Raw genomic sequence first — 53,443 nt, 5'->3', positions numbered from 1 at the left:
TCGTCGACATGATCAAGTGTTAACACGCCCTAGATCGGCGCGAAGCTTGGGCACCGGTTGATTGTTCTGTCCCCTCATATACTTTCTGCACCGCAGCATTGCAAGATTATTTTCGCTGCGGCGCAGAAAATTCCTCAGGCCCGCTCGTGGACATAGATGCCGGGCGCCGGGCCGAAGCCTTCGCCGGGCTCGCGCGCCTCGACCATGCGGCCGGCGTGCTGGGCCAGCCATTCGCCCCAGCGTCCCCACCAGCTGCCCTCGTGATACTGGGCCTTGTCGCGCCAGTCCTGCTCGCCGCCCTCGAAGCCGGCGTCCGAGGTGTAATGGCCGTATTTCTTCTTGCTGGGCGGGTTGATGATGCCGGCGATATGGCCCGATTCCGACAGAATGAAGCGCTTGTCCCTGGACCCCATCTGCGCGATGCCGCGCCAGCTGTCGCGCCAGGGGGCGATATGGTCGGTCTCGCAGGCGATGGCGCAGAGCGGCACCTCGACCTGGCTGATGTGCAGCTTGTGGCCCATCAGCTCGAACCCCTCGCCGACGAAACGGTTCTGCTGGCACAGGCCGCGCAGGTATTCCACCGCCATGCGGCCCGGCAGGTTGGTGCCGTCGCCGTTCCAGAACAGCAGGTCGAAGGCCGGCGGCGTCTCGCCCAGCATGTAGCTGCGGATCGCCGGTCCCCAGACCAGGTCGTTGGCGCGCAGGAAGCTGAAGGTGCGCGTCATCAGCTGCGCGCTGAGCACGCCGGTCCGCCCGGCCTCTTCCTCGATGCCGGTGACGAAATCGTCCTGCAGATAGGCGGTGAATTCGCCCTGTTCGGCGAAATCGGTCAGTGTGGTGAAGAAGGTGGCCGAGTTCACCCGGCTGTCGCCGCGCTGCTTCAGCAGCGACAGCGTTAGCGCCAGGGTGGTGCCAGCGATGCAATAGCCGACCACGTTCAGCTTTTTCTGGTCGGTCAGGTCCAGCACCCGGTCCATGATTTCCAGATAGGACGAGACATAATCGTCCATCCCGGTGTCGCCATAGCTGGGATCGGGGTTCTTCCAGGCCACCACGAACAGCGTATAGCCCTGATCGACAATCCATTTGATCAGGCTGTTCTGCGGCTTCAGGTCCATGATGTAGAACTTGTTGATCCAGGGCGGAAAAATCACCAGCGGGATCTCGTGCACGCTTTCGGTGGTCGGCTTGTACTGGATCAGTTCATAGAGCTTGGTGCGCGCGACCACGGTGCCGGCAGAGGTGCCGATGTTCTCGCCCACCCGGAAGGCGTCGCGGTCGGCCAGTGAGACGATCAGCTCGCCGCTGTGGTTCTCGACGTCGCGCACCAGGTTCTCGAGCCCGCGCACCAGGCTTTCGCCCTCGGTCGCCACGGCCTTTTCCAGTGCGTCGGGGTTGGTCGCCAGGAAATTCGTCGGCGCCATCATGTCGATCATCTGGCGGGTGAACCATTCGACCCGGCGGCGGTCGGTCATCTGTGGCAGGTCGAGCGCGCTTGCCGCCTCGGTCAGGGCCTGGGCATTGATCTGGTACTGGCGCTTGATGAAGTTGAAAAAGGGATGCGCCTCCCACAGCGGATTGGCAAAGCGGCGGTCGCGCGGCCCTTCGTCGGTCGGCGGCACCAGCGTGCCGCGGGCCAGCGCGGCCTGGGCCTCGGCGAAATGGCGCAGAGTCTCGCCCCAATAGCTGACCTGCTGGCCCATCACCCGCTCGGGCTGTTCGGCCAGCAGCTTCATCCAGGCCGAGGTGGCGGTCGCGAACAGGTCGGGGCCGGGCATCTCGACGCCGGGGCTATGCGCCTTGCGCTGCGACAGGGCGCCGATCAGGCGCTGGGTCAGCGATTCGATACGCTCGATATTGGCGGTCAGTTGCCCCGGCAGCCGGCTGGCGCTGCCGAAGGCGGCCTCGGCAAAGGCCACGGTGGCGGGATTGCCCGGGCGGGCGGCGGCGGAGTCCGAGGCGCCGGCGGCGGGCCGGACAGCGGCCCCGGCGGCCGGCGCCCGGGCGGGGGTCGCCTCGGCGGCCGGGGCCGGGCCGGTCGCGCCGAGCGGCCGCAGCGCCTCGTCGGCGGCGCTCAGTGTCGCGGCATCGGCCTTGGCGACCTTGGCGGTGGGCTTGCGGCGGGTTCCGGTGCGGGTGTCGCTGCGCACGGCGGCACGGGCACGGGCGGCGGCGTTGCGCGGGGTGGACTTCGCGGCCGCAGCCTTGGCCGCGGCCGGTTTCACGGTCGGCTTGCCGGCGGGCGCGGCGGCGGCTTCGGTCTTGGCGGCTTCGGTTTTCGCGGGTGTCTTGGCCGCCCCGCTGCGCGCCGGCTTCGGCTTGGCGGGGGCCGAATCGCCCGGGACCGGGGCGGCTTCCGTGGCCGGGCTTACCGTCTTGGTCGGTGCGCGGGTCTTCGCGGCGCCGGAACGGGGTTTTCCCTCGGCCCCGGCAGCCTTGGCATCCGTGCCCGCGTCCGGTTTTTCGTCCTTGCCCGCCATAATTGACAATCCTCCCCTAAACGTAAAAGCATTATGCCTAGCACATACCGCAGGTAAAGCCGTGACCTTTCCCGGCCAGGCCGAATCCGGCGCATTCAACGGAGAACTGGTAGCGATGGCGACTTACAAGGGACTGAGGGGCATCATCTCCTATGACGCGATGGAGACGATCCGCAACACCAATGAATGGATGGGGGCCAGCGCGCGGGCGCTGTCGTCCTATCCGGCCTTCGCGATGATCCCGAACCCGATGTTCAAGCTGATGTCCGCCTGGGGCCGGGTCGCGGAGCGCAGCTTCGCCCGCATGGTCATCAAGCCGGACTGGGAAATCCCGCCCATCGTCTCCGAGGACGGCCAGGACCACGTCGTCTATGTCGAGCCGGTGGTCGAGCGGCCTTTCGGCGACCTGGTGCATTTCCGCGTCGCCCGGCGCGAGCCGATGGCCCGCAAGGTCCTGCTGGTCGCTCCAATGTCCGGGCACTACGCCACCCTCCTTCGCACCACCGTCACATCACTGCTTCCGGACTGCGAAGTCTATGTGACGGATTGGCACAATGCCCGTGACATTCCGGTCAGCTGCGGCAAGTTCGACATCGAGGATTACACCCAGTATCTGGTCGACTTCATCCGCCACCTCGGGCCGGACGTGAACGTGATCGCGGTCTGCCAGCCGGCGCCGCTGGCCCTGGCCGCGACCGCGCTGCTGGCGGAGCAGGAGCCCAAGGCCCAGCCGCGCTCGCTGATCCTGATCGGCGGCCCCATCGACCCCGACGCCGCCGCGACCGAGGTCACCGACTTCGGCAACCGCATGACCATGGGCGAGCTCGACTACCTGATGATCCAGCAGGTCGGCTTCAAGTATCGCGGCGCCGGGCGCATGGTCTATCCGGGCCTGGCGCAGCTCAGCTCCTTCATCGCGATGAACGCCGAAACCCATGCCAAGGCCTTCATCGACAAGATCTTCGCCGAGGCGCGCGGCGAGGGCTCCGAGGGTGACAAGCACTACAAGTTCTACGACGAATACCTGGCCGTGATGGACATGACGGCGGAGTTCTACCTCTCGACCGTCGAGCGCATCTTCAAGGGGCTGGAAATCGCGCAGAACCGCTTTACCGTGAACGGCCAGCCGGTCGACCTGTCCCGGATCACCGATGTCGCGGTCATGACCATCGAGGGCGCCAATGACGACATCTCGGCCCCCGGCCAATGCGTCGCGGCGCTGGCGCTGTGCTCGGGCGTGCCGGACGCGAAGAAGCAGCAGCATCTGGAACCCGGCGCCGGCCATTACGGCATCTTCGCCGGCAAGAGCTGGCGGCTGAACATCCGCCCGCTGGTGCTGGACTTCATCGACGAACAGCTCAGCGCCCCGGCCACCCCGATCCGTCGCCGCCGCAGCACGGCGCCGATCGACTGCGGCCTGACCTCGGGCAACGACCTCGACGGCAAGCTGGCGGTCTGATCCGCCGGCCCCTTGGCGAAAGGCGCGACCCCGGCCGCGCCCTTCTCACGCCCGCTCCAGCACCTCCTGAAGCGCCGCGCCGATCAGCGCCAGGCAGTCCGGCGTCGAAAAGCGGTGATCGGCGGCCTTGACCAGCACCAGCCGCATGTCGGGGCCCTCGGCATGGCCCAGCAGGTCCAGCGCCCAGGACACCGGCACATCCGCATCCGCCGTTCCCTGCAGGAAGCGCACCGGAAACGGCAGTTCCAGCGGCCGGTCTAGCACCAGATGCCGCCGCCCGTCCTCGATCAGCCGGCGGGTGATGACATAGGGCGCGTCGTAATCGCTGGGCCGCAGCACCCGGCCCTCGCGCAGCAGCGCCGCGCGCTGCCCCGGGTCCATGCCCGCCCAGAAACCGCGTTCGGTGAAATCCGGCGCCGCCGCGACGGTGACCAGTCCCGCCAGCCGCTCGGGCATGGCCCGCGCCAGCAGCAGGCTGATCCAGCCGCCCATGCTCGACCCGACCAGCACCAGCGGCCCCTCGACCCGGTCCAGCACCGCCTGCGCATCGGCCAGCCAGTCGCCGATGCAGCCGTCCTCGAAGGCGCCCGAGGATTCGCCATGGCCGGAATAATCCAGCCTCAGGAACGCGTGCCCGCGCGCCCGCGCCCAATCCTCCAGCCAGACCGCCTTGGTGCCCTGCATGTCCGAGCGGAACCCGCCCAGGAACACCACGCAGGGCCCCTGCCCCTCCAGCCGGTTGCAAGCGATCCGCCGCCCCTGCGGCCCGTCCAGAAATTCCGTCATTCTTTCTTGTCCAAATATCCTGCGGGGGAGTCGCGGCACGCGACGGGGGCGCAAAGCCCCCGGCGAACCTAGCCGCATTGACAAGCCGCGACAATCGCGCGACACCCGCGCGACATAACCCGCAATCGGGCGTTCCGTGGGCGCCAAACCGACGAGGAGGACATGATGTCCCAGATCTCCCTCACTTTCCCCGATGGCAATGCGCGCGACTATCCCGCCGGCACGACCGCGGCCGAGGTCGCGGCCTCCATCGCCCCCAGCCTGGCAAAGAACGCCATCTCGGCCAGCCTGGACGGCAGCCATATCGACCTGGCCTGGCCGATCGAGAAATCCGGCAAGATCGCCATCAATACGATGAAGGACAGCGAGCCGGCGCTGGAGCTGATCCGCCACGACCTCGCCCATATCATGGCGCGCGCCGTGCAGGAGCTCTGGCCCGACGTCAAGGTCACCATCGGCCCGGTCCGCGACCAGGGCTGGTTCTACGACTTCGACCGCGCCGAGCCCTTCACGCCCGAGGACCTCGGCGCCATCGAGGCGCGGATGAAGCAGATCATCGCCGCCCGCGACCCGGTCCGCACCGAAGTCTGGGACCGCGCCCGCGCCCGCGCCTATTACGAAGAGCGGGGCGAGCCGTTCAAGGTGGAACTCCTCGACCGCATCCCGGGCGACGAGCCGATCCGGATGTATTGGCACGGCGACTGGCAGGACCTGTGCCGCGGCCCGCACCTGCAATCGACCGGCCAGGTGCCGGCCGATGCCTTCAAGCTGACCCATGTCGCCGGCGCCTATTGGCTGGGCGATGCCTCGCGCCCGATGCTGCAGCGCATCTATGGCGTGGCCTTCAGGAACCGCGACGACCTCAAGGCCCACCTGACGATGCTGGAAGAGGCCGCCAAGCGCGACCACCGCAAGCTCGGCAAGGAAATGGAGCTCTTCCACTTCCAGGAGGAAGCCCCCGGCATGGTGTTCTGGCACCCGAACGGCTGGACGATCTACCGCGAGTTGGAGGCCTATATGCGCCGCCGCCTGATCCGCGCCGGCTACAAGGAAATCAAGACGCCCCAGGTCGTCGACCGCATCCTGTGGGAGAAGTCGGGTCACTGGGAAGCCTATCGCGAGAACATGTTCATCGTCGAGGTGGACGAGGAAGGCGCCAAGGAAAAGCGCATCAACGCGCTGAAGCCGATGAACTGCCCCTGCCACGTCCAGGTCTACAACCAGGGCCTGAAATCCTATCGCGACCTGCCGCTGCGGCTGGCGGAGTTCGGCTCCTGCCACCGCTACGAATCCTCGGGCTCGATGCACGGGCTGATGCGGGTGCGCGGCTTCGTCCAGGACGACGCACATATCTTCTGCACCGAGGACCAGATCGAGGACGAATGCGCCGGCTTCATCGCGCTCCTGTCCTCGGTCTACAAGGACCTCGGCTTCGACGGCTTCGACATCAAGCTCTCGACCCGGCCCGAGGTGCGGATCGGCACCGACGCGCAATGGGACAAGGTCGAGGGTGCGCTGAAAGGCGCCATCGAAAAGCTGGGCCTGCCCTATGAGATCAACCCCGGCGACGGCGCCTTCTACGGGCCCAAGCTGGACTTCAAGCTGACCGACGCCATCGGCCGCGAATGGCAATGCGGCACCTTCCAGGTCGATCCCAACCTGCCCGAGCGGCTCAGCGCGGAATATGTCGGCGAGGACGGCGCCAAGCACCGGCCCTATATGCTGCACCGCGCCGTGCTGGGCAGTTTCGAGCGCTTCATCGGCATCCTGATCGAGAACTACTCGGGCAAGCTGCCGCTGTGGCTGGCGCCGCGCCAGGTCGTGGTCGCCTCGATCGTCTCGGGTGCCGACGATTATGTGCATGAAGTCGTGGCCGCGCTGCGCCAGGCCGGCATCCGCGCCGAAGCCGACACCCGCAACGAAAAGATCAATTACAAGGTCCGCGAGCATTCGGTCGGCAAGGTCCCGGTCATCATGGCCATCGGCATGAAGGAGGTCGAGGACCGCAGCGTCTCGATCCGCCGTCTTGACAAGCAGGGCAGCGAGGTGCTGGATCTTGACCAGGCGGTCAAAACGCTTCGCGACGAAGCGGCCCCGCCCGACCTGCGCTGAATGATTCGACCGAAAGACCAGCGACAATTCGCCCAGAACGCCGCACGAACCCCAGCGATCCCGGGGGGTGCGGCGCTTTCCTGCTTGCGTTTTTTAAGGAATCGTTCATCCTCGCGTCCGCGTGAGCACGACTTTCTACCGCCTCCCTTCACGGGGCAGCCGGACTTGACGGGAAAGGGCTGCACGGCCCGGGCGCAATCTCGCCCCGGGAGGACTTGAAGGAGAGACGGTATAATGGCTACCGGCACCGTGAAATGGTTCAACGCCACCAAAGGCTATGGCTTCATCGCGCCCGATGACGGCGGCAAGGACGTGTTCGTCCACATTTCCGCCGTTGAGCGTGCTGGCCTGACCGGCCTGAACGACAACCAGAAGATCGCCTACGAACTGCAAGCCGGCCGCGACGGCCGCAGCTCGGCCAGCGACCTCAAGCTGCTCTGATCCGCCAGAGCCCGGAATTCCCGAAACGGCCCGCCCCGTCGCGGGCCGTTTTCCTTTGCGCCGGCCGGCTTCTTTCTTGGCGAAATATCCCGGGGGAACGCGGGAGCGCCCCCATCGAGGGAGCACGCCCGCGTGGGGGCAGAGCCCCCTTTCCCGCCGCGCGCCAAGCGCCTATCTGGACGGGCGGAAACAAGCGAGAGACTGCGGGATGAACCTGGCCGAACATGTGCTGCGCGCGGGACTTGCCCATCCGGACCGGCTGGCCATGTCGGTCCTGGGCCTCGGCCGCGCCGACCGCTGGTCGCATGCCCGGCTGCGCCGGGCGGTGCTGGGCACGGCGACCGGCCTGTTGCAGCAGGGCCTTGCCCCGGGCGACCGGCTGCTGATGCGGCTGGGCAATACGCCGGCCTTCCCGATCACCTATCTTGGCGCCATCGCGGCAGGCATCGTGCCGGTCCCGACCTCGGCCATGCTGACGGCGCCCGAGATCACCCGCCTCGCCGTCGCCCTGCAGCCGAAGGCGATCGTCGCGGATGCGGGCATCGCCCTGCCCGACCACCCGGCCCCGATGCTGCCCGCCGCCCGGCTGGCCGAATTCGAATCGCTGCCCGCTGCGGGTTTCGCCATGGGCGAGCCGGACCGGCTGGCCTATATCGTCTTCACCTCGGGCAGTTCGGGCCAGCCGCGCGCGGTCTGCCATGCGCATCGGGCGATCCTTGCCCGGCAGATGATGTTCGACGGCTGGTATGGGCTCACGCCGCAGGACCGGCTGCTGCATGCCGGCGCCTTCAACTGGACCTTCACGCTGGGCACCGGGCTGATGGACCCATGGACCCTGGGCGCGACGGCGCTGATCCCGGCCGAGGGCATCACCCCCGAACAGATCCCGCTGTTGGCCAGCCGCCACGGCGCCACGCTGGTCGCCGCCGCGCCGGGCGTGTTCCGGCGCATGCTGCGCGCCGACTGGCAGCCCTGGCCGGGGCTGCGCCACGGGCTGACGGCGGGCGAGCGGCTGGACCCCGGCCTGCGCCGCGCCTGGCAGGCCCGCACCGGCACCGACCTGCATGAGGCCATGGGCATGTCGGAATGCTCGACCTTCCTGTCCGGCAGCCCGGCGCGGCCGGCGCCCGAGGGCACGGCGGGCTTTGCGCAGCCCGGCCGCCGCCTTGCCATCCTCGACGAAGCGGGGGCTGAAACCGCCGGCGCCGGCACCCTGGCCGTGCATCGCAGCGACCCCGGCCTGTTCCTGGGCTATCTCGACCAACCCGAGGAAACGGGGGGGAAATTCCTCGGCGACTGGTTCCTGACCGGCGACCTGGCCGAGACCACGCCCGAGGGCGCGATCCGCACCCTGGGCCGCGCCGACGACATGATGAACGCCGGCGGCTTCCGCGTCGCGCCGGGCGAGGTCGAGGATGCGCTGGCCGCCCATCCCGAGGCCGGCGAGGTGGCGGCAACCGACCTGCCGGTCGGCCCTGGCAGCAGCGTCATCGCCGCCTTCTGGACCGGCCCGGCCCCGGCCGACACCCTGCGCGAGCATGCCGAGGCCCGGCTGGCGCGCTACAAGCAACCCCGCGAATATATTCATCTTTCCGCCCTGCCCCGCACGCCGACCGGCAAGGTCAACCGCCGCGCCCTGCGCGAGCACTACCGCAAGGACCAGCCATGACCGAGCCCCTCCCCGGCCAGATCCGCCTCGACATCTTTGCCGACCCGGTCTGCCCCTGGTGCCTGATCGGCAAGGCCGAGCTGGACCGGGCGCTGGAAAGCCGGCCCGACCATCCCTTCGCCATCACCTGGCAGCCGTTCCAGCTGGACCCGCAGATGCCGCAGGCCGGCATGGATTACGTCGCCTATATGAAGATGAAATTCGGCGACGAAAAGGGCATCCTGGCCGCGATGAAGCCGGTGATGGAGGCCAGCGAGCGCCTGGGCCTGTGGATCAACCCCAGCCTGATCGAGCGGGTGCCGAACACGCTGAATGCCCATCGTTTGCTGCATTGGGCGGGGCTGGAAGGGGTGCAGACCCCGGTCATGTCCGGGCTGATGCGGGCGCATTGGCGCGAGGGCCAGAACATCGGCAACCCCGACGTGCTGGCCCGGATCGGCGAACAGGCCGGCATGAGCGGCACGGTGATCCGCCGGCTGCTCGCCACCGCCGAGGACCGCGACGAGATCGCCGCGCGCGAGATCCACGCCCGCCAGCGCGGCATCGGCTCGGTCCCGACCTTCATCGTTGCCGAAAGCCATGTCGTCACCGGCGCCCAGCCGGCGAGCCTGTGGCAGGACGTCATCGACGAGCTGACCGGGCGCGCCTGACGCCCTGACGCAACGGCAGCGCGCGTTGCATCGGCATCACCGCGCGTCCGAATTCGCGAAACCCCAGCAAGCGCTAGGCCGGGGCCTGCGCAGCCCGTGCAGCGGGCGTACACCGCGCGTACACAGCCCGTGCACCGCCCCGGGGACTTTCACGCCCCGGATCCGTGCTTATCTGTTATCCTGAAGCCTCGGCCCGCGTCTTGGGCCGCGCGAGAGGATGCCGATGACCCGCTTTGCCGCCCCCATCGCCGAACAGATCTGGGACATGAAATACCGCCTGAAACAGGCCGACGGCACGCCGATCGACCTGTCGGTCGAGGACAGCTGGCGCCGCGTCGCCCGCGACCTCGCAAGCGTCGAGGCCGATCCCGCGCTGTGGGAGGACCGCTTCTTTGCCGCGCTTCAGGATTTCCGCTTCCTGCCCGCCGGCCGCATCCTGGCCGGCGCCGGCACCGGGCGCGAGGTGACGCTGTTCAACTGCTTCGTCATGGGCACCATCCCCGACAGCATGGAGGGCATCTTCCAAGCCCTGAAGGAGGCCGCGCTGACCATGCAGCAGGGCGGCGGCATCGGCTATGACTTCAGCACCATCCGGCCCAGGGGCGCGGCGGTGCATGGCGTCGCCGCCGACGCCTCGGGGCCGCTCTCGTTCATGGACGTCTGGGACGCGATGTGCCGCACCATCATGTCGGCGGGCTCGCGCCGCGGCGCGATGATGGCGACCATGCGCTGCGACCATCCCGACATCGAGGGTTTCATCGAGGCCAAGCAGGACAGCGCCCGGCTGCGCATGTTCAACCTGTCGGTGCTGGTGACGGACGCCTTCATGCAGGCGGTCAACGAGGACGCGCCCTGGGACCTGCAATTCGACGGCAAGGTCTATCACACCATCGCGGCCCGCGACCTGTGGAACCGGATCATGCGCGCGACATATGATTATGCCGAGCCGGGGGTGATCTTCATCGACCGCATCAACCAGCTGAACAACCTCGGCTATGCCGAGACCATCGCCGCCACCAACCCCTGCGGCGAACAGCCGCTGCCGCCCTATGGCGCCTGCCTGCTGGGCAGTATCAACCTGGCCCGGCTGGTCGAGGCGCCCTTCACGGATGCGGCGCGGCTGGACATGGCGGCCCTGGACGAGCTGACCCGCGCGGCGGTCAGGATGATGGACAATGTCGTCGACGCGAGCCGCTTTCCCCTGCCGCAGCAGGCGGCCGAGGCGCAGGCCAAGCGCCGCATCGGGTTGGGCGTCACCGGGCTTGCCGATGCGCTGGTCATGCTGGGGCTGCGCTATGGCGCGCCGGGGGCGGTGGCGCAGACCCGGGAATGGATGCATGCCATCGCCCGGGCGGCCTATCTCGCCTCGGCCGATCTCGCGCGCGAAAAGGGGCCGTTCCCGCTGTTCCAGGCCGAGCCCTTCCTGGCCTCGGGCTTCATGGCACAGATGGACGAGGACGTGCGCGACGCCATCGCCGCCCATGGCATCCGCAACGCGCTGCTGACCAGCATCGCGCCGACCGGGACGATCAGCCTTTACGCCGGCAATGTCAGCTCGGGCATCGAGCCGGTCTTTGCCCATGCCTATACCCGCAAGGTGCTGCAAAAGGACGGCTCGCGCACCGAAGAGGAGGTGGTGGACTATGCCGTCGCGCTGTGGCGCGAGGCGCATGGCGACGGCCTGCCCCCGGCTTTCGTCGATGCGCAGGGGCTGGCGCCGATGGACCATGTCGCCATGCAGGCGGCGGCGCAGGAATGGGTGGACAGCTCGATCTCCAAGACCATCAACTGCCCCGCGGACATCGGTTTCGAGGCCTTCAAGGACGTCTATCTGGCCGCCTGGGAGCTGGGCTGCAAGGGCTGCACCACCTATCGCCCGAACGACGTGACCGGCAGCGTGCTGGCGGTCAGCGAGGGCTCCGAGGCCGCGCCGCAGCCCGACCGCGGCGCCGAAGTGGTCTATCTGACCGAGCCGCTGGACCGGCCGGCGGCGCTGGAGGGCGCCACCTACAAGCTGAAGTTCCCCGGCAGCGAGCACGCGATCTACATCACCATCAACGACATCGTGCAGGCCGGCCACCGCCGCCCGTTCGAGGTCTTCATCAACTCGAAGAACATGGAGCATTTCGCCTGGACCGTGGCGCTGACCCGGATGATCTCGGCGGTGTTCCGGCGCGGCGGCGACGTCAGCTTCGTGGTCGAGGAGCTGAAGGCGGTCTTCGACCCGCGCGGCGGCGCCTGGATGGAGGGGCGCTACGTGCCCTCGATCCTGGCCGCGATCGGCGGCGTGATCGAGCGCCACATGATCGCCATCGGCTTCATCGAGGCCGAGGGCAAGGGGCTGAAATCCGACCCGACGGCGCTGGCGCTAGGCGGTGGCCCGCAGGCGCGGGCGGGGGGCGATGGCCCGCAGATGCGGGCGGGGGGCGACGCGCCGCGCGGCCCGGCCTGTCCCTCCTGCGGGCAATACGGCATGCTGATGATCGAGGGCTGCATGACCTGCCCGCATTGCGGCTATTCGAAATGCGGCTGAGGGGGCGCGTGGTCGCTGTTGTGCGGCCAAGCACAAAATGAGCCTTACCCGGACTGTTTGAGCCTTCTTGCAAGCATAAAGTGAGCCCAGGATTTTTCTTGGCTCACTTTACCTTTATCTATCAATATACTACTGAATTCGTCCCTTCAGGCCCTGCGGTCGCTTCACGCCTGTCCGGCTTGAGCGCGGTCCCATTGACGAGTTTTGGATGGCTGCGCATCGTCCGAAGGCCGCCCCGCCCGGCTGCGCGTCACCGCGCAAAGGCTGCAGGCCCTGCCCCCCGCCGGGACGGGCTGACGGCCACCGAGGCGCCACGGCCAAACAGGCAAGGCCGACCCTTTGCGGTGCTACACGACGAGGGGGGGGAAATTGGTAGCGGAGGAGGGATTTGAACCCCCGACACAAGGATTATGATTCCTCTGCTCTAACCAGCTGAGCTACTCCGCCACGGAGTGCGAGGGATTTACGGCGCGCCGCCGGGGCCGTCAAGGGCCTCTCCCCGCATTTCGGCAAAGTTTTTCGCCCCCGCCCCGCGCCCGTCCTTCACCGTTCCCCAAATGCCCAAGAAACCCGGGCAGGCGATCCGCACCGGGCTTCTTTGCTCTGAAAATACCCAAGGAAGCCGGTCGCGGCCCCGCCACGCCGGCAGCCGGTCCCACCAGGGCCAGGGCGCTGAAAACTCAGACGGAAATGCCCTTGCGCCCGGCCAGGTCGGTGAAGAATTGCCAGGCCACCCGGCCCGAGCGCGAGCCCCGCGTCGCCTGCCATTCGATGGCCTCGGCGCGCAGCTCCTCCTCGCCGATCGACAGGTCATAGGCGTCGCAATAGCCGCGCACCATGGCCAGGTATTCGTCCTGCGAACAGGGGTGGAAGCCCAGCCACAGCCCGAAGCGATCCGACAGCGAGACCTTCTCCTCGACCGCCTCGCCGGGGTGGATCGCGGTCGAGCGTTCGTTGTCGATCATGTCGCGCGGCATCAGGTGGCGCCGGTTCGAGGTGGCGTAAAGGATCACGTTCTCGGGCCGGCCCGAGATGCCGCCGTCCAGCACCGCCTTCAGCGATTTATACTGCGTGTCGTCATGGCTGAACGACAGGTCGTCCGAAAACAGCACGAAGCGCCGGTCGCGCGCCCGGCCCAGGATCGACAGCAGCCGACCGACCGAGCCCAGATCCTCGCGCGCAATCTCGACCAGCACCAGCGGCAGGCCTTGGCGCACCGCCTCGGCATGCACCGCCTTGACCAGCGAGGACTTGCCCATGCCGCGCGAGCCCCAGAGCAGCGCGTTGTTCGCCGCGTGGCCGCGGGCGAATTGCAGCGTATTGGCCAGGAGCGTGTCGCGGGCGCGGTCGATGCCGATCAGCTGCACCAGCTCGACGCGGCTGACCTCGGGCACCGGCTCCAGCCGGTCGGGGTCGGGCTGCCAGACATAGGCCGTGGCCTCGGTGAAGCTCGGCGCCGGGGCGGGCGGCGGCGCCATGCGCTCCAGCGCCTCGGCGATGCGGGTCATCAAGGTCTCAGACATCGGCCTGCTCTTCCAGTTCGCGTTTGCGTTCGATGCGGCGCACGAGGAAGATCGACACCTCGTAAAGCCCGTAGATCACCGTGAACAGCACGATCTGGCTGATGACGTCGGGCGGCGTCACCATGGCGGCCAGCACCAGGATGACGATGATCGCATAGCGCCGCATGCTGGCCAGCCCCTCGGAACTGACCAGCCCGGCCTTGCCCATCAGCGTCAGCGCCACCGGCAGCTGGAACGACAGGCCAAAGGCCAGGATGAACTTGGTGGTCAGGGTCAGGTATTCCTCGACCGAGCCCTGGAAGACGATGCCGGCCCAGGGCTCCTTGGCGGCCGCGGTCGCACCCGCCGCCGCCGTGGCCGCCGCCGACGCCGGGTCGTCCGGCAGCGCCAGCGGCCCCTGCTGGAAGCCCAGGAAGAAGTCGAAGGCCCAGGGCAGGATGATGTAATAGGCGAAAGCCGCGCCGATCAGGAACATCACCGGCGAGGCGACCAGGAAGGGCAGCAGCGCGTTCTTCTCGCTGCGATAGAGCCCCGGCGCCACGAAGCGCCACAGCTGATAGCCCACGACCGGAAACGCCAGCACGAAGCCGCCGAAGAAGGCGATGCGCATGGCGACGAAGAATCCCTCCTGCATCTTCAGCAGGATCAGCCCGCAGGTCTGGCCGCGCTTTTCCAGCGCCGTGCAGACCGGCTGGGTCAGGAAGTCGAAGATCGGGTTCCAGACGAAATAGCACAGCACCATGGCCAGCACGAAGGCCAGCACCGACCAGATCAGCCGGGTGCGCAATTCCTTGAGATGCTCGATCAGCGGAGCCGAGCTGTCGTCGATATCGTCCGGCTTGGCGGATTTCGTTGCCACGGCGCGGGGCCCTTCCTGTCAGTCTTGCTGGTCGCGGTCCGAGCGCCGCACGGCATGAAGCTGCCGCCGCCCCTCGACCGGCGCCCCGGGCGGCTCGGCCGCCACCAGCGCGTGCGGCGCGGCCTCGACCACGGCCGGCGCGGGGGGAACCGGGGCCGAGGGATCGGGCAGCGGCTTGCCGGGCGCCTCGTCCTTGGGATTCAGCGGATCCCATTTCTCGAACCGCTCGGTGGCGCGCTCCAGCGCGTCCAGCCCCAGCGCCCGTTTCGAACCCAGCGCGTTCACGTCCTTCAGCGTCTTGGCGGCGTCATCCAGGCCCGAGGCCTTGGCGGCGTCCTCCATCGCTGAACTGAATTCGCGCGCCATCGAGCGGGCGCGCGCGGTGATGCGGCCCAGCGTGTGGAACAGCTTGGGCAGGTCTTCGGGGCCGATGACGATCAGCGCGACCACGCCGATCAGCAGCAGCTCGCTCCAGCCGATGTCCAACATGCGCGTGCTGGGATCAGAGCTTGGTCTGATCGGTCGGCGTCACGTCGCGCAGCGTGCTGTCGGCGGCAAGGCGGGCGCGCTCGGCGTCCAGCCGCGCCCGTTCGGCGGCCAGCTCGGCCCGGGCGCGCTCGATGTCCTCGCCGGTCTTCAGCTCGACCTCCTTGACCTCGCCCTTCGCGGCGGCGTCGATCTCGTCGGCGCCGTCCTTGACGCCTTTCTTGAAGGCGGTGATGCCCTTGCCGACCTCGCCCATCAGGGACGAGACCTTGCCGCGCCCGAACAGGACCAGGACGACGATCGCGATCAGGAGCAGCGCCATGGGAGAAGGTGCGTGCATGTCATTAACCTCCGTGGCAGGACCAGGAAGCCCCGCGTGTTCGTACCCACCCGATATAGGGGTGGATCGGCCGCCACGAAACCCCCAATTCCGTGATCCGGGCGCGTCAAGCGCGGCCCGGCTTCCCCCGGCGAGGAAAGCGGGCGATACTGGTCTCCGCCATGGAAACGACCCAGATCATCAGCGCTTTCGTCACCCTGTTCGTGGTCGTGGACCCGGTCGGGCTGGCGCCGCTGTTCATCGCGCTGACCCGCGGCATGTCGCCGCAACACCGCCGCCGCGTCGGCTGGCGGGCCTTGGCCATCGCGGCGGGGCTGCTGACGCTGTTCGGCCTGGCGGGCGAATCGATCCTGCGCGGCATCGGCATCTCGCTGCCCGCCTTCCGCATCTCGGGCGGGATCCTCTTGTTCCTGACCGCGCTCGACATGCTGTTCGAGCGGCGGACCGAGCGGCGCGAGGGCCAGGCCAGGGACGACGACGACGACCCGTCGGTCTTTCCGCTGGCGACGCCGCTGGTCGCGGGTCCGGGGGCGCTCGCCACCATGATCCTGCTGGTCGGGCAGAACGAAAGCCCCGCGCATACGCTGATGATCCACCTGGTCATGCTGGCGGTGCTGGGAATCGCGGCGGGTTTCTTCGCCATGGCCGGGCCGATTGCGCGCCTGTTGGGACGGACCGGGACCATGGTGGTGACGCGGCTTTTCGGCATGCTGCTGGCGGCGCTGTCGATCCAGTTCGTGATCGACGGGCTCAAGGGGACGGGGCTGTTCTGATGGGCGAGGAATTCGGCCGCGCGGCCTATCTGGTGCTCTTGCTGATCGCGGTCGGCGGCTTCCTGCTGGTCGAGCTGCGCGCCCGCCCCGGCAAGACCCTGCGCCAGGCCGCGGCCTGGGGGTTGATCTTCTTGGGCGCCATCGCACTTGCCGGGCTTTGGGGCGACATCCGCCAGGCGGTGGCGCCGCAGGCCCGTATGCTGGAGGGCGGCCGCATCGAGGTGCCGCTGGGCAGTGACGGGCATTTCCACCTGGTGGCGCAGGTGAACGGCACCCCGGTCCGCTTCGTCATCGACACCGGCGCCAGCAGCATCGCGCTTGGTCCGCGCGATGCGGCCCGCGTCGGCATCGACCCCGAGGCGCTGGCCTATGTCGGCCAGGCCCGCACCGCCAACGGCATCATCGAGACCGCCCCCGTCACCCTCGGCAGTCTCACCCTTGGCGAGATCCGCGACAGCCGGGTGCCGGCCATGGTGCTGCGCAGCGACCTCGACCAGTCGCTGATGGGCATGTCCTATCTTGCGCGCTTCGCCCGCGTCAGTATCGAGGGCAACCGCCTGATCCTGGAACGCTGATCCTTATCTCTTTTGTGTAGAAATATCCCGGGGGGAGCGCGGAACGCGCGGGGGGCAGCGCCCCCCTTCGTCAACGCCGTCGCCGGGGTGCTGTCTGCCCCCCGGACCCCCCGAGGATATTTCTACACAAAAGAGAATGAGCCTGTGCGCTATTGCTTGCGTTCCCAGCGCCCGCCGGCCTCGGACCAATATTCCGCCTCGACGCCTGCGGCCTTCAGCTCGCGCCATTGCGCCCGGGCGCGATCGAGCGCCTCGGAGTCGTTGCCGTCGAAGACGATGCAGACCCGTTCGAGCCCGGCGCATTCGTCGCCCGCGACCGCGGCGCCGTCCAGCGCGATCAGGCAGCGCGGCGCATTGCCGGCCGCCTGGCCCTCGATCGTCAGCAGCACCGGCTGGCGCGCGTCATGCGGTCCACCGGCCAGCCCATGCGGCAGAAAGCCCTCGCCCAGCCACAGCTGCTCGTCCAGGCCCGCCTGACGGGCGCGGTCCCTGCCCCGGACCTCGACCCGCCAGCCGGCCTGCAGGCTCTTGCCGATCAGCATCGGCAAGAGCTGCCCCGGCCCCGAGCGGGTCAGGTGATAGAACAGGGCCGCGCCCATCACTTCGTCTCGAAACGGTCGCGCACCAGCCGGTCCAGCGTCATCACGCCCCAGCCGCTGGCCCCCTTCGGCGCCAGGTCGGTGGCCGCGGGCGGCAGCGCCACGCCGGCGATGTCGAGATGCACCCAGGGCACGTCCTTGGCCACGAAGCGATGCAGGAACTGCGCCGCGGTGATCGAGCCCGCCGCCCGGCCGCCGGTGTTCTTGATGTCCGCCAGCCGCGAATCGATCAGCTTGTCATAGGCCGCGCCCAAGGGCAGGCGCCAGGCGCCCTCGCCCTCGGAGCGGGCGGCGGCCAGCACCGCCTCGGCGAAGCTGTCGTCGTTCGAGAAGACGCCGGCGTTCTCATGGCCTAGCGCGATGATGACGGCGCCGGTCAGGGTCGCGAGATCGACGATGGCGGCCGGCTTGAAGCGGTCCTGCGCATACCAGAGCACGTCGGCCAGCACCAACCGCCCCTCGGCGTCGGTGTTGATGACCTCGATCGTGTCGCCCTTCATCGAGGCGACGATGTCGCCGGGACGCTGCGCGCGGCCGTCGGGCATGTTCTCGACCAGGCCGACCAGGCCCACGACATTGGCGCGGGCACGGCGCAGCGCCAGGGCGCGCATGACGCCCGCGACGACGCCGGCGCCGCCCATGTCCATGGTCATCTCCTCCATGCCGGCGGCCGGCTTGATCGAGATGCCGCCGGTGTCGAAGACCACGCCCTTGCCGACCAGCGCCAGCGGCGCGGCATCCTCGGCGCCGCCGTTCCAGCGCATCACCACCACCTTGGACGGGCTTTCCGAGCCCTGCCCCACCGCGAGCAGCGCCCGCATGCCGAGCTTGGCGAGCTCGTCCTCGTCCAGCACCTCGACCTCGAGGCCCAGTTCGCGCATCGCCAGAAGGCGGTCGGCGAAATCGCTGGTGGTCAGGACGTTCGCCGGCTCGTTCACCAGGTCGCGGGTGAAGAACACGCCCTCGGCCAGCGCCGCGCCCTCGGCGGCCGAGCGGGCCAGCGCCTCGGGGTCCTTGTGCATGAAAATGACCTTGCCGCGCGGCCTTTCGCCGGGCGCGGATTCGGCCGCCGGCGCTGTCGCCTCGGCCGCATCCGAAAGCCGCGCGTCGCTGGCAGCGCCGGTGCGGCTGGTCGAGGCGGCGGGCTCGGCCGGCGTCTCGGTCTCGGGCGTCTCGGCGTCGGCGTCGCCGTTCTCGGTCTTCCTGGTCTTGTAGGCCGAGAAGTCATAGGCCCGCAGCGCCAGGCCCAGCGCCACCTCGGCGGCGCGGGCATGGCTGCCGGCCAGCACCAGCGCGTCGGACTTGCCCAAGCCGGCGCCGATAGCCGCCCCGGCCTTGCGCGCGGTCAAGGAGTCCGCGCCCGAGGGCAGCGACACCAGCTGCAGCGCCTCGGCCTGCATGCCGGCGGGAAAGGCCAGCTCCAGCGACTTGCCGGGCTTCACCGCCTTCCAGGCGTCGGACTGGATCGCGCGGGCCGCCGCCTCGCGCGTCGCGCGCGGCAGGCCGCCCGGCAGCCGCCCGGTCTGCGGCACCAGGATGGCGATGCGTCCCGGATGCGCGGCCAGCCCGGCCACCTCCGTCGCCGTGAAGGAAATTTCGACCGGGTGCGTCATGATCCTGCCTTTCGCGTTGATCCGATGGGCGGAAACTAGTCACCCGGCGCGCGCTTGACCAGAGCCGGGGCTTTCCCAAATCCCGCGCAGCGGCTAATCAAACGAGGTCCGAGCCCGAGACCGCAGCCCGTGAAAGCCGCCATGCCCCGCATCGACCGCTATATCCTGACGCAGTTCCTGACCCTGTTCGGGTTCTTTGCGCTGGTGCTGGTCTCGGTCTATTGGATCAACCGGGCGGTGTCGCTGTTCGAGCAGCTGATCTCGGACGGGCAGACCGCGCTGGTGGTGCTGGAGTTCACCGCGCTGACCCTGCCGCTGGTCATTTCGGTCGTGCTGCCGATCGCGGCCTTCGCAGCCAGCGCCTATGGCACCAACCGGCTGTCCTCGGAATCCGAGCTGGTGGCGATGCAGAGCGCCGGCATGTCGCCCTGGCGGCTGGCGCGGCCGGTGCTGGTCTTTGGCGTCACCGTCGGGCTGATGGTGGCGCTGCTGGTGCATGCCATCGTGCCCTTGGCCCGCGCCCGGCTGACCGACCGCCAGGCCGAGATCGCGCAGAATGTCACCGCGCAATTCCTGCGCGCCGGCAGCTTCCAGTATCCGGTGCGCGGCGTGACGCTGTATATCAGCGAGATCGCGGCGGATGGCCGGCTGGTCTATTTCTTCCTGGAGGACGCCCGCAACCCGCGCGAACAGGTGACCTATACCGCCGCCGAGGCGCTGGTGGTCCGGACCGAGGCCGGGCCGCGGCTGGTGATGATGCAGGGCATGGTGCAGAACCTGCGCCGCACCGACGAGAAGCAGAACCTGTCGGTCACGCGCTTTTCCGAACTGACCTACGACCTCGGAACGCTGATCGACCCGAACGCGGCCCGCAAGCGCGACCTGCGCGCCTATTCGACGCTGCGGCTGCTGGATCCCGACGATGCCCTGCTGGCCGAGACCGGCGCCACCGCCGACAAGGCCCGGGCCGAGGCGCATGAGCGGCTGGCCAAGCCCTTCCAGGCGCCGGTCGCGGCCATGCTGGGCTTTGCCATGCTGCTTCTGGGCGGCTTCAGCCGCTTCGGGGTCTGGAAGCAGGTGCTCTGGGCGGTGGTGGCGCTGATCGTGGTGCAGTTCCTGGGCACGGCGGCCGAGAACCAGGTGGCGAGCGACGCCTCGCGCTGGCCGCTGATCTATGTCTCGCCGCTGGTCGGCGCGGCGATCTGCGTCGCGGTGCTGTGGCTGGCCGCGCGGCCGCGCGGCCCGCGCGGCGCCGGAAAGGGGGCGCCCGCATGATCCTGTCGGCCTATGTCGCGCGGCGCTTCCTGCGCATGTTCCTGATGATCGCGCTGATCTTCGGCGCCATCCTGTTCCTGATCGACATCGTCGAGCAGATCCGCCGCTTTTCCGACGAGGCCATCGGCCTGTCCGGCGCCGCCGTGCTGTCGCTGCTGAACATCACCGCGAGCTTCTATTCGATCATGCCGCTGATGACGGTGCTGGCCGGGATCGCGCTGTTCCTGGGCCTGTCGCGCACCTCCGAGCTGGTGGCGATCCGCGCCTCGGGGCGGTCGGGGCTGCGGGTGCTGGCGGCGCCCGCCGTCGCCGCCGTGCTGGTGGGCATGCTGGCGGTGGCGGTGCTGAACCCGATGGTGGCCGCGACCTCGAAACGCTACGACGACGCGGTGGCGCGGATGAAAAGCGGCGGCGGCCAGACCATCAGCGTCGGCGCCAATGCGGTCTGGCTGCGCCAGGCGCTGCAGATGCGCGGGCCGGACGGGGTCGAGACCATGGGCCAGGTGGTGATCCAGGCCAGCCGCGCCAGCCCGGACGCGACCACGCTTTACGACGCCACCTTCACCGTCTTTGCCGAGGGCACCGGTCCCAGCCGCCGCATCGACGCGGCCGAGGCGCGGCTGGGCGATGGCGCCTGGCAGCTGAGCGCGGTCAAGGAATGGCCGCTGAGCCAGCCCAACCCCGAGGCCATGGCCCGCACCGCCGCGACCATGGAACTGCCGACCGACCTGACCGCCGCCCGCATCCGCGACAGTTTCGGCAATCCCGAGGCGATCCCGATCTGGCAGCTGCCGACCTTCATCAAGGGACTGGAGCGCGCAGGCTTTTCCGCCCAGCGCCACAAGGTCTGGTTCCAGATGGAACTGGCGCGGCCCCTGCTGATGGCGGCGATGGTGGCCATTGCGGCCGTCTTCGCCATGCGCCATATGCGCGGGCGCAAGATGGGGCTTCTGGTGCTGGCGGGTTTCGGCTGCGGCATCGGGCTGTTCTTCCTGCGCAACCTGGCGCAGGTGCTGGGCGACAATGGCGGGCTGCCGCCGGTTCTGGCCGGATGGGCGCCGCCGGTGGTGGCGCTGCTCTTCGCGCTCGGGGCACTTCTGCGGCTGGAGGATGGATGATGGCGCGCAAGCGGCGGGCTGATCGGCAAGGCGGGACAGGCATGGCGCGGGCGGCGCTGCTGGCGGCGGCGCTGGTTCCGGGCATGGCGCTGGGGCAAAGCCTGACGTCCGACGGCCAGACCCTGCCGCTTTACGGCCAGGACGGCGATTTCGTCCAAGGAGCGGCCGGCCCGGCGCTGGCGCCGACCGCCGGCGCGGATGACAACGCCCGCTTCGCCGACGGGACCGAGGCCTCGCGCGCGCCCGCGGTCGCGCAGGCGCCGGGTTCGGTGCGGATCGCGGACAGCGGCGCGGCGCCCGAGGGCAGCCCGGCCACGCTGCTGGCCGATCAAGTCAGCCTGGGCGCGGACAAGAAGCTGGTCGCCTCGGGCGGGGTGGTGATCTGGTATCGCGGCAGCCGGCTGGTCGCCTCGCGCGTGGTCTATGACAGCGACACCGGCGCGGCCACCATCGAGGGCCCGATCCACCTGACCCAGCCCGCCCGCGCCGGCACGCCCGAGGAGACCATCCTGATCGCCGACAGCGCCCAGCTGGAGCCGAACCTGCAGGACGGCATCCTGCAGGGCGCCCGGCTGGTGCTGGCGCGCGAGATGCAGCTGGCCGCCCGCGAGCTGCGCCGCAGCGAGAACGGCGCCGTCACCCGGCTGGACAATGTGGTGGCCTCGAGTTGCCAGATCTGCGCCGAGGATCCGGTGCCGCTGTGGGAGATCCGCGCCCGCAGGGTCACCCATGACGCGCGCACGCGCCAGCTGCACTTTGACCAGCCGCAGCTGCGCGCCTTTGGCCTGCCGGTGGCGGTGCTGCCCTGGCTGACCGCCCCCGACCCCACGGTCGAGCGCATGACCGGCTTTCTGCGGCCGCAGTTCCGCACCACCTCGGGCCTGGGCTTCGGCATCAAGCTGCCCTATTTCGTCACGCTGGGCGATCATGCCGACGTGACGCTGACGCCCTATGTCGCCGCCTCGCGCACCCGCACGCTGGAGCTGCGCTATCGCCAGGCCTTCAGCAATGGCGCGATGGAGTGGAACGGCGCCGTCAGCCGCGACGACCTCGAAAAAGGCGAGACCCGCGGCTATCTGTTCGGCGCCGCCCGCTTCGAGCTGCCGCGCGGCTATATGCTGGGCATGCAGATCCAGATGGCCAGCAACCGCGCCTATCTGCTGGATTACGACATTTCCGACGCCGACCGGCTGTGGAGCGGGCTGACCCTGGACCGCGTGCGCCGCGACCGCATGGTCATGGCGCGGATCGGCAATTACGAATCGCTGCGCGACGACGAGCCGGACGAGTTCACCCCCTCGGTCGTCGCCGATGCGCTGTGGAAGCGGCGCTGGTCACCGGCGCGGCTGGGCGGCATCGCCAGCCTGGAATGGTCGCTGCATGCGCATCGCCGCTCGTCGGGGCTCGACGTGGTCGGGCGCGACATGGCGCGCGGCTCGGTCAGCCTCGACTGGCAGCGGACCGAGATCCTGCCCGGCGGCGTCCTGGGCACGGTCGAGGCCGAGGTCGCCGCCGACGTCTATCGCATCAACCAGGACAGCGATTACGAGGACTGGGTGGCGCGCGCCGACCCGACGCTGGCGGCCGAGCTGCGCTGGCCGCTCGCCCGCCATGCCGGCGGCGTCACCCATGTCATCGAGCCGGTGGCGCAGCTGATCTGGTCGCCCGAGCGCACGCGCGAGGACGATGTGCCGAACGAGGACAGCCGGCTGATCGAATTCGACGAGGGCAACCTGTTCTCGCTGAACCGCTTTCCGGGCTGGGACGCGCGTGAGTCGGGCTTTCGTGCCAATCTGGGGGTCAGCTGGACCCGCATCGACCCGGCCGGCTGGTCCATCGGCCTGACCGCCGGTCGCGTCTTCCGGAGCGAGCCGGACCCGGCCTTTGCCTATCTGGACGAGGGCGGCAATCCGGTCTTTACCGGGCCGCAGGGCAAGAAACGCTCGGACTGGCTGCTGTCGGCGACCTACCAGGGCGCGAACGGGCTGGCGCTGGTGAACCGGGCGCTGTTCGACGACAGCCTCTCGATCAGCCGCAACGAGCTGCGGCTGGGCTGGCTGAAGCCCGGGCTGCAGGTCTCGGCCGGCTACCTGTGGCTCGATTCGGACGAAAGCGAGAACCGGGTCGACGACGTGTCGGAACTGACCATGGCCGGCGGCTGGCAGATCCGCGACGGCTGGTGGGCCACGACCGAGACGCGCTATGATTTCACCGCCGACCGTGCGCAGAAGGCGCAGCTGGGGCTGGAATATCGCAACGAATGCGTGACGGTGGAAATGTCGGTGCAGCGCCGCTTCACCTCGTCGGACGAGCTGCGGCCCGACACCAGCTTCGATCTGGGCATCCGGCTGGGCGGCTTCGGACAGCAGAAGGCCGGTCCGGGAACGGTGGCGCGTCGCGCCTGCCTGCGCTAATGTCCCGGCAAAACCATGCGGCGAGGGAGCTGATGCGGCGAATTCTTCTGGGGGCGGCGATGGCCGCGATGCTGGCGGCGGGCGGGGTGGCCCCGGTCTTCGCACAGTCCAACCCGTTCCAGCCTCTGGTCTATGTCAACGATTCGGCCGTCACACGCTATGAGCTGGCGCAGCGCGTGCGCTTCATGGAGCTGTTGCGGGCGCCGGATGCCGATGCGGCCGCGTCGCAAAAGGCGCTGGTCGACGACCGGCTGCGGATGTTCGCGGCCAAGCAGCTGGGCATCACCGCCAGCGACGAGCAGATCGATGCGGGCCTGGCGGAATTCGCCGGCCGCGCCAACCTGGGGGTCGAGGAATTCACCGCCGAGCTGGCCCGGGCCGGGGTCGAGCGGCAGACCTTCCGCGACTTCGTCACCGCCGGGGTGGTCTGGCGCGAGGTGGTGCGCCAGCGCGTCGTGCCGCAGGTCCGCGTCACCGATGCCGAGGTCGACCAGGAATTGCAGAAGGTGATCGAGACGCCGCGCGTGACCCATGTCGCGCTGTCCGAGCTGATCATCCCCGCCCCGCCCGGGCAGGAGGAGGCCGCCATGGCCCAGGCCGGGCGCATCGTCGCCGGCACCCGCTCCGAGGGCGATTTCGCCGCCTTCGCCCGGCAATATTCCGCGACGCCCTCGGCCGAGAACGGCGGCCGGCTGCCCTGGACGCCGCTGGCGAACCTGCCGCCCTCGCTGCAGCCGATCATCCTGGGGATGAAGCCGGGCCAGGTCGGCCAGCCCCTGCGGGTCGAGGGCGCGGTGGTGCTGTTCTATCTGCGCGACACCCGCGGCACTCTGCGGCCCGGCGCCACGGCGCAGGTGCTGGATTTCGTGCGCTTCCGGCTGTCGAGCGCCGAGGAGGCGCGGCGCATCGCCGCCGTCTCGGACACATGCGCCGATCTGTTCGTGCATGCCCGCGGCCTGCCGGCCGAGCAGATCAGCCGGCAGACCCTGCCGCAGGGCCAGATCCCGACCGGCGAGGCGATCCGGCTGGCGGTGCTCGACGACAATGAAAGCACCGTAATTTCCTATGGCGGTGCGGTGGAACTGCTGATGCTGTGCAAGCGGCAATCGGCCGCCCTGGCCGAGGCGCCCGAGAAGGCGCCCGTGCCGGTCACCGCCGAGGGCGAGGCCCAGCCCGCCGCCGATCCCGACGCGCTGCCGGGACGCGAGGAGGTGCGCAACATGATCTTCAACCGCAAGGTGGGCCAGGCGGCCGAGAGCTATCTGGCCGAGTTGCGCTCGAATGCGATCATTCGCCGACCGTGACGCGGGTGGCCGGGGGGCTCTGCCCCCCGCGCCTGACGCACCCCTCGACGGGGTGCGTCAGGCGCTCCCCCCGGGATATTTGGACAAGATAGAATGACCGAGCCGCGACCCCTCATCCTGACCTGCGGCGAACCGGCCGGCGTCGGGCCGGAACTGGCCCCCAAGGCGCTGGCGGCCGGGGTGCCCTTCGTCTTCCTGGGCGATCCGCGGCATCTGCCAGAGGGCACCGCCTGGGCCGAGGTTTCGGCGCCGGGCGAGGCGGTCGCGCCGGGCGTTCTGCCGGTGTTGCGGCATGATTTCGCGGCGCCGGCCGTGCCCGGGCGCCCCGATCTGGCCAATGCCGCGGGCGTGATCGACGTCATCGCCCGCGCCGTCGCCCTGGCGCAGAGCGGGGCCGCCGGCGGCATCTGTACCCTGCCGATCAACAAGGAGGCGCTGAAGCGAGGGGCCGATTTCCGCTTCCCCGGCCATACCGAATATCTGGCGCATCTGGCCGGCGGCGTGCCGGTGGTCATGATGCTGGCCTCGACCGGCGTCGAGCCGCCCTGCCGGGTGGTGCCGGCGACCATCCATATCGCGCTGTCCGAGGTGCCGCGGGCGCTGACGCCGGAATTGCTCGAGCAGGCCGTGCGCATCACCGATACCGGCTTGCGCCGCGATTTCGGCATGGCCGCGCCGCGGCTGGCGCTGGCCGGGATGAACCCGCATGCCGGCGAGAACGGCGTCATGGGCAGCGAAGAGATGCGCTGGATCGCGCCGCTGGCCGCGCGGCTGCGGGCCGAGGGGTTCGACATCGCCGGCCCCCTGCCCGCCGATACCATGTTCCATCCCGCGGCGCGCGCCCGCTATGACGCGGCGATCTGCGCCTATCACGACCAGGCGCTGATCCCGATCAAGACGCTGGATTTCGCCGGCGGGGTGAATGTCACGCTGGGCCTGCCCTTCGTGCGCACCTCGCCCGACCATGGCACCGCCTTCGACATCGCCGGCCGGGGCATTGCCGATGCCGAAAGCGTCATCGCCGCGCTGCGCATGGCCTGGGACATGGCGGGACGCCGGGCCGGGGCGCGGGCATGAGCGCGATCGACGGGCTGCCGCCCTTGCGCGAGGTCATCGCCCGGCACGAGTTGCGGGCGAAGAAGCAGCTGGGCCAGAACTTCCTGCTGGACCTGAACCTGACCGCCAAGATCGCCCGGGCCGCCGGCGACCTGACCGGCTGCGACGTGATCGAGGTCGGCCCCGGCCCGGGCGGGCTGACCCGCGGTCTGCTGGCCGAGGGCGCGCGCCATGTGCTGGCCATCGAGAAGGACGCGCGCGCGCTGCCCGCCCTGGCCGAGATCGCCGCAGCCTATCCCGGCCGGTTGCAGGTCATCCATGGCGATGCGCTGGAGATCGATCCGCTGGCGCATCTGACGCCGCCGATCCGGGTCGTGGCCAACCTGCCCTATAATGTCGGCACCGAGCTGCTGATCCGCTGGCTGACGCCGCCGGAATGGCCGCCGTTCTGGGACTCGCTGACGTTGATGTTCCAGAAGGAGGTGGCCGAGCGCATCGTGGCGAAACCCAGCGGCAAGGCCTATGGCCGGCTGGCGGTGCTGGCGCAATGGCGCTCGGATGCGCGGATCGTCATGACCCTGCCGCCCGAGGCCTTTGTGCCCGCGCCCAAGGTGCATTCCTCGGTGGTGCATCTGACCGCCCTGCCCGAGCCGCGCTTTCCCGCCGATGCGGCGGTGCTGAACCGGGTGGTGGCGGCGGGTTTCAACCAGCGGCGCAAGATGCTGCGCGCCTCGCTGAAGGGGTTGCATCCGGCCATCGAGGATCTGCTGCTGGCGGCGGGCATCGCGCCCACCGCGCGCGCCGAGGAGATCGGGCTGGAGCAGTTCTGCGCGCTGGCGCGGGGCTTGGCCGCCGCGCCGCGCTAGGGCTTATTCGCCGGAAGCCTTGTCGGTCTTTGCCGCGGGTTTCTTCTCGGCACCCTCGGCCGGCTTGCGGCGGGTGCGCGGGGTGCGCGGCGCCGGGGTCGCGGCAGAGGCAGCCGCGGCGGCGGCCGGCTGGCGCGTGCGGCGACGCGGCGCCGGGGCCGCGGGCTCCTCGAGCGCCAGTTCCGGCGCCGGCTCGGCCGCTGCGGGGGCCGGCGGCTGCTCGGCCGGGGCGGCGACGGGGGCTTCGGGCGCGATGGCGGCTTCCGGGGTCTCGACCGGGCCGGCGGCGTCCTCGTCCGAGGCGATCACCGGCGGCAGGCCGGCGGGCGCCTGGGCTTCGGCACGCGCGGCCTGGCGGTCGTCGCGCCGCTCGTCGCGGTTGCGATCCTCGCGCCGGTCGTCGCGATGACGTTCCTCGCGCGGCTGGTCGCGGCGGTCGTCGCGCCGCTCGTTCCGGTCCTGGCGATCCTGGCGCTCGTGGCGGTTGCCGTTCTGGCCGTTCTCGGACTGGGCCGACTGGCCGTTGCCGTCCTGGAAATCGTCGTCGCGGGCTTGATGCTGCTGGCGCTCGGCCTGCTCGCGCTGCGCCTCGCCCAGCATGCGGGTGTAATGCTCGGCATGCTGCAGGAAGCTCTGCTCGGCCACGCGGTCATTGGAGAGCTGGGCGTCGCGGGCCAGCGCCAGGTATTTCTCGATGATCTGCTGGGGCGTGCCGCGCACCTTGCCCTCGGGGCCCGAGGAATCGAAGACGCGGTTGACGATATTGCCCAGCGAGCGCTGGCGGTTCGACTTGTTACGCGAACGGGATTTGGATGATCTCATCAGCTTGTTGTCGTTTCGTCCGGATTTGTCCGGCTGAGGTTGGGGTCATCTCGGAAGCGAGTGTCCAGAACGGGAGCGGTGGAATTCCGTTTCCCGCTTTGCCAGGATTGTGCTGGGTTATCTGAGTATGGCTGACCCATGCGTGGGCAGCGCCCCCGTCACATCTGCGAATAAACACGCCGCATCGCCGCTTACAAGTGGAATCTGCATCGAATGGCGCAAAACGCGCGGATCCTTGCCGGGTCAGCCGGGCTTGCGGGCCATGACCACGCGGTCGCGGCCGTCGAGATCGGGCAGGATGCGCGGCTGTTCCAGCCCGGCCGCCGCCATCAGCGCCGCGACCGCCGCGCCTTGCGTCGGGCCGATCTCGACCATGAGCCGGCCGCCCGGGTTCAGATGCGCGGGCGCCCCCGCGGCGATGGCGCGATAGGCCGAAAGCCCGTCGCCCTCGTCGGTCAGGGCGCCGCGCGGCTCCCAGTCGCGAACCTCGGGGGCAAGGTCGGCCATCTCGGCCAGCGCGATATAGGGCGGGTTCGAGACGATCAGGTCGAACGCGCCCGAGACCGCCAAAAACCAGTCAGATTGTATGAAATCGGCGCGCACGCCGAGCCGCGCGGCATTGTCGCGCGCCACCGCCAGCGCCGGGGCCGAGATGTCGGTGCCGGTGCCGCGCGCGCCCGGCCGCTCGGCCAGCAGCGAGATCAGGATGGCGCCCGTCCCGGTCCCCAGGTCAAGCACCGAGGCGAAGGGCTGGGCCAGCGCCGCCTCGACCAGGGTTTCGGTTTCCGGGCGCGGGTCCAGCGTGTCGGCGGTAACGCGGAAATCATGCTTCCAGAAGGCGCGGCGGCCGAGGATCTGGCTGACCGGCTGGCGCGCGGCGCGGGCGGCGACGGCTGCGTCAAAACGTCGCAGGGCTTCGGGCGGCAGCGGCACAGCCAGGGCGGCGCTGAGATGGTGGCGCGGCAGGGCGAGCGCATGGGCCAAGAGCAGGCGCGAGTCGCCCGCCGCATCCGCGATCCCCGCCTGCGACAACCGCTCGGCCGCCTGCCGCAGCGCCTCGGCGCCGGTCACGTGTCGCCCTGCGCCGCCAGCCGGGCGGCCTGGTCATGCGCGGCCAGCGCATCCACCGTCTCGGACAGGTCGCCCTGCATGATGCGGTCCAGCGCGTACAGCGTCAGGCCGATGCGGTGGTCGGTCATCCGGCCCTGCGGGAAATTATAGGTGCGGATGCGTTCCGAGCGGTCGCCCGAGCCGACCTGCGACTTGCGGTCCGCCGCGCGCTCGGCATCCGCGCGCGAGCGTTCCATGTCATAGAGCCGGGCGCGCAGCACGGCCATGGCATTGGCACGGTTCTGGTGCTGGGATTTCTCGGAGCTGGTCACCACGATGCCGGTCGGCAGGTGGGTGATGCGCACCGCCGAATCGGTGGTGTTGACGTGCTGGCCGCCGGCGCCGCTGGCGCGCATGGTGTCGATGCGGATCTCGGCGGCGGGGATGTCGATGTCCACCTCCTCGGCCTCGGGCAGCACGGCGACGGTCGCGGCCGAGGTATGGATGCGGCCGCCCGATTCGGTTTCGGGCACGCGCTGGACGCGATGCACGCCGGATTCGTATTTCAGCCGGGCAAAGACGCCCTCGCCCTCGATCCGGGCCACGGCCTCGCGCACGCCGCCCAGATCGGATTCGGCCAGCTCCAGCAGCTGGAACTGCCAGCCCTGCGATTCGGCAAAGCGGCGATACATGGCCAGCAGGTCGCCCGCGAACAGCGCCGCCTCCTCGCCGCCGGTGCCGGGGCGGATCTCCAGGATCGCCGGCCGGGCATCGGCCGCGTCGCGGGGCAGAAGCGCGATGCGCAGCGCATGTTCCAGCCCGGGCAGCAGCTCGCGCAGCCGGCCCAGCTCATCCGTGGCCAGCTCGCGCATCTCGGGATCGGCCAGCATGGCCTGGGCCTCGCGGATGCCGTCCTGCGCGGCGCGCCATTCGGCGATCTGCGCCACCACCGGCTTCAGCTCGGCATATTCGCGGCTGATGCCGGCGATTTCCTCCGGCGCCGGACCGGCATTCAAACGCGCCTCGAGATATTCGAAACGCGCGACGATCTGGGAAAGGCGGTCCTGCGGCAGCATGCCACGGCATTATCCCGTGATCCGGTGGGCGGCAAGGCGGAAGCGGGCGCGGGCGTGACCCAGATCAAGGCGCCGCGCCCGCCCTTGCGCGATCATCATGCAGCGCGCGACGACCACAGAAGGAGACAAAGGTGAAACTCGTTCCCCTGCTGACAGCAACGGCGCTGACCCTGGCGGCCCTGCCCGCCCTGGCCCAGACCGCAGCCATCGACAGCGGCGCCCTGCGCGAGGAAGCGAAGGGCGTGTTCGAGGCGATCCCCGCCGAGCTGACCGCGATCAAGCAGACCGAGGAGGCCCCCGAAGGCATCCCGCTGACCACGGAAAAGATCGAGCTTGGCAAGACCCTGTTCTTTGACCCGCGCATGTCGCGCTCGGGGCTGATCTCGTGCCAGACCTGCCACAACGTCGGCCTGGGCGGCGTGGACGGGCTGCCGACCTCGGTCGGGCATGGCTGGCAGAAGGGGCCGCGGAACGCGCCCACCATGCTGAACGCCATCTTCAACGCCGCGCAGTTCTGGGACGGCCGCGCGCCCGACCTGGCCGAGCAGGCCAAGGGCCCGGTGCAGGCCAGCGTCGAGATGAGCAATACCCCCGACGAGGTGGTGCGCACGCTGAACTCGATGCCGGCCTATGTCGAGGCGTTCCGCGCCGCCTTCCCCGATGAGCGCGAGCCGGTCAGCTTCGACAATTTCGCCGCCGCCATCGAGCAGTTCGAGGCGACGCTGATCACCCCGGACAGCGCCTTCGACCGCTTCCTGAACGGCGACGATTCGGCCATGACCGAGCAGGAGAAGCGCGGGCTGCAGGCCTTCATGGATACCGGCTGCACCGCCTGCCACTATGGCCGCAACATCGGCGGACAGGATTATTATCCATTCGGCCTGGTCGCCAAGCCGGGGGCCGAGGTGCTGCCGCTGGGCGACACCGGCCGGTTCGAGGTGACGAAGACGGTCAACGACGAATATGTCTTCCGCGCCGCACCGCTGCGCAATGTCGCGCTGACCGCGCCCTATTTCCATTCGGGCGTGGTCTGGGACCTGAAAGAGGCGGTGCAGATCATGTCCTCGTCGCAGCTGGGCACGGAACTCGCGCCCGAACAGGTGGACGACATCGTGGCCTTCCTGCATGCGGTCACGGGCGAGCAGCCGCAGATCGCCCATCCGGTGCTGCCGGTGCGCACCGACACGACGCCGCTGCCGGCGCCGATGTAGGGCGCGCCGTGCAGCGCGGAAAGGAAAAGGGGCCCATGCGGGCCCCTTTTCGCTGTTTCGGAACGGGTCGGCCTTATTCGGCCTTGACCGCCTCGATGGTGATGTTGATCTCGACCTCGTCCTCGACGGCCGGGGCGAACTGGCCCAGGTTGAACTCGCTGCGCTTGATCTCGGTCTCGGCGTCGAAACCGGCGGATTCCTTGCCGCTCATCGGATGGGCGCCGAGCTTGTTCAGGTCCACGTCCAGCACGATCTGCTTGGTCACGCCGTTCAGGGTGAAGTCGCCGGTGACCTTGGCTTCCTTGTCGCCGTCCGGCTCGACCTTGGTCGACTTGAAGGTCGCAACCGCGCCGCTCTTGTCGGTGTTGAGAAAGTCCTTGCCGAAGATATGCTCGTCCAGTTCCGGCGCGATCATGTGCAGGCCGGACAGCGGGATGGTCGCCTCGACGCTGGAATTGGCCGGGTTCTCGGCATCGAGCACCAGCTTGCCGGTCACGCCGTTGACGATGCCGGTGCTGTTGGAAAAGCCCAGGTGGCTGTATTCGAAGACCACCTGACTGTGCGCGGGGTCAAAGTCGTATTGCACCGGCGCGGCCATCGCGGCGCCCGCGCTGAACAGGGCCAGGGCGGCGGCAGGGACGAAAACGGATTTCATAGGTCAAGCTCCGACTGAATTGCTCATGAATGGTTCCCACAGGGAAGGCGCCAATGACAACAAAGGTTTCCTTGCATTTGCCTGACAATTTCGTGTTGGCGCGCCCGGGGGAAACAGTATCGCCGCAGCGGCGACGATCGCGGCCACCGCCTTTCGCCTTGCATTCGCCGGCCGCACCTGTATAAGGCCGCATCCTTCCGCAGACACGAAACCGGCGCAGCCTCTCGTGACGGGGCGCGGAAGGGGTTGTCCCGTCGTTGAAATGCGCCCTGAAAAAGGAACAGACATGCCGCTTTACGAGCATGTGCTGATCGCCCGCCAGGACCTGTCGAACACGCAGGCCGAAGGGCTGATCGAACATTTTTCGACCGTGCTGGCCGACAACGGCGGCAAGGTGGTCGAGAACGAATACTGGGGCGTGCGCACCCTGGCCTACAAGATCAACAAGAACCGCAAGGGCCATTACGCCTTCCTGCGTTCGGACGCGCCCTCGGCCGCCGTGCAGGAGATGGAGCGTCTGGCCCGCCTGCATGACGACGTCATGCGCGTGCTGACCGTCCGCGTGGACGAGCACAAGGAAGGCCCCTCGATCCAGATGCAGAAGCGCGACGAGCGCGAGCGCGGGGATCGTGGCGACCGCGGGGACCGTGGCGAGCGCCGCGACCGCGACGGCGACCGTGGTGATCGTGGCGAACGCCGCGAGCGTCGCGACCGCGACGACCGGAACTGAGGGAAAGGACGCATATCATGGCCAACAAACCCTTCTTCCGCCGCCGGAAAGTCTGCCCCTTCTCGGGCGACAACGCCCCCGCCATCGACTACAAGGACACCCGCCTGCTGCAGCGCTACATCAGCGAACGCGGCAAGATCGTGCCCTCGCGCATCACCGCCGTCTCGGCCAAGAAGCAGCGCGAACTCGCGCGCGCCATCAAGCGCGCCCGCTTCCTCGCCCTGCTTCCCTATGCCGTGAAGTAAGGAGAGACGAACATGCAAGTCATCCTGCTGGAACGTGTGGCCAAGCTGGGCCAGATGGGCGAAGTCGTGAAGGTCAAAGAGGGCTTCGCGCGCAACTACCTGCTGCCGCAGGGCAAGGCGCTGCGGGCCTCGGAAGCCAATATCGCGGCCTTCGAAGAGCGCAAGGCCGAACTGGCCGTCCGCAACGACGAAACCCGCGCCGAGGCGCAGAAGCTGGCCGAGAAACTCGACGGCCAGAGCTTCGTCATCATCCGCTCGGCTTCGGACGCCGGCGCGCTCTACGGCTCGGTCACCCCGCGTGACGCCGCCGATGCCGCCAATGCCGAAGGCTTCGCGGTCGAGCGCCGTCAGGTCGTCCTGACCGCCCCGATCAAGGAGCTGGGCCTGCACGAGGTCCGCGTGCACCTGCACCCGGAAGTCGACGTGACCATCAAGCTGAACGTCGCCCGTTCGGCCGAGGAAGCCGAGCTGCAAGCCACCGGCAAGTCGATCCAGGAACTGGCCGCGGAAGCCGATGCCGCCGCCGATTTCGAGATCGCCGAACTCTTCGACGAGATCGGCTCGGCCGGCCGCGACGAGGACGATGCCGCGAACTGATCGCCGGTCATCGCCGAAAGACAGGAAACGCGCCGCAACCCGGCGCGTTTTTTCATGGCCGTTCCGCACGCGGCGCTAGGCGCAGGCCGGGACGGAACATTCGCCGGGCTGGCGGGTTTGATCCGCAAAGCGCCACCCGCGAAAGGATTCCCGATGCATCACGAGCCCGACTCCCCCCGCCCGATCCGCCGGACCGAGGCCGATGCGCCCTCCGACACCCGCTTCGGGCCGCGCCCGGTGCCGCCGGGACACCGCGGCCCGCATGACGCACCCGAATCGCGCCGCATCCCGCCGCATGGCGCGGTCTCGCCCGACGGCAGCCGGCCCTGGCCGCAACCCTCGCGCAGCGCCAGATGGCTGGTCTGGGGCGGCACGGCGCTGACCGCCGCCGCCCTGACCGCCGGCACGGTGATCGCCGCGCGCCAGGTCATGCACGCCCTCTCGGACCCCAGCCCGCACCGCGATTTGCCGCCCAAGGCACAGCGCATGGCCGCGATGCCGGATCCCGAGCGCGAGGCGTTGCGCCGCCGCGCCGAGACCCGCGACCGCGCCGAGGATGCCCGCGCCGAACAGCTGCGCGCCGCGGCGGCCCAGGCCCGCCCGCGCCCGCGCAAACCCGCCCCGCGCGTCGGGCTGATGCAGGAGATCGAGGCCAATACCGCCAGCCTGACCAAGGGCGTGGACAATGTCATGCAGGCGCTGACCGCCGGCATGACCGGCTTTCGCACCGTGGCCGCCCAGGCCAGCGACATCATGCGCGAATTCGGCGACGCCGCGGCGCTGGTGCAGGACATCCTGGGCCGCAGCCGCCCCGCCGGGTCCGACCGGTCGCGCCGCGATCCGCCGCGCCCCGACGACCGCCACGGCGTCCATATGCCCGACCTGCGCGACGACCCGCTGACCCACGATCCGCTGGACGGCCCCGACGCCGACACGCCGCAGGACCACGACCCGCGCATGCACCGGCTCTAGGCGCCTTCACTGTTTTCCAAATACTCCGGCGACCGCGCCGCCACCCCGAAGGCGCGAGAAAAGCCAAAGGCCGCCCCGAGAGGCGGCCTTTCCCATGCGGGCATCCGGCTGAGGATCAGACCTGATCCAGCGCCTCGATGGCCTTTTCCAGCTCTTCCTTGCTGACGTCCTTGTCCGAAACCTTGGCGCCCTCGACGATATGGTCGATGACCTTGTCCTCGAAGATCGGCGCGCGCAGCTGCTGCTGGGCCTGCGGGTTCTGCTGGATGAACTCGAAGAAGGCGCGCTCCTGCCCCGGATATTGCCGGGCCTGGCGCAGCACCGCCTGGGTCATCTCCTGGTCCGAGACGGTAATCTCGGCCTTCTGGCCGATCTCGGCCAGCAGAAGGCCCAGACGCACGCGGCGCTCGGCCAGCGCCTTGTGCTCGTCCGTGGGCTCGATCTCGCCATGGTTGTGGCCGTGATCGTCCGGATGCTCCTCGTGATAGAGCTGATGCGCGATCTGATGCGCCTCGGCCTCGACCAGCGATTCGGGCAGGTCGAACTTGACCAGCGCGTCCAGCTTGTCCAGCAGCGCCCGCTTCAGCACCTGGCGCGAGGCGCCCTTGTATTCGGCCTCCAGCCGCTCGCGGATCTGGGCCTTCAGCGCGTCGAGGCTCTCGGCGCCGAATTTCTTCGCCAGCTCGTCGTCCAGCTCGGCCGGTTTCGGCGCCTTGACGGCCTTCACCGTGGTTTCGAAGACCGCGTCCTTGCCGGCCAAGTTCGGGGCGCCGTATTCCTCGGGGAACTTGACCTCGACCTTGACCTCGTCGCCGGCCTTGGCGCCGACCAGCTGCTCTTCGAAGCCGGGGATGAAGCTGCCCGAGCCCAGCACCAGCGGGTAATCCTCGGCCGCGCCGCCCTCGAAGGCCTCGCCGTCGACCATGCCCTTGAAGTCGATCACGACCTGGTCGCCGTCCTTGGCCTTGGTGCCCTTCTTGCGGTCCTCGAAGGACTGGGCGTTCTTGGCCAGGTTCTCCAGCGCCTCGTTCACCTGCTCGTCGCTGGCGGAGACCACCAGACGCTCCAGCTCGATGCCGGACAGGTCGGCTTCCGGGATCGCCGGCAGGGCCTCATAGGCCACCGTCACGACCACGTCGTCGCCTTCCTTCCAGGTCTCGCCGCCCACCATCTCGATCTTGGGCTGCACGGCCGGGCGGTCGCCGGATTTTTCCAGATGCGTGCGCAGGGCGCCATCGATGGCCTCCTGCATGGCGTCGCCCATGATGCGCTGGCCGAACTGCTTCTTCAGCATCGCCATCGGCACCTTGCCCTTGCGGAAGCCCTTCATCTCGACTTCGGGCTGGGCCTCTTTCAGCTTCGCGTCCACCTGCGCCGCCAGATCGGCCGCCGGCAGGGTGAACTCATAGCCGCGCTTCAGCCCTTCGTTCTGGGTTTCCTTGACCTGCATTTGTCTTCCTTCATCCAACCATGCCGCGGGAGGAGGCCCCGCCCCCGGGACGGCAGCAAAGCCTGCGCCCGCGCCCCCGCCTGTTTCAGCGCGCTAGCTAGGGGATTTCGCCGTCCATAGCAAGGAGGAAGGCAGAATCGGCGCCCTGTCGCCAAGCCGCGCCGCCACGAAAAAGCCTGCCGCGATGCGGCAAGATTCGGGTTCCGGCTGCGCAGGCACGGCCGTCGCCGTTGCCGGCCAGGCGGCTGTCGTCCAGCTCACCGTCCAGGACATGCCCCCATGTCGCGCGAGATACCGGTGTGCTAGGCCCAAGGCGCCGCAATCGCCGATGTCTACCGAAGCGCTGAGCACAGTTCGGCATTGCCTCCCATATTCGAGTGCGGCACAGAAGTCGGTCCAGTCGATACCGGCCGGGGGGCATAACCAACGGCCGGTCCGGCCGTGCCATCAGCGCGGCTAGATCGCGACACTCAACGCATGGCTTCGTGTTGAACCAGACCTGCCGGGTAGGTGCGGCCGCCTGCTTCTTGGACAGCGTGACGCTCGGACGCCGATCAGTTCGGCAAGTTCCTGCATGACAAGACCTTGAACTCGCTAAATTGCTCTTATCCCGCGTGCTTCGCGGCGGCCGGCGCGTGCGGCGCTGAGCCGCCCCGCGTTCACTGCAAGGCCGCCATGCGCCCCAGACAACTGAACTAACTTATGGACAGGTTCACGTTCCACTCGAGGCAGAGCATACAGGCGTTACTCTGTAAGTGGTTGTTTGTTTACCAGAGTTGAATGGTTCCGTGTTACCTGTGCTCCGCATGATCGGATGGATGCCGCAAGTCATCCATCCGATTGTCCAGTTGGAGGGGCCACCACGCTGCGTCCCAGTTCTTGCCCGCAAACCGGACCTTGCCTGGCCTCGGCGCAACCCGTCGCGGATCTCCTTCTGGATGAAATGCGCAAATCCCCGCATCTTTGAGCGTGTGATGTAAGGTCGACATGCGTCACCAGTCAGACGCTAGGATTTCGCCGTAAAGCCCGAAGCGAAAAGGCCGCCCCGACGGGACGGCCTGTTCGCCGTGGCGGCAAACCGGGTTCAGCCCCGCGCCCGCACCACCTGCAGAAGCGGCATTACATCCGACATGTCCGGGCCATGCGCCTGGCCGGTCAGCGCCTTCCTCAGCGGCATGAACAGGCCCTTGCCCTTGCGCCCGGTGGCCTCTTTCACCGCCGCGGTGAATTCGCCCCAGCTCGCGTCGGTATAGGGCGGCGGCGGCAGCAGCGTCATGGCCTGGGCGATGAAATCGGCGTCCTCGGCGTCGATCTGCGGCTCGGCGCCCTTCGAGAAGATCTCCCACCAGCCGGCCAGGTCGTCCAGCCTGGTGATGTTCTGCGAGGCGACGCGCCAGAACCGCTCGGCCAGTTCGGCCGGCACGCCCAGCGCGGCGATGCGGTCCTTGACCTCGGAGAACGGCCGCGCCTGGTTCGCCTCGCGCGTCAGCGGCCACAGATCCTCGGCGTCGAACTTGGTGGGCGAGGCGCCGAATTGCGACAGCTCGAAGCCGGCAGCCAGCTCATCCAGCGACATCTTCAGCTCGACCGGCTGCGAGGAGCCCAGCCGCGCCATCAGCGACAACAGCGCCTCGGGCGCCACCCCCGACTCGCGCAGGTCCTTGATCGCCAGCACGCCCAGGCGCTTGGACAGTTCCTCGCCCTGCGCGCCGGTCAGCAGGCTGTGATGGGCAAAGGCCGGCGGCGTGGCCCCTAGCGCGCGGATGATCTGGATCTGCGTCGCGGTATTCGTCACATGGTCGGCGCCGCGCACGATATGGGTCACGCCCATGTCGGCGTCATCGACCGAACTGGCAAAGGTATAAAGCACCTGCCCGTCGGCGCGGATCAGCACCGGGTCCGAAACCGAGGCCGCGTCGATGGAAATATCGCCCAGGATGCCGTCCGGCCACTCGATCCGCTCCTGGTCCAGCAGGAAGCGCCAATAGCCGTCGCGGCCCTCGGCCCGCAGCCGGTCCTTGTCGGCGTCCGAAAGGTTCAGCCCGGCGCGGTCATAGACCGGCGGCTTGCCCATGTTCAGCTGCTTCTTGCGTTTCAGGTCCAGCTCGGTCGGAGTCTCGAACACCTCATAGAGCCGACCCTCGCCGCGCAGCCCCTCGGCCGCCTCGGCATAGCGGTCAAGCCGGTCCGACTGCCGCTCGATCCGGTCCCAGGTCAGGCCCAGCCATTCCAGGTCGCGCTGGATGCCGTCGGCATATTCCTGCTTGCTGCGCTCGCGGTCGGTATCGTCCAGCCGCAGGATGAAGGTGCCGCCCGCCTTGCGTGCGATCAGATAGTTCATCAGCGCCGTGCGCAGGTTGCCGACATGGATGTGGCCGGTGGGCGAAGGGGCGAAACGGGTGGTGGTCATGGGAGGTCTCCTGTCGGCTTCGCTCTTTCACAAACGGCGGTTTTTGTCCATATCAGGGCCAAAGACGAGGTTAGCCAATGCTTGACTGGAAGAACGCCGAGGCCCCCGACGCGGGCGCGATCGAGGAACTGGCGCGCGAGGCCATCGCCGCCCTGCCCCCGGAATTCGCCGGCCCTGCGCGCGCGGTGGTGCTGCGGGTCGAGGAATTCGCCGGCGAGGAATTCCTGGACGAGTTGCAGATCGACGACCCGCTGGAGCTGACCGGGCTTTACGACGGCGTGCCGATGACCGAGAAATCCGCCAGCGAGCCGCAGCATTTCCCCGACACCGTCTGGCTGTTCCGCCGCGCCATCCTGGACGAATGGGCCAGCCGCGGCGACGTGACCCTGGGCCAGCTGGTCGCCCATGTCGTGGTCCACGAATTCGCCCATCACTTCGGCTGGTCCGACGACGACATCGCCGCCATCGACCGCTGGTGGGAATGATGCACCAGGCGCCGATCCTGACCATCACCCTGAACCCGGCGCTGGACCTGACCACCTCGGCCCCGCGCGTGGTGCCGGACGGCAAGCTGCGCTGCACCGCGCCGCGCTTCGATCCGGGCGGCGGCGGCATCAACGTCAGCCGGGCGATCCGCGCCATGGGCGGCGAGAGCACGGCGCTGGTGGCGCTTGGCGGCGCGACCGGCGAGCGGCTGGCGGCGCTGCTGGCCGAGGCGGGCGTGCCCCTGGTGACGCTGCCCGCCCCGGGCGAGACCCGGCAGTCGGTGACCGTGGACGACCAGGCCCTGGGCCAGCAATACCGCTTCGTCATGCCCGGGCCGGAATGGTCCCCCGAGAATGTCGAGGCCGCGTTGCAGGCTGCCGTCGCGGCCGCTGCCCCCGATGCGCTGGTGGTGCTCTCGGGCTCGAACCCTCCGGGGGTGCCGGCGGGCTTTGCCGCGCAACTGGCCGAGCGGCTGCAGGGCTCGGGCGCACGGCTGGTGGTCGATACCTCGGGCGAGGCGCTGGCCATGGCCGCCGCGGTGGTCGACCGCCGGGTCGAGATCCTGCGCATGGACGATGCCGAGGCCGAAGGGCTGGCCGGCCATGCCCTGCCCTATCGCCTGGACACGGCGCGCTTCGCGGCCGGGCTGGTCGCCTCGGGCGCGGCGCATGCGGTGATCGTGGCGCGCGGCCGCGACGGCAATATCATCGCCACGCGCGACGGCCTCTGGCATGCCGAGGCGGCGCGCGTGCCCATCGTCAGCAAGGTCGGCGCCGGCGACAGTTTCCTCGCCGGCTTCGTGCTGGGCTATGCCCGCGGCTGGCCGGTGCCCGATGCCTTGGGACTAGCCGCCGCCGCCGCATCCGCGACCGTGCAGACTCCCGCCACCGAGCTTTGCCGGGGCGAGGATGTCGAGCGGCTGTTCGCGGCCCGCGTCGTGACCGAGATGCGGCTGTAACCTTGCACCCCACCGATCCCCCTGCCCCGGTGGTCGCGGCCGTCGTCGTCACCTTCAACCGCCGGGCGGCGCTGCAGAAGACGCTGGCGCGGCTTCTGGCCGAGCCGCTGGACCATGTGCTGGTGATCGAGAACGGCTCGACCGACGGCACCCGCGCGTGGCTGGCGACGCTGGACGATCCGCGGCTGGCGGTGATCGAGATGGATCGCAACGGCGGCGGCGCCCTGGGGTTCGAGACCGGCATGCGCGAGGCGCAGGCACGCTTCGACCCCGACTGGCTGGTGCTGATGGACGACGACGCCCGTCCGCAGCCCGGCGCCATCGCGGCCTTCCGCGCGGGGCTCGCCAGCGGGCGCTGGCCCGGGGCCCAGGCGCTGGCGGCGGCGGTGCGTTTCCCGGATGGCGGCATCTGCGAGATGAACCGGCCCTGGGTCAATCCCTTCGCCAGCCTGCCGGTGTTCCTGCGCGTGCTGGCCGGCGGCGGCCGCGCCGCCTTTCACATTCCCGACAGCGCCTATGCGCCCGGCGCCGACCGGGCGCTGGACGGCACCTCCTTCGTCGGCTTCTTCATCTCGCGCGCGGGCGTGGCGCGGGCCGGCTATCCCGACGGTCGGCTGTTCATCTATGGCGACGACGTGCTTTACACGCTGGGCCTGACCCAGGCCGGCGGGCGGCTGCTCTTCGCCCCCGACCTGGCCTTCGAGCATGAATGCGCCACCCAGATCGCCGGCGCCATCCCGCGACCGTTCTGGAAGATCTATTACAACACCCGCAACCGCTGGCTGATCTATCGCCGCGCGGCCGGGCCGGTGCTGTTCCCGCTGCTGATGGCCCTGATGCTGCCGAAATGGCTCGCGACCGGCGGCTCGCTGCCCGAGGGCGAAAGGCAGATCTGCCGCAAGCTGATCCGCCTGGCGATCCGCGACGCCTGGCGCGGCGATTTCGGCCGCAGCCATGCCGAGGTCACGCGGATCGCCGAAGGCGGCTGAACCCGCGCCGATCGGCCTGTCGGCATATGGGTATTTGGGGAGCAAAGAAGGAGGCGTTCCCGCACCGCTTCCGCATATTCTTTCTTGTGAAAATATCCTCGGGGGTCCGGGGGCAGACAGCCCCCGGCGCTATTCGGACTCGCCCAAGACCCGCAGCAGATATTTGCCGTAAGCGTTCTTCGAGAACAGCCTGGCGCGGGCGCGGAGTTCGTCGGCGGTGATCCAGCCGGCCTCGAAGGCGATCTCCTCGGGGCAGCCGGTCTGCAGGCCCTGGCGCTGCTCCAGCGTGCGCACGAAATTGCCGGCGTCGAGCAGGCTGGCGTGGGTGCCGGTGTCGAGCCAGGCAAAGCCGCGGCCCATGCGCTCGACCGTCAGGCTGCCGTCGTGCAGGTAGGTTTCCAGCAGCGTGGTGATTTCCAGTTCGCCCCGGGCCGAGGGCTTGACCGCGCGCGCGCGCGCCGGCGCGGTGCCGTCGAGGAAATAGAGCCCGGTGACGGCGTAATCCGAAGGCGGCACCTCGGGCTTTTCGATGATGGCGCTGGCCTTGCCGTCGGGATCGAAGGCGACGACGCCATAGCGTTCGGGGTCGGCGACGCGATAGCCGAAGACGGTGCCGCCGCTCTGGCGGTTGTCGGCGGCGGCCAGCAGTACCGGCAGGCCGTGGCCGAAGAAGATGTTGTCGCCCAGCACCATGGCCGAAGGGCTGCCGGCCAGGAAATCCTCGGCCAGCAGATAGGCCTGCGCCAGCCCGTCGGGCGAGGGCTGCACCAGGTATTCGAAGCGCAAGCCCCATTGGCTGCCGTCGCCCAGCAGGCGCTGGAACTGGAGCTGGTCCTCGGGCGTGGTGATGATGGCGATCTCGCGGATGCCGGCCAGCATCAGCACGGTGATCGGATAGAACACCATCGGCTTGTCATAGATCGGCAGCAGCTGCTTCGAGACGCCCATGGTGATCGGATAGAGCCGGGTGCCCGAGCCCCCGGCCAGGATGATGCCCTTGCGCGCGGGCGGAACGGTCTGGGTCATGCGGTCAGCTCCTGCAATACCTTGGCGAGCCCGGCCTGCCAGTCGGGGCGACTGATGCCGAAGTCCCGCAGAATGGCGGCGCAATCCAGGCGGGAATTCGCCGGACGTCGCGCCGGTGTCGGATAGTCCGAGGTCGGAATGTCGATGATGCGGCAGCCAAGCCCGGCGCCGGCCATGATGGCGCGGGCGAAATCGGCCCAAGTCGTGTCGGGGCTGCCGGCGAAATGGTAGAGGCCGCCCTTGGCCGGATCGGCGCGCATCGCCGCCAGCATGGTCAGGCAGGCGCGGGCGATGGCCTCGGCCGGGGTCGGGCCACCGTGCTGGTCGGCGACGACGCGCAATTCGTCGCGCTCGGCGCCCAGCCGCAGCATGGTCTTGACGAAATTCGCGCCATGGGCGGAAAAGACCCAGGAGGTGCGCAGCACCGCCCATTGCCCGCCGGCGCGCGCGATGCCGCGCTCTCCGGCCAGTTTCGAGGCGCCATAGACGCCCAGCGGGCCGGTCGGATCGGTCTCGACCCATGGGTGCGCGCCCGAGCCGTCGAAGACATAGTCGGTCGAGATGCTGAGGAAGGGCAGGCCCAGCGCGGCGCAGGTCCGGGCCATGGCGGCGGGGGCCTCGGCATTGATGCGATGCGCGAACTCGGGTTCGGATTCGGCGCGGTCGACGGCGGTATGGGCGGCGGCGTTCAGCACCGCCGCGCAGCCCGAGGCCCGGATCGCGGCCGCGCAGGCCTCGGGGTCGGAGAGATCGGCCTGGGCGCGGGCCAGGAACCGCGCCTGCGGCGCCAGCCGCGCCAGTTCCCGCGCGACCTGGCCGCTTTGGCCAAAGACCAGCAGGTCCATCACGCCGCGCCGAGCCTTTGGCCGACGCCCTGCCGGGTCAGCAGCGGGCGCCACCAGTCCTCGTTCGCCAGATACCATTCGACGGTGCGCGCAAGCCCCTCCGCGACCGTGACCGAGGGGCGCCAGCCCAACTCGGTGCGGATCCGGGTCGGGTCGATGGCATAGCGCCGATCATGGCCCGGACGGTCGGTGACGAAGCTGATCAGCCGCTCATGCGGCGCGGCATCCGGGCGCAGCCGGTCCATCTCGGCGCAGATCGTGCGGACGAGGTCGATGTTCCTGGCCTCGTTCTCGCCGCCGATATTGTAGCTTTCCCCGAGCGCGCCCTTTTCCAGCACCAGCAGCAGGGCGTCGGCGTGATCCTCGACATAGAGCCAGTCGCGGATATTGCCGCCGTCGCCATAGACCGGGATCGGCTTGCCGTGCAGCGCGTTCAGGATCACCACCGGCACCAGCTTCTCGGGAAAGTGGAACGGTCCGTAATTGTTGGAACAATTGGTCAGCACCACCGGCAGGCCATAGGTCTCGTGCCAGGCCCGGACCAGGTGGTCCGAGGCGGCTTTCGAGGCCGAATAGGGGCTGCGCGGATCGTAGGGCGTGTCCTCGGTGAACTGGCCGGTCTCGCCAAGGCTGCCGAAGACCTCGTCGGTCGAGATATGGTGGAAGCGGAAGCCCTCGGGCCGGCCTTGCCCCACCCAATAGGCGCGCGCGGCCTCCAGCAGGTTGTAGGTGCCGGTGACATTGGTCTCGATGAAGGCGCCCGGCCCGTCGATCGAGCGGTCGACGTGGCTTTCTGCGGCCAGGTGCATGATGGCGTCGGGCTTGTGCGCGGCCAGCACCCGGTCCAGCGCCGCGCGGTCGCGGATGTCGACCTGTTCGAAGGCGTAATGCGGGTCGTCCGCGACCGAGGCGACGTTTTCCAGGTTGGCGGCATAGGTCAGCGCGTCCAGGTTCACCACCGCATGCCCGCGCGCGATGGCCAGCCGCACCACGGCCGAACCGATGAACCCCGCCCCGCCGGTAACCAGAATCTTCATAGTCTCGCCTCGTAATCAAAGGGGCCCGCATAGGTGAAGGGGCTGTCGAAATCGCGCAATGCCGGGGCCTCGGCGTCCTTGCCGGACAGGATCGGACGACCGGTCAGGCCCCAGTCGATGCCGATTGTGTCCCAGGCGACCGCCCCGTCGCAATCCGGCGCGTAATGATCGCTACATTTGTAGATGATTTCCGTGTCCGGTTCGCGCGTGACGAAGCCGTGCAGAAAGCCCGGCGGGATCCACAGCTGCAAGCCGTTCTGGAACGACAGCTCGTATCCGGTCCAGCGGCCATAGGTCGGGCTGCCCTTGCGGATGTCGACGGCGACGTCGAACAGCCGGCCGCGCCCGCAGCGCACCAGCTTGCCTTGGGCATGCGGCGGCGCCTGGAAGTGCATGCCGCGCAGCGTGCCGCAAGCCGATGATAACGAATGGTTATCCTGGACGAACTCGGGCAGGTCCAGCCCGGCCTCGTGCAGCGTCCGCCGATTCCAGCTTTCCGAGAAAAACCCCCGTTCATCGCCGAAACGCCGGGGAGCAAGGACCAGGACGCCCGGAAGCGAGGTCTTTTCGATCTGCATCTGTCTCTACCAGATAAGTTCTGCGCGGAAGACCGCGCAGAGAAACCCGAGACGGCCCCCAAGGCGCCGCGCCGCGCCAACCTAGTCCTGCGGATGTTAAAATGCACGGGGAATAATGCGTGACTTGAAGGCGCGAATTATCGCCTTGTTAGGCAACCGGGAGCTGTCCCGCACCACCGCCACCTGCCACAAGCGAAACCCGCTATGCGCTATCGACTGATCGCCACCTATACGGGTGCTGATGCACCATTCGTGAGCAATATCACGGATTTGCGGACCCATTCCGGGCCCGAGGGCCATGCGCTCTACAGCGTCACCCATATGGGCGGCGGCATCGCGGCCTATCGCATCACCTCGGCCGAGCAGCCGATCCAGGTCATGGGCAGCCAGGCCTATCCGGCGGCCGCGGGCTATGCCGGCAACCCGGCGGCGGCCATCCTGCAACTTGGGGGTGATTCCGTGCTGTTCGGCACCGGCTTGCGCAATGGCACCGGCCCGGCGATCCGGCTGGGCAACCAGGGCGATTTCCTGGAAAGCGCCGCCGCGCCGGGCGGCAACCCGTTGCCGCAGGACATGATCCGGCTCGGTCAGTTCAGCACGCCCCTGGGCAATTTCCTCTACAGCGCCCGCGACGGCCAGACCGCCTTCGACATCTGGCGCGTGGCCGACAACGGCGGCATCAGCCATGTCACCCGCGCGCAGCTGCCGCTCGGCGCCGGCGTGCAGGGGACCGAGATCGACGCCATGCATGTCGCCACCCTGGGCGACCGCAGCTTCATCCTGGCCGCCTCGGGCATGGGCAATTACGTCTCGGTGCAGATGGTCCATGCCGACGGCAGCCTGGGCAGCGCGCAGATGCTGTGGTCGTGGAACGGTCTGGGCATGGACCAGCCCAGCCACCTGGGCACAGTGACGGTCGGCGGCGTGACCTATGCCGCCATCGCCGCCTCGCAAAGCTCGTCGCTGACCATGATGCGGCTGACCTATGACGGCCAGCTTCTGCCGGTCGACCATATCGTCGACGAGCGCACGACCCGCTTCTCCGGCGCCACGGCGATGGAGACGCTGAACATGGACGGCCGCGCCTTCATCTTCCTGGGCGGCGGCGACGACGGCATCAGCGTCTTCACCGTGCTGCCCGACGGCAGGCTTCTGCATATCGCGACGCTGGCCGACACCGACGACCGGGCGCTGGCCGATGTCTCGGCCATCTCGGCGATGGAGATCGACGGCAAGATCGCGGTCTTCGTCTCGTCCCGGACCGAGCGCGGCATCAGCCAGTTCGTCTTCGAACCGGGCGAGATCGGCCTGACCCGCGTGGTCGGCGCCGGCGTGCAGAGCGGCACCGAGGGCAGCGACCTGATGCAGGCCAGCGCCGGCACGACCGAACTGCGGGGCGGCGCCGGCGACGACATCCTGATGTCAGGCAGCGCGCCCGTCAGCATGACCGGCGGCGACGGCGCCGACATCTTCGCGGTGACCGAGGTCAACGGCCGCATCACCGTCACCGATTTCGAACTGGGCGTGGACCGGCTGGACCTGTCGGCGCTTGGCATGATCCGCAGCACCGACCAGCTGGTGTTCCGCCCGCAAGCCTTTGGCATCAAGATCTTCTATGGAAACTCGGTCATTTTCGTCATGACAAAAGACAACACCACGCTGCAAGCCGGCGCCTTCGACAATTCCCTGTTCCCGGTGACGCATTACGCCGCGCCCAACATGCGCACCGTCGTGCATGGCACGATCCGCAACGATTCGCTGACCGCGTCGCGCAACGGGTCGAACATCTTCGGCTATGCCGGCAACGACCTGCTGCTGGGCGGCCTTGGCAATGACGCCCTGAATGGCGGCGTCGGCAACGACACGCTGCGCGGCGGCGATGGCAACGACACGCTGGCCGGCATGGATGGCAACGACCTGCTGCAAGGCGGCGTCGGCAACGACCGGCTGTTAGGCTGGGGCGGCAACGACACGCTGTTTGGCGGCCTGGGCGACGATACGCTTAGCGGTGATGCCGGTAACGACAATCTCTTTGGCGAGCAGGGTAACGACCGTCTCGTGGACATGCTGGGCAACAATACGCTGTGGGGCGGCGCCGGGGATGACCACCTGCAAGTCGGCAATGGCGCAGGGCGGCTGAACGGAGACGCCGGCAACGACACGCTGATTTCGGGCGCCGGCAACGACTATCTGTTCGGTGGCATCGGCAATGACAGCCTGCTGGCCGGCGCCGGCATGGATACGCTGCTGGGCGGGCCGGGCAACGATTACCTGGCCAGCGGCGCCGGTAACGACAGCATCGACGCCGGTGCCGGCAACGACCGGGCCTATGGCGGCGAGGGGCACGACATCATCCAGGGCCGCGAAGGCGCCGACACGCTGTACGGCGGCAATGGCCACGACACGATCTGGGGCGATGGCGCGCCGGATGTGCTTTATGGCGATGGCGGTCATGACCTGCTTTATGGCGGGGTCGGCAATGATATCCTTTACGGTGGCGAAGGCAGCGACACATTGCAGGGCGGAGAGGGCAATGACACGCTCTGGGGTGGAGTCGGCAATGACTCGGCCTATGGCGGAAGCGGCAATGATTCGCTTCTTGGCGGCGAGGGCCATGACCTGCTGGACGGCGGCGCCGGCAATGACGTGCTTCGCGGCGGCAACGGCCATGACCTGCTGATGGGCGGTGACGGCGATGACACGCTTTACGGCGAGAGCGGTAACAATACGCTGCGCGGCGGGGCCGGGAACGATCAGCTCTGGGGTCAGGTCGGCGGCGACTATCTGTCCGGCGACGATGGCAACGACTCGCTCTATGGTCTTCGCGGCGCCGACACGCTGTTCGGCGGCCTGGGCGACGACCTGCTGAACGGCGGCGAGGGCGATGATGAGGCCGGCGGCGGCGAAGGCAACGACACGCTGCTGGGCGAGACCGGCAACGACATCCTGCGCGGCGAGGGCGGCAGCGATTCGCTGGTCGGTGGCGCCGGGCACGACCTGCTGGACGGCGGCGATGGTGACGACCGGCTGGAAGGCGGCGCCGGCTATGACACCCTGACCGGCGGCGCGGGGGCCGATGTCTTCGTCTTCACCAGCGCCGAGAACTTCGGAAGCGGCAGCGACACCATCACCGATTTCCAGACCGGGCTGGACCGGATCGATCTGTCCGGGCTGAACCTGACCTTCATCGGCAGCGACGCCTTCTCGGGCGCGGGCCAGGTCAGGGCCGACCTGTCGCAGCCCGGCGCGACCCGGCTGCTGGTCGACCTCGACGGCGACGGTGCCGCCGATCTGACAGTCGATCTGGGCACCCTGTCCAGCCTCGGCGCCTCGGACCTGCTGCTCTAGCGTTCCAGCAGGTCGCGGTGCCGGCGCTCGAGCAGCATCAGCCCCAGCAGCAGCAGCGTGACCGAGATGCCGATGACATATTCCGGATTGATGTAGCTGCCCTGATAGGTCGGATAGATCCCCTGCCGCATCAGCCCGACGCAATGGATCAGCGGATTGTACCACAGCAGGTTCTGCGCCTGGGGCGGCATCAGGTCGAAGGTGAAGAAGATGCCCGACATCAGGAACAAGGGCCGGGTCAGGATCTGCCAGATCCGCTCCCAGATCGGGAAGGCGGTCATCAGATAGCAGTTCAGCGTGCCGACCCCGACCGCCAGCAGCGTGACCAGCAGCAGCGATTCCAGCACCGGCGCCAGATTCACCACCACCGGCAGCTGAAAGATGACATAGATGCCGACGAAGACGATGGCGATCACCACGGTATGGGTCAGCGCGTTCAGCAGCACCCGCGCGATCATCGCATCGATGAAGGTCACGCTGGGATAGGCCAGGAAGGGGCGCGAGAAGCGGATCGAGCTCGCCACCTTGTTGGTGATGTCGTTGAACATCGCGAAGGGCAGGAAGCCCGTGGCATAGAACAGCGGAAAGTTGGTGCCCAGGCCCGGCCGGTTCAGCGCCAGGCTGAAGATCAACGACAAGAGCGCCACGCCCAGCACCGGCTCGAGCACCGCCCAGACATAGCCGCCGGCGGATTTGCCATAGCTCGTCGCCATCTCGCGCAGCATCAGCGCCACGATGATGCGCATCATGCGAAAGCGCGGCCCGTTCCGGGACGGGCGCTGCGGCGGTCGAATCTCGCGGGTGATGTCGGACATGTGAACGCAAAAGCTGGTCTTGACGAGCCGCAATATGTAACAACTGCGCCGAAAAGGTAAACCAGCGAAAGCGCAACTGCGGTGAGCACCCCTTCGAACCCGGCCAGCGGCCCCTCCGGCGCCCCGGCCCAGCCAGCGGCGGACCAGCACGCGCCTGCGCGGCCCGCAGCCAATCCCGCCGCGTCAGCGCAGGCCAACCGGCCGTTCCAGGGCCAGGGCGCGCCCGGCCCGGCGCAGCCGGCGCCGGCCCGGCCGCAGGGCAATGCCCAGGCGCCGGCGGTGCGCCCGCAGCAGCAGGCCAAGCCGATCCCGGTGAAGCCCATGGGCCAACCCGTGCCCCGCCCGGCGCAGGGCCAGCCTCCGGCCCGACCGGCGATCCCGGTCCGCCCGGCGGTCGGCATGGCCCAGCCGAAGCGCCGGCACTGGCTGATGCTTGCCTCGTTCCTGGCGCTGGTGGTGCTGCCGACCCTGCTCTGGGCCTGGTATCTCTGGGCCCGGGCCAGCGACCAATATGTCTCGTCCGTGGGCTTTTCGGTGCGCAAGGAGCAGATGGCGCCGTCGATCGACCTTCTGGGCGGGCTGACCTCGTTCACCGGCGGCAGCGGCAGCGCCTCGGATACCGACATCCTGTACGAATACATCCGCAGCCAGGACATGGTCGAGCAGATTGACGCGCAACTGGACCTGCGCGCGCGCTTCTCGCGCGACTGGCCGCATGATTTCGTCTTCGCCTTCAACCCCGAGGGCCATGTCGAGGAGCTGACCGAATACTGGCAGCGCCAGGTCAAGGTGCTCTATGACAGCTCGACCTCGCTCATCACGCTGAACGTCAGCGCCTTCAGCGCCGAGGACGCCCAGGCCATTGCCGCGGCGGTGTTCAAGCAGAGCTCGGACAAGATCAACCAGCTTTCCGCCGTCGCCCAGCAGGATGCGACGCGGCTGGCCAAGGCGGAACTGGACAAGACGCGCGACGAGCTGACCACCACCCGCCAGGCGATGACCGCGTTCCGCATGAAGTCGCAGATCGTCGATCCCCAGGCCGATCTTGCCGGCCAGATGGGCGTACTGAGCGGGCTGCAGGGCCAGCTGGCCGAGGCGCTGGTCGCCCATGACATGCTGCTGGAGAATGCCCAGCCGACCGACCACCGCGTCACCCAGTCGCAGCAAAAGATCGACGCGCTGCGCCGGCTGATCGACCAGGAACGCGGCAAGTTCGGTGCCGAGGGCCAGGGCCCGGCCGGCGAAAGCTATGCCCAGCTGATGGCCGAATACGAAAAGCTGGCCGTGGACCGCGAATTCGCCGAGGGCGCCTATCGCACCGCCCGCATCGCCTATGAGACGGCGATGGCCGAGGCGCAGCGCCAGTCGCGCTACCTCGCCGCCCATATCGAGCCCAAGATCCCGCAAAGCTCGACCGAGCCGCAGCGGCTGTGGCTGCTGTTCATGGTCGCCGGCATGCTGCTGGCCGCCTGGTCGGTCCTGGTCCTGATCTATTACAGCATCCGCGACCGCGCCTGAGCCATGATCCGGCTGGAGAACCTGACCAAGGCCTATCGTCTGAAGGGGCGCCGGACCGTGGTGGCCGACAATATCAGCGCGGTCTTTCCGACCGGCGCCTCGGTGGGGCTGCTGGGCCGCAACGGCGCCGGCAAGTCGACGCTGCTGCGCATGATCGCGGGCACCGTCTCGCCGACCTCGGGGCGGGTGCTGTCGGACGGCACGATCTCTTGGCCGGTCGGCTTCATGGGCAGCTTTCACGGCGAACTCAGCGGGGCGCAGAACGTGCGCTTCGTCGCCCGCATCTATGGCGTGGACAGCGACGAGCTGGTCGATTACGTCGCGGATTTCGCCGAGCTGGGCCAGCATTACCACCAGCCCTTCGCCAGCTATTCCTCGGGGATGCGGTCGCGGCTGGCGATGGGCACCAGCATGGGCATCCATTTCGACACCTATCTGGTCGACGAGGTGACCAGCGTCGGCGACGCGGATTTCCGGGTGAAATCGCAACGGGTGTTCAACGACCGCATGGCCAATTCCGGCGCCATCGTGGTCAGCCATTCCATGCCGATGATCCGCAACATGTGCACCATGGGCGCCGTGCTGGAGCGCGGCACGCTGGAGGTCTACGAGGATCTCGATGAGGCCATCGCCCGGCACGAGGCGATCCTGCGCGTGCCGCCGGCGGTGGCGGGGGACTAGCCCGCCAGCAGCGCCTCGATCTCGGCCCGCTTCGCGGCGACCAGGCCGGCGTCGCCGCGCGATTCGACGTTCAGCCGCACCACCGGCTCGGTGTTCGAGCTGCGCAGGTTGAAGCGCCAGTCGGCGAATTCCAGGCTGACCCCGTCGGTGTCGTCGCGGTGCAGCGCCATTGGCGCGAAATGCCCGACGACGCGGGCGATGGCCGCGGCGGGATCGGCCAGGCGAAAATTGATCTCGCCCGAGGACGGGAAGGCCCGCATCCGCTCGGCCAGCAGCGCGCCCAGGCTGGTGCCCTTGCGGCTGACCAGCTCGACCACCAGCAGCCAGGGGATCATGCCGCTGTCGGCAAAGTGGAAATCGCGGAAATAGTGATGCGCCGACATCTCGCCGCCATAGATCGCGCCCGACTCGCGCATGGCGCGCTTGACGAAGGCATGGCCGGTGCGGGCCTGCACCGCCTGCCCGCCCGCCCCCGCGATCATGTCGCGGCTGTTCAGCACCACGCGCGGATCGTGGACGATCTTCTCGCCCGGGTGCTTTTCCAGGAAGGCGGTCGCCAGCAGGCCGACGATATATTCGCCGGGGATGAAATTCCCCTTTTCGTCGAAGAAGAAGCAGCGGTCGAAATCGCCGTCCCAGGCCACGCCCAGGTCGGCGCCATGTTCGCGCACCGCATCCGCCGTCATCGGCTGGTTTTCCGGCAGCAGCGGGTTCGGGATACCGTTCGGGAAGCTCGGATCGGCGTCGTGGTTCATGCGGATGAAGCGCAGGGGGGCGCCGCGCCGTTCCAGTTCGGCCGCGATGGCGTCGAAGGTCGGCCCGGCCGTGCCATTGCCGGCGTTGACCAGAACGGTCAGCGGCTTCAGCGCGGCAATGTCGACGAAATCGGCCATGGCGCGGGCATAGGTGTCGCGCGCCTCGGCGAAATCGCGGGTCGCGCCCGGCGCGGCGGGTTCGGCGAAATCGCCCGATTGCGCCAGCGCGGCGATGGCGGCGAAATCCCCCTCGGGGTCCAGCGGCGCGGCGCCGCGCCCGACCAGTTTCATGCCGTTATAGTCGATGGGGTTGTGCGAGGCGGTGACCTCGATCCCGCCATCGGCGCCGAAATGCGCGGTGGCGAAATACATTTCCTCGGTGCCGGCCAGGCCCAGGTCGCGCACATTCGCGCCGCCCTCGTTCAGCCCGCGGATCAGCGCGGCGGCGAGTTCCGGCGAGGTCTCGCGCGTGTCGCGGCCGACGATCACCTCGCGCGCGCCCAGGACCTGTGCGAAGGCGCGGCCGATGCGCCAGGCCACGTCCGCGTCAAGCTCGGTCCCCAGCCGGCCGCGCACGTCATAGGCCTTGAAACAGTCGATCCGTCGCGCCTCAGCCATCTGCCATCCCCTGCTTTGCCGTCCCTTGGCTACACCAGCCGCCCGGCGATGGGAATAATGCGTCAGCATTGCAGAAGGGTTAACGCCTCCGCCAAAGGGTGGAGGTGACGTGCGGCGGCGCCCGCGCTAGACCGGGTGAAACAAGGAGATTGCCGATGGATACCAAGGCCCTGATCGCCGCCTATTACGACGCCTTCAACGCCGGCCGCACCGATGAGATGCTGGCCTATCTGCATGACGAGGTCGAGCATCACGTGAACGAGGGCGGCATCCGTCGCGGCAAGGCGGCTTTCGCCGCGTTCAACGCCCACATGACCCGCAGCTACCAGGAACGGCTGACCGACATCGTGATCTTCGCCAACGAGGCCGGCGACCGCGCGGCGGCGGAATTCGTGGTGAACGGCACCTATCTGGCCACCGACGAGGGCCTGCCCGAAGCGAAGGGCCAGACCTATGTCCTGCCCGCCGGCACCTTCTTCACCATCAAGGACGGCAAGATCGCCCGCGTGACGACCTATTACAACCTGGCCGACTGGACCCGGCAGATGGTCGGGGAATGATCGAGACGCGCAGCCTGACCGGGGATGCCGTGGCCGAGGTGCTGGACGACCTGGCGCGGCTGCGCATCGCCGTGTTCCGCGACTGGCCCTATCTCTACGACGGCGACCTGGCTTACGAGCGCGATTACCTGCGGGCCTATCAGTCGCCCGGCGCGGTGGTGGTCGCGGCCTATGACGGCACGCGCATGATCGGCGCCGCGACCGGGGCGCCGATGGAGGATCACGCCGGCGATTTCGCCGCCGCCTTCGCCGCGCGCCCCGAGCCGCTGGAGCAGATCTTCTATTGCGCGGAATCGGTGCTTCTGCCCGAATATCGCGGCCACGGCCTCGGCCATGCCTTCTTCGACGGCCGCGAGGCGCAGGCCCGCGCGCTGGGGCGTCGCTACAGCGCCTTTTGCCGCGTCGTGCGTCCCGAGGACCACCCGCTGCATCCGCAGGACTATCGCCCGCTGGACGGCTTCTGGCGCAAGCGCGGTTACGCGCCGCTGCCGGGCGTGGTGGCCGAATTCGAGTGGAAGGATATCGGCGAGGCCGCGCCGACCCGCAAGCCCCTGCAATTCTGGATGAAGACGCTGTGACCCGGACCATCCGCATCGCCGCCGCCGCCTATCCCTTCGACTGGCTGGCGGACTTCGACGCCTATCGCGCCAAGATCTCGGCCTGGGTGGCCGAGGCGACCGACTGCGACCTGCTGGTCTTTCCCGAATACGGCGCCATGGAGCTGGCCTCGCTGGGCGGCCGCGCGGTGGCGGGCGACCTCGAGGCCTCGCTCCATGAGGTCGCCCGCCACGAGGCGGCGCGCGACGCGCTGCATGCGGACCTGGCGGCGCGGCACGGGCTGCATATCCTGGCGGCCTCGGGCCCCTGTTTCGAGGGGCCGCGCCCGGTCAACCGCGCCGTGCTGTTTGGCCCCGAGGGGCGGATAGGCCACCAGGACAAGCAGGTGATGACCCGGTTCGAGCGCGAGGATTGGGATGTGACCGGCGCCTCGGGCCTACGGGTCTTCGACACGGCGGTGGGTCGGCTGGGCGTGCTGATCTGCTATGACAGCGAATTCCCGCTGCTGGGCCGCGTGCTGGC

General features: G+C 68.8%; 48 protein-coding genes and 1 tRNA gene (1 of these 49 running past the window's edge). 28 read left to right on the top strand and 21 right to left on the bottom strand.

Translation table 11 applies throughout. The features are described 5' to 3' along the window. Nucleotides 1-134 precede the first annotated feature (134 nt). Nucleotides 135-2,480, bottom strand: coding sequence for a class I poly(R)-hydroxyalkanoic acid synthase (phaC, locus tag E3D03_RS06440; RefSeq protein WP_263566272.1), 2,346 nt, complete (start codon nucleotides 2,478-2,480; stop codon nucleotides 135-137). A gap of 115 nt (nucleotides 2,481-2,595) precedes the next feature. Here phaC and phaZ point away from each other — a divergent pair, with 115 nt between their 5' ends. Continuing rightward, complete coding sequence (gene phaZ / locus E3D03_RS06435; protein ID WP_263566271.1) at nucleotides 2,596-3,939, top strand: polyhydroxyalkanoate depolymerase; 1,344 nt, start codon at nucleotides 2,596-2,598, stop codon at nucleotides 3,937-3,939. A 45-nt stretch (nucleotides 3,940-3,984) separates the two neighbouring features. Here phaZ and E3D03_RS06430 read toward each other — a convergent pair whose 3' ends face one another. Next, nucleotides 3,985-4,725: an alpha/beta fold hydrolase gene (locus E3D03_RS06430; protein WP_263566270.1), complete on the bottom strand. Its 741-nt coding sequence runs from the start codon at nucleotides 4,723-4,725 to the stop codon at nucleotides 3,985-3,987. Between the two features lie 165 nt (nucleotides 4,726-4,890). Here E3D03_RS06430 and thrS point away from each other — a divergent pair, with 165 nt between their 5' ends. The 5 genes from thrS (at nucleotide 4,891) to E3D03_RS06405 (ending at nucleotide 12,130) form a co-directional block, all read left to right on the top strand. Beyond that, nucleotides 4,891-6,837, top strand: coding sequence for a threonine--tRNA ligase (thrS, locus tag E3D03_RS06425; RefSeq protein WP_263566269.1), 1,947 nt, complete (start codon nucleotides 4,891-4,893; stop codon nucleotides 6,835-6,837). Nucleotides 6,838-7,071: 234 nt separating this feature from the next. Next, complete coding sequence (locus E3D03_RS06420; RefSeq protein WP_017998352.1) at nucleotides 7,072-7,278, top strand: cold-shock protein; 207 nt, start codon at nucleotides 7,072-7,074, stop codon at nucleotides 7,276-7,278. A 208-nt stretch (nucleotides 7,279-7,486) separates the two neighbouring features. Beyond that, nucleotides 7,487-8,947, top strand: coding sequence for a class I adenylate-forming enzyme family protein (locus E3D03_RS06415; protein WP_263566268.1), 1,461 nt, complete (start codon nucleotides 7,487-7,489; stop codon nucleotides 8,945-8,947). Continuing rightward, nucleotides 8,944-9,597 (top strand): DsbA family oxidoreductase, encoded by a 654-nt coding sequence (locus E3D03_RS06410; RefSeq protein WP_263566267.1) that lies wholly within the window; start codon nucleotides 8,944-8,946, stop codon nucleotides 9,595-9,597. Before E3D03_RS06415 ends, E3D03_RS06410 begins: the two co-directional genes overlap by 4 nt. Nucleotides 9,598-9,820: 223 nt before the next feature. Next, complete coding sequence (locus tag E3D03_RS06405) at nucleotides 9,821-12,130, top strand: adenosylcobalamin-dependent ribonucleoside-diphosphate reductase (protein WP_263566266.1); 2,310 nt, start codon at nucleotides 9,821-9,823, stop codon at nucleotides 12,128-12,130. 370 nt (nucleotides 12,131-12,500) lie between these two features. Here E3D03_RS06405 and E3D03_RS06400 read toward each other — a convergent pair. The 5 genes from E3D03_RS06400 to E3D03_RS06380 form a co-directional block, all read right to left on the bottom strand. Then, nucleotides 12,501-12,577 (bottom strand) — tRNA-Met (locus E3D03_RS06400). Between the two features lie 233 nt (nucleotides 12,578-12,810). Next, complete coding sequence (locus E3D03_RS06395) at nucleotides 12,811-13,653, bottom strand: ATP-binding protein (protein ID WP_263566265.1); 843 nt, start codon at nucleotides 13,651-13,653, stop codon at nucleotides 12,811-12,813. Beyond that, entirely contained in the window at nucleotides 13,646-14,512 is an 867-nt protein-coding gene (gene tatC / locus E3D03_RS06390) for a twin-arginine translocase subunit TatC (protein WP_263566264.1), read from the bottom strand. The genes E3D03_RS06395 and tatC overlap by 8 nt, the downstream gene beginning before the upstream one ends. A gap of 18 nt (nucleotides 14,513-14,530) precedes the next feature. Beyond that, a complete protein-coding gene (tatB, locus tag E3D03_RS06385; RefSeq protein ID WP_263566263.1) occupies nucleotides 14,531-15,001 on the bottom strand; it encodes a Sec-independent protein translocase protein TatB in 471 nt (156 codons plus the stop codon). Nucleotides 15,002-15,014: 13 nt separating this feature from the next. Then, on the bottom strand, nucleotides 15,015-15,338 hold the full coding sequence (locus E3D03_RS06380; protein WP_263566262.1) for a twin-arginine translocase TatA/TatE family subunit: 324 nt from the start codon (nucleotides 15,336-15,338) through the stop codon (nucleotides 15,015-15,017). Nucleotides 15,339-15,499: 161 nt separating this feature from the next. On the opposite strand from E3D03_RS06380, the gene E3D03_RS06375 reads away from it, so the two are divergent. Beyond that, a complete protein-coding gene (locus E3D03_RS06375) occupies nucleotides 15,500-16,111 on the top strand; it encodes a MarC family protein (RefSeq protein WP_263566261.1) in 612 nt (203 codons plus the stop codon). Next, a complete protein-coding gene (locus E3D03_RS06370) occupies nucleotides 16,111-16,686 on the top strand; it encodes a TIGR02281 family clan AA aspartic protease (RefSeq protein WP_263566260.1) in 576 nt (191 codons plus the stop codon). The genes E3D03_RS06375 and E3D03_RS06370 overlap by 1 nt, the downstream gene beginning before the upstream one ends. A gap of 149 nt (nucleotides 16,687-16,835) precedes the next feature. Here the strand turns inward: E3D03_RS06370 and E3D03_RS06365 are convergent, their stop codons facing one another. Together E3D03_RS06365 and E3D03_RS06360 are read right to left on the bottom strand one after the other, a co-directional pair. After that, complete coding sequence (locus E3D03_RS06365; protein WP_263566259.1) at nucleotides 16,836-17,285, bottom strand: DNA polymerase III subunit chi; 450 nt, start codon at nucleotides 17,283-17,285, stop codon at nucleotides 16,836-16,838. Continuing rightward, nucleotides 17,285-18,898 carry a leucyl aminopeptidase gene (locus E3D03_RS06360; protein WP_263566258.1) on the bottom strand — a complete coding sequence of 538 codons (1,614 nt, stop codon included), beginning with the start codon at nucleotides 18,896-18,898 and terminating at the stop codon, nucleotides 17,285-17,287. The genes E3D03_RS06365 and E3D03_RS06360 overlap by 1 nt, the downstream gene beginning before the upstream one ends. Before the next feature lie 141 nt (nucleotides 18,899-19,039). Here E3D03_RS06360 and lptF point away from each other — a divergent pair, with 141 nt between their 5' ends. From lptF to rsmA, 6 genes are all read left to right on the top strand, one after another. After that, entirely contained in the window at nucleotides 19,040-20,173 is a 1,134-nt protein-coding gene (gene lptF, locus E3D03_RS06355) for an LPS export ABC transporter permease LptF (RefSeq protein ID WP_263566257.1), read from the top strand. Further along, nucleotides 20,170-21,291: an LPS export ABC transporter permease LptG gene (lptG, locus tag E3D03_RS06350; protein ID WP_263566256.1), complete on the top strand. Its 1,122-nt coding sequence runs from the start codon at nucleotides 20,170-20,172 to the stop codon at nucleotides 21,289-21,291. The genes lptF and lptG overlap by 4 nt, the downstream gene beginning before the upstream one ends. Continuing rightward, nucleotides 21,291-23,705, top strand: coding sequence for an LPS-assembly protein LptD (locus E3D03_RS06345; RefSeq protein WP_263566255.1), 2,415 nt, complete (start codon nucleotides 21,291-21,293; stop codon nucleotides 23,703-23,705). Before lptG ends, E3D03_RS06345 begins: the two co-directional genes overlap by 1 nt. A gap of 32 nt (nucleotides 23,706-23,737) precedes the next feature. Next, nucleotides 23,738-25,009 carry a peptidylprolyl isomerase gene (locus tag E3D03_RS06340; protein WP_263566254.1) on the top strand — a complete coding sequence of 424 codons (1,272 nt, stop codon included), beginning with the start codon at nucleotides 23,738-23,740 and terminating at the stop codon, nucleotides 25,007-25,009. Nucleotides 25,010-25,102: 93 nt separating this feature from the next. Beyond that, on the top strand, nucleotides 25,103-26,086 hold the full coding sequence (gene pdxA / locus E3D03_RS06335) for a 4-hydroxythreonine-4-phosphate dehydrogenase PdxA (RefSeq protein WP_263566253.1): 984 nt from the start codon (nucleotides 25,103-25,105) through the stop codon (nucleotides 26,084-26,086). Next, complete coding sequence (rsmA, locus tag E3D03_RS06330) at nucleotides 26,083-26,931, top strand: 16S rRNA (adenine(1518)-N(6)/adenine(1519)-N(6))-dimethyltransferase RsmA (protein WP_263566252.1); 849 nt, start codon at nucleotides 26,083-26,085, stop codon at nucleotides 26,929-26,931. The genes pdxA and rsmA overlap by 4 nt, the downstream gene beginning before the upstream one ends. Before the next feature lie 3 nt (nucleotides 26,932-26,934). Here the strand turns inward: rsmA and E3D03_RS06325 are convergent, their stop codons facing one another. The 3 genes from E3D03_RS06325 to prfA all read right to left on the bottom strand — a co-directional run bounded on the left by E3D03_RS06325 (nucleotide 26,935) and on the right by prfA (nucleotide 29,879). Next, entirely contained in the window at nucleotides 26,935-27,753 is an 819-nt protein-coding gene (locus tag E3D03_RS06325) for a DUF4167 domain-containing protein (protein ID WP_263566251.1), read from the bottom strand. A gap of 243 nt (nucleotides 27,754-27,996) precedes the next feature. Then, the gene (gene prmC / locus E3D03_RS06320; protein WP_263566250.1) at nucleotides 27,997-28,824 is read right to left on the bottom strand and encodes a peptide chain release factor N(5)-glutamine methyltransferase; all 828 of its coding nucleotides are present in this window, start codon (nucleotides 28,822-28,824) and stop codon (nucleotides 27,997-27,999) included. Further along, nucleotides 28,821-29,879 carry a peptide chain release factor 1 gene (gene prfA, locus E3D03_RS06315; protein WP_263566249.1) on the bottom strand — a complete coding sequence of 353 codons (1,059 nt, stop codon included), beginning with the start codon at nucleotides 29,877-29,879 and terminating at the stop codon, nucleotides 28,821-28,823. The genes prmC and prfA overlap by 4 nt, the downstream gene beginning before the upstream one ends. A 131-nt stretch (nucleotides 29,880-30,010) precedes the next feature. Between prfA and E3D03_RS06310 the strand changes: the two genes are divergently transcribed. Then, nucleotides 30,011-31,090, top strand: a complete 1,080-nt coding sequence (locus E3D03_RS06310; RefSeq protein ID WP_318013709.1) for a cytochrome-c peroxidase — start codon at nucleotides 30,011-30,013, stop codon at nucleotides 31,088-31,090. Between the two features lie 73 nt (nucleotides 31,091-31,163). Here E3D03_RS06310 and E3D03_RS06305 read toward each other — a convergent pair whose 3' ends face one another. Next, entirely contained in the window at nucleotides 31,164-31,745 is a 582-nt protein-coding gene (locus tag E3D03_RS06305) for a YceI family protein (RefSeq protein WP_263566248.1), read from the bottom strand. A gap of 286 nt (nucleotides 31,746-32,031) precedes the next feature. Between E3D03_RS06305 and rpsF the strand changes: the two genes are divergently transcribed. The 4 genes from rpsF to E3D03_RS06285 all read left to right on the top strand — a co-directional run bounded on the left by rpsF (nucleotide 32,032) and on the right by E3D03_RS06285 (nucleotide 34,289). After that, nucleotides 32,032-32,475 (top strand): 30S ribosomal protein S6, encoded by a 444-nt coding sequence (gene rpsF / locus E3D03_RS06300; RefSeq protein WP_062563437.1) that lies wholly within the window; start codon nucleotides 32,032-32,034, stop codon nucleotides 32,473-32,475. A 17-nt stretch (nucleotides 32,476-32,492) separates the two neighbouring features. Next, nucleotides 32,493-32,720 (top strand): 30S ribosomal protein S18, encoded by a 228-nt coding sequence (gene rpsR, locus E3D03_RS06295; protein WP_011747229.1) that lies wholly within the window; start codon nucleotides 32,493-32,495, stop codon nucleotides 32,718-32,720. Between the two features lie 12 nt (nucleotides 32,721-32,732). After that, nucleotides 32,733-33,317, top strand: a complete 585-nt coding sequence (gene rplI, locus E3D03_RS06290; protein WP_062563436.1) for a 50S ribosomal protein L9 — start codon at nucleotides 32,733-32,735, stop codon at nucleotides 33,315-33,317. A 153-nt stretch (nucleotides 33,318-33,470) separates the two neighbouring features. After that, nucleotides 33,471-34,289 (top strand): hypothetical protein, encoded by an 819-nt coding sequence (locus E3D03_RS06285; RefSeq protein ID WP_263566247.1) that lies wholly within the window; start codon nucleotides 33,471-33,473, stop codon nucleotides 34,287-34,289. 115 nt (nucleotides 34,290-34,404) lie between these two features. Here E3D03_RS06285 and tig read toward each other — a convergent pair whose 3' ends face one another. After that, nucleotides 34,405-35,739, bottom strand: coding sequence for a trigger factor (gene tig / locus E3D03_RS06280; RefSeq protein WP_263566246.1), 1,335 nt, complete (start codon nucleotides 35,737-35,739; stop codon nucleotides 34,405-34,407). Between the two features lie 1,084 nt (nucleotides 35,740-36,823). Continuing rightward, nucleotides 36,824-38,149: a glutamate--tRNA ligase gene (gene gltX / locus E3D03_RS06275; RefSeq protein WP_062563433.1), complete on the bottom strand. Its 1,326-nt coding sequence runs from the start codon at nucleotides 38,147-38,149 to the stop codon at nucleotides 36,824-36,826. Nucleotides 38,150-38,226: 77 nt separating this feature from the next. Between gltX and E3D03_RS06270 the strand changes: the two genes are divergently transcribed. From E3D03_RS06270 to E3D03_RS06260, 3 genes are read left to right on the top strand one after another with little or no spacing between them, the layout of a single operon-like run. After that, nucleotides 38,227-38,634, top strand: a complete 408-nt coding sequence (locus tag E3D03_RS06270) for a metallopeptidase family protein (protein ID WP_062563432.1) — start codon at nucleotides 38,227-38,229, stop codon at nucleotides 38,632-38,634. Continuing rightward, complete coding sequence (locus tag E3D03_RS06265) at nucleotides 38,634-39,593, top strand: 1-phosphofructokinase family hexose kinase (protein ID WP_263566245.1); 960 nt, start codon at nucleotides 38,634-38,636, stop codon at nucleotides 39,591-39,593. The genes E3D03_RS06270 and E3D03_RS06265 overlap by 1 nt, the downstream gene beginning before the upstream one ends. 2 nt (nucleotides 39,594-39,595) lie before the next feature. Beyond that, nucleotides 39,596-40,582 (top strand): glycosyltransferase, encoded by a 987-nt coding sequence (locus E3D03_RS06260; protein ID WP_263566244.1) that lies wholly within the window; start codon nucleotides 39,596-39,598, stop codon nucleotides 40,580-40,582. A 129-nt stretch (nucleotides 40,583-40,711) separates the two neighbouring features. Here E3D03_RS06260 and rfbA read toward each other — a convergent pair whose 3' ends face one another. From rfbA to rfbC, 4 genes are read right to left on the bottom strand one after another with little or no spacing between them, the layout of a single operon-like run. Next, a complete protein-coding gene (gene rfbA / locus E3D03_RS06255; protein WP_263566243.1) occupies nucleotides 40,712-41,608 on the bottom strand; it encodes a glucose-1-phosphate thymidylyltransferase RfbA in 897 nt (298 codons plus the stop codon). After that, nucleotides 41,605-42,453 (bottom strand): dTDP-4-dehydrorhamnose reductase, encoded by an 849-nt coding sequence (gene rfbD / locus E3D03_RS06250; protein ID WP_263566276.1) that lies wholly within the window; start codon nucleotides 42,451-42,453, stop codon nucleotides 41,605-41,607. Before rfbD ends, rfbA begins: the two co-directional genes overlap by 4 nt. Then, nucleotides 42,453-43,490 carry a dTDP-glucose 4,6-dehydratase gene (gene rfbB / locus E3D03_RS06245; protein ID WP_263566242.1) on the bottom strand — a complete coding sequence of 346 codons (1,038 nt, stop codon included), beginning with the start codon at nucleotides 43,488-43,490 and terminating at the stop codon, nucleotides 42,453-42,455. Before rfbB ends, rfbD begins: the two co-directional genes overlap by 1 nt. Further along, nucleotides 43,487-44,068: a dTDP-4-dehydrorhamnose 3,5-epimerase gene (rfbC, locus tag E3D03_RS06240; RefSeq protein ID WP_062563427.1), complete on the bottom strand. Its 582-nt coding sequence runs from the start codon at nucleotides 44,066-44,068 to the stop codon at nucleotides 43,487-43,489. Before rfbC ends, rfbB begins: the two co-directional genes overlap by 4 nt. A gap of 252 nt (nucleotides 44,069-44,320) precedes the next feature. On the opposite strand from rfbC, the gene E3D03_RS06235 reads away from it, so the two are divergent. Next, a complete protein-coding gene (locus E3D03_RS06235) occupies nucleotides 44,321-47,416 on the top strand; it encodes a calcium-binding protein (protein WP_263566241.1) in 3,096 nt (1,031 codons plus the stop codon). Here the strand turns inward: E3D03_RS06235 and E3D03_RS06230 are convergent. Beyond that, nucleotides 47,413-48,165 (bottom strand): ABC transporter permease, encoded by a 753-nt coding sequence (locus tag E3D03_RS06230; protein ID WP_263566275.1) that lies wholly within the window; start codon nucleotides 48,163-48,165, stop codon nucleotides 47,413-47,415. The two genes, E3D03_RS06235 and E3D03_RS06230, sit on opposite strands and share 4 nt — an antisense overlap. Before the next feature lie 147 nt (nucleotides 48,166-48,312). On the opposite strand from E3D03_RS06230, the gene E3D03_RS06225 reads away from it, so the two are divergent. Further along, a complete protein-coding gene (locus E3D03_RS06225; RefSeq protein WP_263566240.1) occupies nucleotides 48,313-49,749 on the top strand; it encodes a capsule biosynthesis protein in 1,437 nt (478 codons plus the stop codon). A 3-nt stretch (nucleotides 49,750-49,752) separates the two neighbouring features. Continuing rightward, on the top strand, nucleotides 49,753-50,430 hold the full coding sequence (locus E3D03_RS06220; protein WP_263566239.1) for an ABC transporter ATP-binding protein: 678 nt from the start codon (nucleotides 49,753-49,755) through the stop codon (nucleotides 50,428-50,430). Here E3D03_RS06220 and E3D03_RS06215 read toward each other — a convergent pair. Beyond that, nucleotides 50,427-51,803 carry a phosphomannomutase gene (locus tag E3D03_RS06215; protein WP_263566238.1) on the bottom strand — a complete coding sequence of 459 codons (1,377 nt, stop codon included), beginning with the start codon at nucleotides 51,801-51,803 and terminating at the stop codon, nucleotides 50,427-50,429. The two genes, E3D03_RS06220 and E3D03_RS06215, sit on opposite strands and share 4 nt — an antisense overlap. A gap of 155 nt (nucleotides 51,804-51,958) precedes the next feature. Here E3D03_RS06215 and E3D03_RS06210 point away from each other — a divergent pair, with 155 nt between their 5' ends. The 3 genes in view from E3D03_RS06210 to E3D03_RS06200 are tightly spaced (at most 8 nt apart) and all read left to right on the top strand, a layout consistent with a single transcriptional unit that may run on beyond the window. Beyond that, nucleotides 51,959-52,363, top strand: coding sequence for a ketosteroid isomerase-related protein (locus E3D03_RS06210; RefSeq protein ID WP_263566237.1), 405 nt, complete (start codon nucleotides 51,959-51,961; stop codon nucleotides 52,361-52,363). Then, nucleotides 52,360-52,941: a GNAT family N-acetyltransferase gene (locus E3D03_RS06205; protein ID WP_062563421.1), complete on the top strand. Its 582-nt coding sequence runs from the start codon at nucleotides 52,360-52,362 to the stop codon at nucleotides 52,939-52,941. The genes E3D03_RS06210 and E3D03_RS06205 overlap by 4 nt, the downstream gene beginning before the upstream one ends. An 8-nt stretch (nucleotides 52,942-52,949) precedes the next feature. Continuing rightward, on the top strand, nucleotides 52,950-53,443 hold the 5' portion of the coding sequence (locus tag E3D03_RS06200) for a carbon-nitrogen hydrolase family protein (protein ID WP_263566274.1). 364 nt of this gene lie beyond the right edge of the window; 494 of the gene's 858 nt are visible here — the first part of the coding sequence; the start codon lies at nucleotides 52,950-52,952; its stop codon lies off the right edge, out of view.

It is taken from the genome of Paracoccus sp. DMF (assembly GCF_004407025.1).
Lineage (GTDB): Bacteria > Pseudomonadota > Alphaproteobacteria > Rhodobacterales > Rhodobacteraceae > Paracoccus > Paracoccus aminovorans_B.
The sequence above is the reverse complement of the archived record's forward strand: the minus strand, read 5'-3'. Positions and strand labels throughout refer to the sequence as shown.

What these genes read in the sequence shown, in the direction of transcription:
- phaC (WP_263566272.1), bottom strand. Translation starts at nt 2,480, where the DNA reads ATGGCGGGCAAGGACGAAAAACCGGACGCGGGCACGGATGCCAAGGCT.
- phaZ (WP_263566271.1), top strand. Translation starts at nt 2,596, where the DNA reads ATGGCGACTTACAAGGGACTGAGGGGCATCATCTCCTATGACGCGATG.
- E3D03_RS06430 (WP_263566270.1), bottom strand. Translation starts at nt 4,725, where the DNA reads ATGACGGAATTTCTGGACGGGCCGCAGGGGCGGCGGATCGCTTGCAAC.
- thrS (WP_263566269.1), top strand. Translation starts at nt 4,891, where the DNA reads ATGTCCCAGATCTCCCTCACTTTCCCCGATGGCAATGCGCGCGACTAT.
- E3D03_RS06420 (WP_017998352.1), top strand. Translation starts at nt 7,072, where the DNA reads ATGGCTACCGGCACCGTGAAATGGTTCAACGCCACCAAAGGCTATGGC.
- E3D03_RS06415 (WP_263566268.1), top strand. Translation starts at nt 7,487, where the DNA reads ATGAACCTGGCCGAACATGTGCTGCGCGCGGGACTTGCCCATCCGGAC.
- E3D03_RS06410 (WP_263566267.1), top strand. Translation starts at nt 8,944, where the DNA reads ATGACCGAGCCCCTCCCCGGCCAGATCCGCCTCGACATCTTTGCCGAC.
- E3D03_RS06405 (WP_263566266.1), top strand. Translation starts at nt 9,821, where the DNA reads ATGACCCGCTTTGCCGCCCCCATCGCCGAACAGATCTGGGACATGAAA.
- E3D03_RS06395 (WP_263566265.1), bottom strand. Translation starts at nt 13,653, where the DNA reads ATGTCTGAGACCTTGATGACCCGCATCGCCGAGGCGCTGGAGCGCATG.
- tatB (WP_263566263.1), bottom strand. Translation starts at nt 15,001, where the DNA reads ATGTTGGACATCGGCTGGAGCGAGCTGCTGCTGATCGGCGTGGTCGCG.
- E3D03_RS06380 (WP_263566262.1), bottom strand. Translation starts at nt 15,338, where the DNA reads ATGCACGCACCTTCTCCCATGGCGCTGCTCCTGATCGCGATCGTCGTC.
- E3D03_RS06375 (WP_263566261.1), top strand. Translation starts at nt 15,500, where the DNA reads ATGGAAACGACCCAGATCATCAGCGCTTTCGTCACCCTGTTCGTGGTC.
- E3D03_RS06370 (WP_263566260.1), top strand. Translation starts at nt 16,111, where the DNA reads ATGGGCGAGGAATTCGGCCGCGCGGCCTATCTGGTGCTCTTGCTGATC.
- E3D03_RS06365 (WP_263566259.1), bottom strand. Translation starts at nt 17,285, where the DNA reads ATGGGCGCGGCCCTGTTCTATCACCTGACCCGCTCGGGGCCGGGGCAG.
- E3D03_RS06360 (WP_263566258.1), bottom strand. Translation starts at nt 18,898, where the DNA reads ATGACGCACCCGGTCGAAATTTCCTTCACGGCGACGGAGGTGGCCGGG.
- lptF (WP_263566257.1), top strand. Translation starts at nt 19,040, where the DNA reads ATGCCCCGCATCGACCGCTATATCCTGACGCAGTTCCTGACCCTGTTC.
- lptG (WP_263566256.1), top strand. Translation starts at nt 20,170, where the DNA reads ATGATCCTGTCGGCCTATGTCGCGCGGCGCTTCCTGCGCATGTTCCTG.
- E3D03_RS06345 (WP_263566255.1), top strand. Translation starts at nt 21,291, where the DNA reads ATGGCGCGCAAGCGGCGGGCTGATCGGCAAGGCGGGACAGGCATGGCG.
- E3D03_RS06340 (WP_263566254.1), top strand. Translation starts at nt 23,738, where the DNA reads ATGCGGCGAATTCTTCTGGGGGCGGCGATGGCCGCGATGCTGGCGGCG.
- pdxA (WP_263566253.1), top strand. Translation starts at nt 25,103, where the DNA reads ATGACCGAGCCGCGACCCCTCATCCTGACCTGCGGCGAACCGGCCGGC.
- rsmA (WP_263566252.1), top strand. Translation starts at nt 26,083, where the DNA reads ATGAGCGCGATCGACGGGCTGCCGCCCTTGCGCGAGGTCATCGCCCGG.
- E3D03_RS06325 (WP_263566251.1), bottom strand. Translation starts at nt 27,753, where the DNA reads ATGAGATCATCCAAATCCCGTTCGCGTAACAAGTCGAACCGCCAGCGC.
- prfA (WP_263566249.1), bottom strand. Translation starts at nt 29,879, where the DNA reads ATGCTGCCGCAGGACCGCCTTTCCCAGATCGTCGCGCGTTTCGAATAT.
- E3D03_RS06305 (WP_263566248.1), bottom strand. Translation starts at nt 31,745, where the DNA reads ATGAAATCCGTTTTCGTCCCTGCCGCCGCCCTGGCCCTGTTCAGCGCG.
- rpsF (WP_062563437.1), top strand. Translation starts at nt 32,032, where the DNA reads ATGCCGCTTTACGAGCATGTGCTGATCGCCCGCCAGGACCTGTCGAAC.
- rpsR (WP_011747229.1), top strand. Translation starts at nt 32,493, where the DNA reads ATGGCCAACAAACCCTTCTTCCGCCGCCGGAAAGTCTGCCCCTTCTCG.
- rplI (WP_062563436.1), top strand. Translation starts at nt 32,733, where the DNA reads ATGCAAGTCATCCTGCTGGAACGTGTGGCCAAGCTGGGCCAGATGGGC.
- E3D03_RS06285 (WP_263566247.1), top strand. Translation starts at nt 33,471, where the DNA reads ATGCATCACGAGCCCGACTCCCCCCGCCCGATCCGCCGGACCGAGGCC.
- tig (WP_263566246.1), bottom strand. Translation starts at nt 35,739, where the DNA reads ATGCAGGTCAAGGAAACCCAGAACGAAGGGCTGAAGCGCGGCTATGAG.
- gltX (WP_062563433.1), bottom strand. Translation starts at nt 38,149, where the DNA reads ATGACCACCACCCGTTTCGCCCCTTCGCCCACCGGCCACATCCATGTC.
- E3D03_RS06270 (WP_062563432.1), top strand. Translation starts at nt 38,227, where the DNA reads ATGCTTGACTGGAAGAACGCCGAGGCCCCCGACGCGGGCGCGATCGAG.
- E3D03_RS06265 (WP_263566245.1), top strand. Translation starts at nt 38,634, where the DNA reads ATGCACCAGGCGCCGATCCTGACCATCACCCTGAACCCGGCGCTGGAC.
- rfbA (WP_263566243.1), bottom strand. Translation starts at nt 41,608, where the DNA reads ATGACCCAGACCGTTCCGCCCGCGCGCAAGGGCATCATCCTGGCCGGG.
- rfbD (WP_263566276.1), bottom strand. Translation starts at nt 42,453, where the DNA reads ATGGACCTGCTGGTCTTTGGCCAAAGCGGCCAGGTCGCGCGGGAACTG.
- rfbB (WP_263566242.1), bottom strand. Translation starts at nt 43,490, where the DNA reads ATGAAGATTCTGGTTACCGGCGGGGCGGGGTTCATCGGTTCGGCCGTG.
- rfbC (WP_062563427.1), bottom strand. Translation starts at nt 44,068, where the DNA reads ATGCAGATCGAAAAGACCTCGCTTCCGGGCGTCCTGGTCCTTGCTCCC.
- E3D03_RS06230 (WP_263566275.1), bottom strand. Translation starts at nt 48,165, where the DNA reads ATGATGCGCATCATCGTGGCGCTGATGCTGCGCGAGATGGCGACGAGC.
- E3D03_RS06220 (WP_263566239.1), top strand. Translation starts at nt 49,753, where the DNA reads ATGATCCGGCTGGAGAACCTGACCAAGGCCTATCGTCTGAAGGGGCGC.
- E3D03_RS06215 (WP_263566238.1), bottom strand. Translation starts at nt 51,803, where the DNA reads ATGGCTGAGGCGCGACGGATCGACTGTTTCAAGGCCTATGACGTGCGC.
- E3D03_RS06210 (WP_263566237.1), top strand. Translation starts at nt 51,959, where the DNA reads ATGGATACCAAGGCCCTGATCGCCGCCTATTACGACGCCTTCAACGCC.
- E3D03_RS06205 (WP_062563421.1), top strand. Translation starts at nt 52,360, where the DNA reads ATGATCGAGACGCGCAGCCTGACCGGGGATGCCGTGGCCGAGGTGCTG.